Origin of the sequence: Streptomyces sp. SPB162 (assembly GCF_029504575.1) — a bacterium.
In the GTDB taxonomy this organism is placed as follows: domain Bacteria; phylum Actinomycetota; class Actinomycetes; order Streptomycetales; family Streptomycetaceae; genus Actinacidiphila.
In genome coordinates, this window is the sequence record NZ_JAQFII010000001.1 from 6,606,588 (window position 1) to 6,664,258 (window position 57,671).

Below are 57,671 nucleotides of genomic sequence, written 5' to 3' on the forward strand. Positions count from 1 at the left end.
CGAACACCGATTCCACGGCCCGCTCGTAGCGGGGCAGTACCCGTTGGGCTATGCGGGCGGCTGCCCGTGCGGGGTCGTTGGGGATGGCGATGCCGTGGGGTTCCTCGACACCGACGAAGTGGTGGGGCTTGATGCCGTCCTCGACGGGTTCGAACGAGGCGGCGACGAACTGATCGCAGTGGTGAGGCCGGTCGGCGATGAAGAGCCGGTGTCCTTCGGGGCCATGAAGGATCGCGTCGTGGGAGAGGACGTACTGGCTGACGATGTGGGCGACGTGGCCGTTGTCCCAGAGCTGCTCGGTCCGGGGGAACTGCTCCTCATACCGCGCGTGGCGTTGGTAGTCACTGCTCCAGGAGCCGGGCAGGCGGGCAGCCAGGGCCCTGGCGAAGTCGGACAGGTCGGTTCGAGCTGGCGGCATGGATTCCTGGGGGAGGGTGTGGGGGGCCGGCGGCATCAGCGTGCGCGCTGTGGCGGTGCTGGCGGGAGGGCCGGCGGGAGGGGCGCCGGACCGGATGAGCCCAGGTCGGGACGGGGAAGCTGGTCGGTCAGTACCCGCATCCGGTCCTCCGCCACGTGCAGCACTTCCCCGAGGTTGCGGATCTCAGAAGCGGCGTCGGCGAGGTCGTACGACAAGTCGAAGCCGTCGTCCTGCTCGGCTTCCTTAGCCTTCTCCCCGGCCGCTTCGAAGAACTCCCCGAGCCGCTCCAGCAGCCCGTTGATCGGGTCCAGGATCTGGTGCAGCAGCACGGCGGCCTCCGCGTGCGACGCGGCCCCGTTGAGCCGGTCGGTGAGCGCGAGGATCGCGTCACCGTAGACGTAACCCACGGCGCCGTCCGCGGCATCGGCGCGAGGCGCTGGTGCTTTCGGCTGTGGGGCCACGCAAATGCGCGTGCGTTCGGTAGAGGAGGGGGGTGCGGTCAGCAGCCCGAGCTGGGCGAGCCGCTGGTCGATCGCCTCGATCACCTGCGCGGCGCTGCCGCCGTGCCGGGCTTCAGCCCGCTCAGGATCCCCCGGGGCGGTCGAGGGGGACGAGTCGTAGAGCACCTCGAACAGCTCATAGTCATCGTCGCTTTGGCGGGTCACGATCCACCCCTCGGGGTCTCCCGGCAAACGCTCGGAGGGGGGTTCCTGCGGTGGGCCGATGATTAGGTAGCTGTCGTCGGGAAGCGATGCGCGCACGATGTACGCGCTGAGACCGAACTCGATGTCGCACCCCAGTCCGCGCTGTCGCAGCGGTGTGATGATGTGCGCGTGGCAGCGCCACAGCTCCTGCCACCACGCGGTATACGTGTTGCCGTGCTCGGGCAGCGGTGCCAGGGACGGGGCGCGGGCAGACGTGCGGCGCGCGTCGGGGCCGGCATCCGGGGACCCTGTGCCATCAGTGGTCACGGTTGCGCCTGCGGGGAATGAGTGCGTGGATGCGCGGGATCCGGCGTGTGGGGAGAGGCTTCGGATCCGGTCGGGCGGTGTCCCATGCGTGCTCGTCGGAGGCGTCGAGCAGGTGTCGTTCCATCTGTGCTTCGTGATCGGCGATCTGTGCCATGAGGTCGTCGTGCTCGGCCTGGTTCTGCTGGTACTCGGCCCAGTCGGCGTCGGTGAAGTGGGCGGGGCGGTTCAGAGGACTCCTCAGGAATCGGATGCGGGCATCGTGAGTCGGCGCCGGCTAGAGGTTGTGCGTGCCCGGCTTGGGCGGCGGGGGCACCGGGCGTTGCCGTCGAGACAGCGTCGGGAAGAAGCGATGCAGGTCGAGGTGTTGGTCGAGTTCCTTGGCTGCGTCGTGCAGCGATTCCGACGTGCGCCGCAGGTAGGAGCGCCCCGTGGCGTGTTTGAGGACCATGGAGTCTTCCTGGTACTGCCGGCGGGTTGAACTTGCGGTTTGGGACAGGGAGAGGGCAGTCTGCGCGGTCTCGGCGAAGAGCGGGGCCGCGTAGGTCGACAGGGTGGCGGCTGTCGCGAGGTGGGCGAGTACGGCGCTACCGGCGCGGTTCGTACTGTGCATGGTCCGGGCGAATTCAGCCGTCGTGCGGATGACGCGGTGGGAGAGGGCTTGCGCATCGACGGCGTGCTGGATCAGCTCGGGGTATGACGGGGAAGCTGGTACGCGGCCAGCGTCGTCCAGGAGCTGCCACTGCTGGGCCGCGTCGCCGTACATGGCCTTCATACCGTCGAGCGCGCCGATGAGGCGCAGGGTGTCGTCGCGAGGTATCAGTTCGCGCTGGGGATCGGGATTCATGAGTCCATTGCTCTTGTTTTAACCCCATGGGCCTGGGTTCCGCATAATTCGCGGTGCATAGAGTGTTGATTCGTGCTGTGACCTGGGGAAACACGTCTGGACACGCCGTGGGGGCGTGTCTCTAGGCGTGGGGGTTGTGGCTGGTCAGTGGGGTTCTGGGGTGAGCTCGACGATCTTCTTGGGGGCGGGGATGTCGAGCTTGTTCAGCAGGTCGCGCTGGGTGCGGGTGAGTTCGGTGAGCTGGCGGAAGGTGCCGGCGGGGCCGGTGAAGGTCCCAAGGTGGAGCCGGTCGAGTTCGCGGCGGATGGTGGGCCAGGTCGCCCGGGTGGTGGTCTCGGTGATGCGGATCAGCAGCAGGGCGAGCCAGCACAGGATGACGTGGGCGCGGATGCGTTCTTCGAGGCGGTGGTAGACCGGGCGGAGGTCGAGGATCTGCTTCATGTCGCGCCAGCCGCGCTCGACTTCGAGGAGTTGCTTGTAGCCCAGCGCGATGTCCTCGGCCGAGAGTTTCGGGTCGCTGCAGCGCAGGAGGTACTTGCCGTCCAGGTTCGCCTCGGTCTTGGCCTTGGTGGCGTCGATACGGAGCTTGCCGGCCGGGGTGGTCCGGAGGTAGCGGTTCAGGCCGGGCTTCGCGGTGATCTTGCCGCGCAGTTCGCCGCGCTTGTAGTCCGAGAGGGTGTCGCTGCCCTCGATCAGCTCGGTGAGCTGGGCGATCAGTTGGGTGCGGATCGCCGCGTCCCGGGTGGCGCCTTCGGGGTTGTGGCAGATCACGAAGCGTTCGTTCTCGGAGACCTTCACTTCCTTGACGCGCATGTTGTGCGCGATGTCCTGGTAACGGCCCTGTCGGGAGAGCGCGGCCTTGATCTCGGGGGAGTTGGAGCGGAGCTTCTCGCCGATGATGTAGTGGTGGTCGCCGGAGCGGATCTCGGGGGAGTTAGCGGCGGTTGGCCGCGGAGGCGAAGCCCCGGTCGGCGACCCATACGATCTTGGACAGGGTCCAGTCCCGCATCTCGTCCTTGACCTGGCGGATCAACGCGGAATCGGCGGTGTTGCCGGGCCAGCACCACACCCGCACGGGGATCCCGTCACGGGTCACCGCCATCCCGATCACGATCTGTGGCAGGTCGTCGCGGGAGTCCTTCGACTTCCCCCAGGTCCGGAACCCGCCCTTGCTCCCGCCGTCGCCGTCGCCGTCGCCGGTTTCGGGGAGGGGGAGGCCGTGTTCGTCGCGGGCGACGGGCAGGTCGGCGTCCTCGAGTTCGAAGTAGGTGCTGGTGGTGTCGAAGAACAGCAGGTCGACTTCGAGGTTCAGCAGGTGGGCGGCCGAATCGAAGACCCGCTGTTCCAGTTTCTCGCGTATCTGGTGCAGCCAGTCCATCGACCGGTAGCAGGCGTCGTCGTCGATGCGGTCCAGGCCGTCAATGTGCACGTCGTGGTTGACCCACTCGGCGGCCGCCAGTTTCGAGGACGGGGCCAGTGCGCGGTTGGCGACCAGTGCGAACAGGACGCGTTCGGTGGCCTCGACGTTCCGTGGACGGCCTCGCCCCCGGGTGCCCAACGAGGCCACGATGCGGGGGAGTTCCAGTCGCTGCCACAGGTGGTCCAGGAGATACGCACCGCCGAAGGGACGGGACTCGACGAAGTCCAGCTCCGTGCTCGCCTCGGCGGTGGCCGCCAGCGCGGCAGCCGGATCGAGGAGCTTGGACAGTGAGCCGACCAAGCGGCGCACCGCATCGGTGTCCAGCTGGTCCTCGCGGCCGAAACCGTACAGCAGCTTCGGCACCGACCGACCCGCCGACGCGTCCCAGGTGTTGTGGGCCAGGTGCAGGTAGCGGACCGTGCCGCTCTTGGTCTTCCGGCTCGTCGTCTTCACATACATCGCTCTAGACAATACACGCCTGAGCCATGCAGTTATTGGAGAGTAAGCCAAAAGCGTTTCTCTAGGTGATTCCAGCCCGTTCGGCACCAACGAGTCTACTGACCAGGCACTTCACCGCATCGGACCCTCTAGACCCGCCGAATTACGCGGAACGCAGGTAGAGGGGGTCCTGCGGCGCGAAAAACCACCAGGTCAGCCATGGCTGTTTCAGGCCAACGTGTCTGGTTCTAGAGTGCCGTTGATCAGCCCTTCGGCGAGGCTTCGCGCGGTCTCGTGCCCCAACTCGGCCGCTCGGGCAAGTTCTGTCTCGAAGCTGGCGAGGCTCTTCAGAGCCGATCCGTAACGTCGTTGGGTATCGATCGGGAGGACGGGCAGCTGGAGTCTCTTGACGTCAATACGGAGTGCCCCGCCCGTTCCTGCGGTGGAACGGCCCGCTTTGCGGGTGTTCTCGCTACTGGACAGGACACCAGCAGTGAACCAAGGGTCGAGAATCTCCGGGTTGACGCGCACGACATGGACGCCCATCCCGATGCGAGCGCCGACCTGCTCGTGCGTGGCGACGCGGGCGACAACGCTGCGGGTGATCGCTGGAATGAGGATGTCTCCGGCCTGGATCACGGTCTCGTCGGAGTCGTCCTGCTGCACGGTCCCGCTGGGCGCATTCCCCGAGATCACATCGTGCGTAACGACCGCCGCGACGTCGACAGCCGATCTGCGGGACCGCTGTTCAGACGCGGAACCGTGCCGGTTTGAGCCCCGCGCTGTTGTGCGAAGGAGAGCAAGGGCGCCGGTGCGGGCGAGCCCGTCGAGCGTTGCAATAGGGGCGGCTGGGAGGACCGAGTCATGAGCGGCTGCCAACGGTGGTAGCAGGCCGCGCAGCATCTCAATCTTGGAGTTGAACGTGCTCGCAAGGTCCAGCAGCGCCTCGGCGTCATGCCGCTCCGCGTTGGCGGCCGGTAGATGGCGAAGCGGCGTGAGGTCGACGTCCTCGTCGAGAAGTTCGACAACCGGAACGGATCGAACTGAGCGCGGTTCAGCAAGCACGCTTTGTGGGTCGTCGAGATAGGCACGCCAGGCGGGCATCATGCTCTGGCGGATCTCTGTCCAGTGTGTGTTGTCGGATCTCGGCACGATCTGTGTCGAGGTGTCGATGAACAGAACGCGCTCGCCAGGACCGTCGTCCCGGTGGGGGCGGCGCAGAAGCCAGATGTGGAAGCCGATGCTGGTGCTGGGAAGCGCTCCTACGGGGAGAGCGAAGACGGCTTGCAGAGCTCCACGGCGGACGAGCTCGCTGCGGATGCGACGGCCCGTGGCGCGCGAGGCTGCGGCGGGTGGCATAAGGAGCGCGGCATATCCTCCCGGCGCGAGGTGGGCCAGGGCGTGCTGGACCCAGGCGAGTTCGGGTTCTGTACGGGGTGGTAGCCCGCCGTAGGTCCATCGGGAGTCGTAGGCGAGCTGTTCGTGGCCCCAGTCCTGTAGGCCGAAGGGCGGGTTGGCGACGACCGCGTCTGCGGAGAGCTGCGGGAATTCGTCGGCGAGCAGCGGATCGCCCGCGCGAATGTCTGGTGCTTGGCTTGTGACCGACGCCCATTGCTGAAGCAGTAGGAGCCGCAGAAGGGCGATGCGCGCCTGGCCGGGATTGGCAGTCTGGCCGTAGATATGGATTGGGCGATGGTCGTCGAGTGCCTGCCTGCCGGCGGCGCGCAGGAGAGTGCCGCTGCTACAGCTGAAGTCGAAGATGTTGGAAGCAGGGCTGACAAGATCGACCATGAGGTCGGCCAGGGGATGGGGAGTTACGTCGAACCCTGTCGATCCGCGCGCCGAGGTGAATTGCTCGTGCAGGTACTCGAAAGCGTCCGTAGGGCTGGCTTCCTGAGAGAGGATTGCTGCGGCCTCCAGGAGTTTGTGTTGTGCGGGCGACCATGCCGGGGGCAGGATAGGTCTCAGAAGCGCGGCCGTGGCTTTGCCATGGCTGTCCAGCGCAGTGCCGAGTTCACGTGGGCTGGGAACTGCGTTGAGTCCCGCGAGCAGAACCGCGCCTACCAGACAGAGGGCGTCGGCAAGTTGGCTGCTTGCGCTGAATGCCTCGATGCGGCGCCACGTTCGGTCCCGTGGGGTGGCCTCCGGCAGTTTCCCTTGCCCCTCGAGCCACTGCTCCACGGTGGCGAGGTCGAAGGCGGGGCTGGCCGATGTGCCGGCGACGGGCTCGGGGAAATCCGTGTATCGCCGACGCCAATTGCTCACGGCAGCTCGGCCGACTCCAGCGATCTTCGCGATGCCGGTAGCGGTGACGGTGGTCGGCGACTCTGCCACTACATCCTCCGGTGATCAACGTGACCAATCTACGTGAATTGTAGCTCGAACTAATGTACTTGTGTACATCGTTCACGCATAGATTGGGGATTTTGTGGCCCCCTGCGGACTTCACTCTCCGACGGCTTCCTCACAGTCGTTGATGCCGTCGTCGATCTTCCGTACCTGTTCGCTCTCCGCGCCGAAGTGCCGTACCGCGTCCGGCCTGACGTCGCGATACGCCTTCAAGGTGGTCTCATAGGGTCCTGCTTCCTGTAGGAGCTGGGCACGGTCGATACGCATTAGCAGCACCCCCTTCGTCGGTGCGTCCGAAGCGCCCGATTGCGACGTCCAGGCAGCGCTCGATGAGCGCGATGGCCTCCAGAACCTTGCCTTCGATAGCCAGGTCATCGGATTCCTGGCGGATCCGAACCAAGTCCGCTCGCTTGAGGACCGGATTCGCATTTCGTCGGGCCCTGCTCGGCAGGCGGGGATTTCTGGGCGGAGCCTGCGTTGTGGCCGTCGGCCGCGGTGGTGGACTGCAGGGGTTCACAAGCGGGAGGGTGGGGTCCGGGGCCGGCCTCGGCGGGCGAGGGGTGCAGCGTCCCGGAGGCTGTGATTGCAGCCTCGCGTAGAGGGCGCGGGCATCCTCCGGCCGACGATCGGGGTCCTTGTTCAGGAGGCTGTCCGTGAGGTCGGCCAGCCAGGGAGGGATGCATTCACGTAACTGGGCGACCCTGCGCGGAATCTCGTCCATATGGCATCTGGCCATGGCATGAGCGGTCTCGGCGGAAAAGACCTGTTCACCCGTCAGCAGCTCGAAGAGGATGCAGCCGACGGCATACAGGTCGCTGCGAGGTTCGGCCAGCCCACGACTGGCCTGCTCGGGCGCCATGTACGCGGCGGTGCCCGGCGCGAATCCGGTGGCAGTCAGTCGAGTGGCCTGGGGATCGGAGAGAGCGACGATGCCGAAATCGAGGATCTTCACAACGCCGTCCTCGGCAATCATGACGTTGGACGGCTTGAGGTCTCGATGAACCAACCCAGCGTCATGGGCATGAGCGAGCGCAACAGCGATCTGGGTGACGAGCGCAACGATGTCCTCGATGGAGAGAGGGTGGTGGTTCGCCATGAAACGCTCCAGGGTCGGGCCCTCGATGTACTCCATGACCAGGTAAGGCGCGCCGTTCCAGTCGCCGAAGCTGTGCACCTGTGGGACATGGCGGCACCTGCTCAACTTCGCGGTCGCCTTGGCCTCGCGCAGGAAGCGGTCCGTGAACCGTCCGGACTCCCGATCGGCGGAGTGTGGATGCAACAGCTTGACGGCCACCTCACGGTCAAGCCCGATGTCGAGCGCCAGCCACACCTTGCCCATCGAGCCTTCGCCCAAGGTGCGCGTCAACAGGTACTGCCCGACGACGATCTTTCCCTGCGAATCCACGTGGCGCCCGCTCTCCCCAGTACATACAGCCACTGCCCGAAGCGTGAAGCGTAGCAGCTGGGATGCATTCTGTGGACATTGTTCACAGGATATGCTCTACTTCCGTTGACCACAGGTGGTCCGGCCTTCTGTCTGGCGTGGTGTCGCGGTAGCTCTATGCCGCATTGCGCCGTGCCTGCGCTGGTCCGTAAAGGGCTCGTCCGCGGCAGGCTGCTACCACCATCGTGCTGTCCAGCGCGGCCGAAGAAGGGGAAAAATGACGAACTGGCCCATCCCCGAAGGGATTGCGGGAGAGTCAAACCTCGTGCGTGTCTTCACCCGGGGAGTTCGGAATGACAACGGTGAGTGTCCAGCTCTCCGCGCGTTCAACTCGCGTCCGGGACTGCGCTCCTTAACGCGGACTCCCTACAAGCCGCCAGACTTCGAGAATTTCGCCCTTGCCACGGTGATGCAGCAGCTGGACCTCAAAGAGTTCGGCCATGTTCGCGGTGATCCACCGCGCGGTAGGCCCCCGCACCCCGGGCTGGCACTCTGGGCTGTGCATGCGGTCGCCAAGTATCTTTCCGCATCGAGCACCCTGGAACTGGCCGCGCAAATGCTCCCCGATCCGTTGCACTGGGTCGAGCAGACCACACTGACATCGGCTCAGCCAGGTGAGCCCGCTGTCTACGAGATGCGCGTATGGGGGCGTTGCTACGCCACCCGCGACGGCCGTGTGCGCGAATTGCGGCTCCCACGCTTCGGGGTTGCCGGTGCCCATGAGCGGGAGCCGGCTGAGATTGCCATGGCCGCCCATATCGCCGCATACGGTGGACGCGCCGAGGAACCCGGCTGGGGCGAGCAGCATGACGTCGGGGAAGCGGCCGTCCCTGAACGAGTGCGCGTCGTGGAGGTGGGTTGCCTGGATGGTTCCACCCTGGTCCTCTTCGACGGGTCGCCTCATGAGACGGACGCCCCGTTCAAAGACCTCGCCGCCCCACGTCTGCGGACCACCATCGACGCGATCAAGCGACGCCCCGGCGCCAGTTGCGTCAAATGCCGCCTCTCCCCAAAGTGCACCGTTCTGCAGCGCCTGCCTGGCATTCTCGGCATCGAGGACACCACCCGCCCCCGCCGCACTCTCTCCGTCACCGACCTCCGTCGCTATGAGAACTGTCCGACGCAGGAACACCTGCGCCGTATCCATCTCCCGTACGACAGGGAGATCGAGCACGACCGTCACATCCGCCGCGGGCATGCCGTCCACGCCTGGTTGCAGCACCTCCACGAACGATCGTCCCGGCGCCCGTGCACCGCGGCCGATGTACCGCCCAACCCATCGGACTGGCAGATCGGTGGCTGGCACCTGACCGGACCCGAAGCGGAACTCGGTGTCCGGCTCATCGCCCGTCATGCCGCCGTGTGCCCCCTGAAATATGCCGACCAAGATGTCGAACTACGGATCGAGGAGACGCTGACCTTTCTCGATACCGAATCAGACACCCTCGTCATGGCCAAACCCGATTTGCTCTATCGCAGCAGCGGTTCCTGGGTCTGGCGCGAACTGAAGAGCACCAAACACCGTACCCCGCGTGGAGGGAAAGACATCCTCGAACAGTATCCGCAGGCTGCTCTCGCCCTCATCCTCCTCGCTGAACGAGCACTCGGAGGCGACGTGCGAGGTTCTCGCGTCGAGCTGGAGATCCTCCGCCCATCCGGCCCCGACCTGGAACTCATCACCCCAAATCAAGCAGATCGGGTTGCCAAGGCGCGCGAAGTGATCCACTCACTGGCGGCCCCGTGGCATGCCGACTCCGTCTCCGCACCCAACCCCGGAAAGCGATGCCTCCGCTGCGAGGTCGCCCAATGGTGCCCAGCCCCTGCTAAGCCGACGGACACCGACGGCTGACCGCTTCTCCCCCCAACAACCTGGATCCGCCATGCCGACTCCCGATCCTGCCCCTTCGCCACATCAGGGGCTCACCCTGCTACGCACGATCGCCAGCGCTGTCCTGGATCTCGACGATCTGCCGAACCCCGGCACATTCACCCTGCCTTACCCCGAGGAGGCGCAGCGTGCTCTTGACCGTACTGTGCTGGCCTGCCTGCTACGGGGCGCCGACCCACCGCTCAGTGTCCCGGATCTCATGGCCTGGTGCAGGGAATGGCCTGTGGTCGACTGGCCACTTGATGTGCCCGCTGACCTCGCCGGTCCGGAGGACCGTCTGATCGACCAACACGCCTACCTCCCCACTGACCTGTGCTACGAGTGGGCGGTCGATCGCCCTGACTCGGCGACCGAGCAGATCGACCGCGCCCTGGTCCATGCTGCACTCGACCGGTGCCGCGCCGCGAATGCCCCATCCTCTTATATCGCCTTCCGGCGCTTGCTGATCGAACGCCCCGTCCTGACTCGGGACAAGGCAGCCGAGATCGCGCTGGAACCAGCCTTCACCCCCCTCGACGGACTCTTGAACCAGATCTACCTCCCAGCCCCGGCCGGCTGGACCCGGGGAGGGCACTTCACCTCCTGCCGGCGCTGCAAGACGCTACTCGTACCGACGCGGGACGGTGGTTGGTGGTGCGAGGCCACGCGCTGCCGTCGCCAAGGAGACACACCTGTCGGTCCGGAGTACTCGGGGGACGAGGGCGGCGGAGTCCTGCTGCTCACTCGCCCACTGCGATTGTTCGTCACGGCTCCGGGCATCGCTGAGCTGCAACTTGAACGTGCCCTGTGCCACCTGGGGCTTGCACCGGAGTTGTGGCCGAACTTCGATGCCTACGACCTGAGAATCACCCTGCCGGGCGGGCAGGTTTGGGCAGTGGATGTCAAGGACTGGGCGAACCCCGCCCTACTGGGGCGCAATGCCAAGCCCCTGATTTCAGACCCCCCGTACGACGATGCCTTCATCGTCGTACCGGACCACCGGACCACACAGCGCCGCGACTACGTCACTGTCGTGAAGCGCTATCTGCCCCAGAACGTGAAGGGACGGCTAGCCGTGCTAAGCCAGCGGCAGTTCACCGCCAAAGTCCGAGCGGTCCTTGCCGAACACACCGGCAGCGGGTCGACGGACGAGGTACCGGAGGATGGCGATGCGTGACCGCCAGGAATGGCAGAAAGATCTCATCGCGGAACTGCTTCCGCACTTCGCGGACGAACTGAAGCCCCGCCGAGCCGCCTCCAGCCTGAGCGAGGTCGAACTTGGCCTCTTCCTGATGGAACGCCTCATCCCGGGCCATCCCGCGAAGGCCGGGTGGACTCTGCTCGGCGGCTACCCCTTTGCCACCGCGCTCGGCCACATCAGCTCGCCCGAGGATCAGATCCTGCTGCGGATCGCACGACATTTGCTGTGGCCGCTCCGCCGCCGCCGCACCTGGCACCAGGCTCTGGACGCCTACCGGACCCTGGCCCCAGAGATACGGGGATATTTGATCCAGAGCAACGACGACCCGCCGCAGCGTCGGTCCGTCTCCATCGCCTACGACAGATGGGCCATCTACGCAGCGGCACTGGCCGCCGCGCCGCCTCACCAGACCCGGCACCTTCCCCTGGCTGAACCCGGCACATGGAGATTCCTCGAAGGCCGCATGTGGACCTCTGTCGACTTCCCCGCTGAACTCCCGCCTCAGACAGCGGCCTCACACCTGCTCGAGGATCACATGCGCGGAGGAGGTAAACCCCTCGAAGTGCCATGGAGCGAGTTGGTCGAGACCGCGGCGTGGATGCAACAGCGACTCAGCAGTGACGAGGACCCCTCCGGCGGTGACTGGGTCCGGCGCCTGGGCCGGGTCGAACTGTTCGTCCGCAACCATGAGCTCGGCGAATTCACCAGAGAGCTCGAGCTGCTGACCATCGATCGCATACTGCACCTGATCGGCATGGTCGGCGCCGGCAAGAGTACCCTCCGCGATGTCCTCGCGGTATGGGCCGTTCGCAATGAGCGGCGCGTGACCCTGGTCGTTGGCGATGTCGCGGAAGTCCTTCACCTCGTGTCCATGTTCACCATGCTGGATTTGCGGGCGGCTCCCGTCCTCGGGGCGACGACACGTGAACAGCACCTCCAACGGATGCACCGCCGCCTAGCAGCGCAGGACGACTCCTCGCTCCTTACCCACGACGCCCTGGGGTTCGACTACCTCAGCACCGCATGCCCGGTCGACGCACTGCGCGGCGTGGAGGCGCCAGGACCGCTGCCATACGCCGCTGCCCCCTGTACCGCGCTCTACACGGTAGGCACAACCGCGAGCCGACGCCTGATGTCACCACTCGCAACAGACACCGACACACCGTCCACCACGAAGGCCGACCGTAGGAAGCGGCACGGATGTCCGTTGTGGAACCAGTGCCCGCGCCACCACGCCTCCCGGGAACTCGTCGAGGCCGACATCTGGATCGCCACCCCCGCGGGCCTGATCCACAGCGCTGTCCCCGCCCACCAGAACGAGGAACGGGTCAGATTCCTGGAACTAGCATGCCGGCGCAGCGATCTCATCGTGGTCGACGAAGCGGACCGGGTGCAGATGCAGTTGGACACAATGTTCGCACCCGCCACCACTCTGGTCGGCCGCGCCCCGAACTCCTGGCTGGATGAGATCCACCAGCACAAGATCGAGGAGATGTCCCGCAGCGCCCGCATTCAACTGTCCGACGATACCGTCATGCAGTGGACAGCGGCGCTCCACACTGTCACCGTCGCAGCCGACCGCATCTACTCCATGCTGCTGCAGCACAAGGGGCTACGAGACTGGGTGGAAGCGGACTACTTCAGCTCCTGGACCCTTCAGTACAAGCTGATCGCGGAATGGTTCGGAAACCCTGAGGATAGCCAGGCCGACGCGGCGGACGTGCTCGACAGCCCCGCGCCCGAGTGGGACGAGGACATCGGTCGACTCGAAGCCCCGGACGACTTCGATGCTCCATCATCTGATCCGTCCGATACGCAGAGACCACGAGACGACGAGAATCCCCAACGCGACGCTGTCGTCGCCATCCTCGACCGATTCCGCGATGACCCGCTCGGCGACGAAGAACAAGCCGACCCCGCCGTCGACGGACTGATCCGTCTCACCCGACAGCTCCTTCACACCACCCGCCCCCGCAACGCTCGCCGACTCGTCCAGCGCGAACTGCTGTCACTCGCAGGTGAATCCTTTGCTGCGAACCCGGGCAACCTGTCGGAGCAGACGCTGCGCTTCGAATTCACACTGCTGTTGTCCGCCCTGCACACCAGGTTGGACCTGATGACAGAGATGTGGCCAGGTGTCGAGGCCGCGCTCAACCTCGCGAGCTCCACCAACGTCCTTTCCCGGCGCCCTCCGGAGGACTACCGCCCGCTGGTTCCCGAATCACCCATGGGCAACATCCTCGGCTTCCAGTTCCAGTCCGAGGAGATCAACGTAGGTGAACTGCGAAGCGGCGAGCTGCGCTTCTTCCGATGTGCCGGAAATGGCCGGGAGCTTCTTCTACAACTACCAGATCTCACTGCAGCCGATGCCCGGCCCGCTCCGCACGTGTTGTTGATGTCCGGCACCAGCTGGGCGGGGCAGTCCACCCGGTACCACGTGCTGACCGAAGTAGGCGCTCTGCTCAAACCACCCCGATCTGAACTCGACGCCGTGGCCCGGTCCGTGTTCACCACCCGGTTTCTGCGCGGTCCTGGCGGAAAGCCGCTGAAGCTCTCCGGCGCCAAGCCGCATCTGCGGCCTATTGTTCTGGAGCAGATGCTGGACCAACTGGCCCGTAGAGGTCAGGACGGCAAGCCCAGCCCCTTCGAGCAGGAACTTGCGGCAGTGGACGACGACCGCCGTGGACGGCTGCTGGTCCTGACCGGTTCCTACGACGAGGCGCGGCGCGCCTCGGACATCCTGAACCGCATCCCTCGCTGGACGGGAAAGGTCTGCCGCCTGGTCTCCGACGACGCCGAGCAGGAGCACCAGTGGCAGCAGACCGTCGACGACGGAACCGCACAGGTGCTGCGACGTGGCGACGTGGCGAACTTCGCCTCCACCGGCACACAGATCCTGGTCGCCCCGTTGCTCGCCATCGAACGCGGACACAACATCCTTGACCGCGGAGTCGCTGCCATCGGTTCTGTGTTCTTCCTCGCTCGCCCCCACCCCCGCCCCGATGACATCAGTCTGGCCATTCAGGCGGTTAACGACTGGGCCTCGCGGATGCAGCGTGACGGACGATTCGACGAACTGGTCCGCACACAACCAGGGCTTGACGCGGCCGGCGCCGAGTTCCGGCACCAGGCCCGCGGCCACTGGAGGCGCCTGCTGAACCACCCAGTGGCCTGGCGGCGTCTCAACGAGTCGGAGAAGATCTCCTTCACCTGGGACCAGATGGTTGTGATCTGGCAGGTCATCGGTCGCCTCGTCCGCGGCGGTGTACCCGCCCGCGTCATCTTCGTCGATGCGGCGTTCGCCGAGCGTGCGGCGCGCGGTCAGGGTCTGGACACCTGGAAGTCAAGCCTCCTGATTGCCATGCGGCACGTCCTGGACCCGTACTTCGACCCGGACCCCGACGCAGCCCTCCCCGTCAGCGGCCAACCGGTCTCCCAACTGGACCGAGCCCTGGTCACCACTCTCTACGAACCGCTGCACGCCGCACTCACCCGGCTATTCCCACATGTTGCGTCAGCCGACGAGGACTGAACGCGACCGCTCCTCCGGAGAACAACATGCCGTCCTACAACACCACCAGGATTGCCGCCTTCCATCCCGCCCGTGCGGCAGACCCGTTTGTCCAACACCTGTACGGGCTGGCCTTTCCCTCCCTTTGGCGGGAGAGGTTCCTCGACTACTACAAGATCGGCAAGCGGAACCCGGCCACTTATCGGCACGTACCGATCAAAAGGCTGAACGAGCTCATCCGGGCAGTTGCGCCAGACCTCCTCTGCGTCGCCCGCGGAGCCGCCGTCGATGATGACTCGCCATGGCTCTACGCACACCAGCCCTTCCCGATCTCGATCCTGCGCCAGTTCGTTCTGGCCTGGATCCGCGACCTCCACACGTCACGTGAACGGGCCAAACACCCCGAACTCACTGAAGCCGCCATCGCTCTCGGCGAGTCGCTCGACTTCCAGGACCTGCGCTGGCAGCAAATGGACGTGGATCTGCTCCGCCGCAGCAGCACCATCGGCGGCACGGCGGAGCCGGACCCGCGCCTGTACCAGCTACTCCCGGATGCACTCGCCCAGCGGATGGTGGGGCAGGAGCCGTACCGCTTCGAAGGTGTCGAGATGCACTTCCGCATCGCGGCCGTGGAGCGTGGCGCCGAGCTCGTATCTTGGCCCCCCAGGGAGCACACCGATGCGGATGGAACCTGGAAATTCTCCTTTGTCGCCGCACTGACCGTGCAGACGATCCCATTCGCAGACGACTTCCGCGTTCATCTTCGGACGGGGGTTAGACGTTGGCGTACAGGCGGCCCAGTGCCCGTCGCGTACCAGCGCTCCGTCTCGGCATACATGCTCGCGGAAACACCCTGGCTGAAGGAAGCCCCGGGCAGCGCGAGGCTCTCCGTCAGCCGCTTCGGCAAGAATCGGGAATCGAAGGCATATCAGTGGGTCCGAGGTGGACCGGAGGGCATGATCGGCCAACTGCTCTTCTCTAGAGAACTCCCCGAAGCAACCATCCTTCAAGCCGCTCCGGACGCCTGGATGGAAGGGAAGAACGGGGTCGCAGTGGGGGTCGTCCATGCGACCTCGATGGGCGGACATGGAGTTGGCGTCGGACTGATGCCCCGCGACCGGTCACCACTCACCGAGTGGGCGACACCGGCCCTGGAGCCGTACCTCACACGCCTGCAGGATCACCATCGCAGCAAGTACTCCGTGGTCCCGCTCAACCTGCCTAAGGAACCGAAGGGCGGAAAAAATGCCACCGATGACGAAAAAGCAGAGCTCAAAGCGGCCTTCAAACGCACCCAGCAGGTCACGCTGCGGAGGCAGATCGCGCGGACTCTCGGCGGTCAAGCGCTCACCGTCGAAGTCCGATGGCAGAACCCCCGCACTCGCGACGCACTGATCGGCAAACTCACCGAACTTCTCGGATTGGAGGGCGAAGGCGGCGAAGGCATCCTGCGTAGTTGGGAGTCGTCCGAACTGTGCGTCCGGCTCCATCTCGACGATGCCGGAATCGTCGCCGCAAAGCTCGGATTTCCCGGTCCCAAGCCGCGTCGCAAGGACCTGCCCGCAGCCATCGGGAATCGTCGGGCCGCGATCACTGCGATGTGTGAGGAGGACAATCGTGCCGGCGTTCAGATCGCAGTCGTCGAGATCGGACACGCCGATTCCTACCGACCCGCGCTGCTCGATCCGAAGTTCTCCGCACGGCTCGGATACGCGGACGCCGGGCGACTCACGAAGTTCATCACCCTGCCGAGCACGGCCCACAAAACCGCGACCCCGACGAATATCGCGTATCGGGCCGAGCAGTCATGGAAGGCCGCCTTCTGGCAATTGGGAGTGCGCGCAGTCCCCGAGCACAGCCTGCTCGGCCTTCCGGACAACCTGCAGTATGTCGCCCTGTGGATGGTCAAGCGTCGCGCCGACGGGCCCACACGCAAGCGCCGTACCGCCCCCGTCGCAGTGAAAGTGAGCGCGGACGGAGACATCACAGGATGGGACCCCGAGAGCGGCACCTGGATTCCCTATCGCGAGCTCTTGATCACCCTCGCACAGCACGCCGATATCCCAGGAGAGTTCGACGAGGATCCGGAAGACCGCGGCCCCACGGCCGGCGCCGGGCCCGCCGAGGTGACGGATGAAACGGCTGTGAAGGTCGCGAAGGACAAGTGGGTCCCTGACCTGGAAGACCAACAGGCCGAGACCGCACAATTCATCAGGGCGATGCTGTACAGCCTGCGCGATCAGCCGGTGCTGCTCCTGACCCACGCGCAGAACTCGCGAACGCACTGGCCTTGGCTGCGCAACGGCAGTCTCCGCCAGGACATGCTCCAATTCGGTTCCAACCCGGCCCAGGGGTGCGACCTGTACGGCAGCGAGCTGCGTCACGTGCGCGTCCGCGACAGCGGAATGGACGAGACACCCCAGTGGTTCGCACCCGACGACGAGAATGACGAACACGGTGTCGCCAGCGGGTTGTGGTTCCCGCCAGGTGCGTCTGTCGGCCGCCGTGTCTTCCTCAGTACTGCGGAGAAGCCGGACACCGCGAAACGGGCCGCCGTGTCAGCTTCCAAGATCGCCATGAGAACTAATAAGAAGCAGCAAGAAGTCATCGACACAGGCGAGAACGCTTGGAACCCCGCCATGCTAGAGCTGGCCGTCGTCGCCTGCCGTGCCGCTCCCACCGATCATGTTCCCGCGGACGACCCTGAACAGTGGGCAGCGCTGACCCACCAACTGCGCCGCGCCCCAGACTACCGGGCCACCCTCAAGCTCCCTCTCCCACTTCACCTGGCGAAACTGACGGCGCAGTATGTTCTCCCACACGAGGAGGAATCAGATTCAGCATCCGCGCCATCTCCGGACGAGGCAGGAGACGAAATCGAGAAGGCGAATGAGGTGCTTGATGACGTCTGATGTGGGGGAGTCGCCGATTGTCCTGTCGCAAGGCCGCTAGTTCCCCACATTCGGTGCTGGTCAGGCCGTCGCGCTCGTTGCTGGCGACCTCGATTTGCTTCACCCGGTACCGCACCGCGTTCTCCGCATGGGCCAACTCGACGAACGAGCACGTTCTGTCGGCCGCGAGGAGTCGCACTCGCCGTCGGCTGTCAGGGCAGCCGTGTTGATATACATCAGCCCCTCGAGATTGACGTCAACCACCGGGTCTCGGTCGTCGATCCAGGCGCGGAGCGAGTCAGCATTGAGCATGACGTTGGCGGCATTCACCAGAATGACAAGACGCCCAAAGCGGCCCGTGATTCCTGGGGCGATGTGCGCCGCGGCGTCCGCCTGCGTCACGGCCGCTGCGACGATCAGGGATTCTCCCCCTGCCGGCAATGGCCTTGGCAAGTTCCTCGACCCGCTCTCGGCGGCGCCCTGACACCTTGTGGATTGCTGACAAGCCGCTCACACTGGAGGGGAGCTTCGGGCAGGGTGCCAAGACCATTGTTGTGGGGACTAGTTGGGGACCACACGACTTGCGCGATTCAGAGCAATCGGCGCGTTACTGCACGAAGTGGCGCGATGGTTTGTCTCATTTACTGGGGGAATAGTTCATCGGCATTTGCTGGGGGTCAAGGGGTCGCAGGTTCAAATCCTGTCGTCCCGACGGTGTTTACGCAGGTCAGAGGCCGTCTCCGCTTTGCGGGGGCGGCCTTCTCCCTTCCTTTTGTAGTCCCCAAATGGTCCCCAGGGCTCGTTGTGGCGGGCTGTTTGCGCAGGACAGGCACGGTTGGTACACCTTGACCGGGTCAATGAGGGCTATGTTCTGCCGCGGCGTGCCGGGACCGTTCGGAAAGTACCCGAGCGGTAGGTGGCAGCTTGCCTGCGGTGGGCGCCGGACGGATGTTTGGAACCCTCGTTGGCCTGGCGTTCTCGCATGGCGGCAGCGCGGACGGGCAGGAGTGGTCCCCTGGTTGCTTTCGAGGGTGGGATGGACTTCTTCTGCGTCCGGGGACCATTGGGGGACCACCTTGCTGAGCGGGCCGGTTTGGACCTGTCGGGGGCTGGGCGCGGCCCTGGATGTTGTGAAGTCCTTACAACTGCTTGGGATTACCATGCGACGGCGGCTGGATGTCGCAGTGAGTCCACCGCCGGGCCTAACGGGGCGGAGCTGGCCAAGTGTGCGGACTCCGCTGTGGCTGTACCACCGACGATTTGGTGGCGTCCGTGGCCATTGAAATCTCCGGCCTGGATGTGAGCCTAGTTCCATAGACTCCATGTGGTATTGGGCCAGGAGAGGATCGGGGGGTGTGCCGGTGCTGTTGCGGAGGTCGGGCCCGGAAATCGCTGCGGTGGTCAGGTCGCCTTGAGCTGGCGTCGTCGTCGTTACGCTGCAAGCCTTGACTGGACACTGGATTGGGCTCGGGAACGAGTCAGTGTGCGGAGTGTCAATGCTCCGGTATTCATAGCGGGCGACAAGGAATTGCAGGATGACGTTGGTGTCAGGATGGCGCTGGCGCAATTCCAAGCCGAGGTTGTGCACGGTCTGCAGGGCGGAGATCGCCAGCGCTGTGGTGAGGCGCTCCTCGGTGAGCATCGAGGCCCGCACCTTGAACGCCCCAGTCCCTCCAACATGTCGGCAAGCTGCCCGGTCTAGCGCAGGTGCGCCCGCTGCACCCTTGCCTCCCGGCCGGGCAAACCGTCGCAGTCCCGGCGAGGCGTCATCGACAGCACCCGCGCCCGCTCGGCTTGAACAGCGGCCGCATGCCCGCGATCTGTTGCTTGGTACCGGGGGCCACCGAGTGGTGGCAGTGGTGGTGCCTGCCTCGCTCATGCCGCACATCAGCCCCGCCCGTTGCCGGATCACCCGGTGGGGCGACCGGTCGAACGGTGCCCGACCTTTGGCAGCAGACGGGTCCTGAAGGGATGAGCAAAGTGTCCGGTAGCGACCGGGGCGCTGTTACCGAAGCCAGCGGTCCGATGTGCGCCAGAAGGCAGACGGGTGAGCGGTTGGGGATGTGGGTCAGGGGAGCAAGCCGTCCGGACTTCTCAAGGCGGCTTCGGGTGTTTGGTGGCGTCTTCTTGCTCGCAGAACTGAGGTGTCGATCGACGACATCTCGTGGTGTGGCCATGCGCCGGGCGACTGCACCACGCCGGTAATATCAACGGATGAAGCCCGTAGCGTAAGGCGCCGTGCCGAGGGGCCGCCCTGACAGTGATGGAGCCCACGTGAGACGTCGCGCCCTGTTGGCCGCCATAGCGGGTGCGACGGCGGCTGGATGTTCGGCGGCTCAGCCGGAGCACCCCGACGTGGCCCCGCGTATCGCCTGTACCGGGAGCGCGGCAGCCGACACTTGCGCCTTCGGTCACGCCGCCATTGTCGGATGTGAGGCCGGAACCCGCTCGTGCGGCTGTGGTAGCCCGCTACGGTGCTCTCAAGGCCCGCAGTTGGGGGTTTCACGCTCCCGGCGTGGTGACTTCCCTCCCCGCCTCGCAGCGGGCGATTGCGTTGACCTTCGACGCGTGCGGCGGGCGGGGTGGCAGTGGTTACGACCGTGACTTGATCGACTTCCTTCGGTCGCGTCGGGTGCCGGCGACGCTGTTCTTGAACTCTCGCTGGATTGACGCGAACCCAGTGGCTTTTCGCCAGTTGGCGGGTGAGCCGTTGTTCGAGATAGCCAATCACGGGACCCGGCATCCGCCCTTGTCGGTGTCCGGTCGCTCCGCCTATGGCATCCCCGGCACCCGAAATGCTGGGGAGGTCTACGATGAGGTGGCGGGAAATCATGCCAAGCTCACCCGGTTGCTCGGCCGTGCACCCCGTTTCTTCCGGCCGGGTACCGCCTACTGCGACGATGTCGCCGCACGCATCGTGACCGTACTACACGAGCGGGTTGTGGCGTTCACGGTCAACGGCGATGGCGGCGCGACCTTCACACCCCAGCAGGTAGACGACACCGTTCGCCGGGCCCGTGCGGGGTCGATCGTGATCGGGCACATGAATCACCCGGAGGGCGGCACCGCCGAGGGGATCGCCAAGGCGATACCCCGGCTGTTGGCGTCCGGCCACCGGTTCGTGCGTCTGTCCGATGCCCTGCACTGAAACGTCCGGCACGCCTCGGGTCGGGCGAAGGCCGTGCCCCACCTGGATGTACGTCATGACGCACATCCAGGTGAGACACGCGTAGGCGCCCGCCAGGCGGCCCCGGGAATCCGGTGCCGCCTGGCGGGCGCGCAAAAACATCGGGTTGGGAAATGTCCGTCGACCAGTTAGCCGACGAGGGCGTTGTACATCTGCCAGCCGGTAGTGACGGTGGTGTGCGGGCGGCGAAGGGGGCTGCCGCATTGCCGGTGCCGCGGTAGAGCCACAGGGTGCCGGTGGTGTCGCGGGCGAGCAGATCCGCCTTGCCGTCACCATTCAGGTCGGACGTGCCGACCAGCAGGTTGAAGATCTGCCAGCCGGGGCCGACCTTGACCCGCGCGGCGAAGGGGGCTGCCGCGTTGCCGGTGCCGCGGTAGAGCCACAGGGTGCCGGTGGTGTCGCGGGCAAGCAGATCCGCCTTGCCGTCGCCGGTCAGATCGCCGCCGCCCACCAGCATGTTGTGCATCTGCCACCCGGTCCCGACCTTGGTCCGGGCGGCGAAGGGGGCTGCCGCGTTGCCGGTGCCGCGGTAGAGCCACAGGATTCCCGCGCTGTCCCGGCCGACCAGGTCGGACGTGCCGTCGCCGGTCATGTCCCCCACGCCGATGAGGGCGTTGTAGGTCTGCCAGCCGGCACCGACCTTGGTCCGCGCGGCGAAGGGCGCCGCGATGTTGCCGGTGCCCTTGTAGAACCACAAGGTCCCCGACGCGTCACGCGCGACCAGGTCGCCGGTGCCGTTGGCGCGGAACCCGGCCAGGTCGACCAGGGCGTTGTAGCCCTGCCAGCCGCCGCCGACCCGGTAGCGGTAGAGGAACGGGGAGGCGGCCGTGCCGCTGCCCTGGTACTGCCACAGCGTGCCGGAGCTGTCGCGGGCGAGCAGGTCGGATCGGGTGGCGCCGCTGGGAGGGCTCGTGGTGCTGATTTGCTGCACATCGTCGGCCCGGACCCAGGCGATGCGGTGGTTGTACCGGATCGGGATGAACTTGGTGATTCCGGTGACGCGTGTGTGGTCGCCGGGTGCGCTGTTGTCGTAGTTCATGGCATAGAAGTAGTCACCGGCCACCGCTGGGCCGCCGGGCACGTAGGCCTGGCCGGCCTTGATGCTGTATTTCGTCAGTGCCTTGTCGGTGTCCGCCTGGACGGGTACCTGCGTGCCGGTGTAGTCAGCCGTGCGCGGATACGCCCGGCCGTACACGGCGATCGAGGCGAGGCCCGCCTTCGGCGTGAGGACCTGCTGCGCACTGGTGCCCACCGGGGCGGTGAGCTGGCCGCCGGGGTTGTAGAACCAGCCCTGCTTACCGCCGTACCAGATCGACGTCCAGTCGCCCTTCACGGCCGCGACCACGTAGTGGTTTCCCGTGACAGCCTTGGCCGCCCAGTCCGGCCCCTGCGTACTGCCCGCCGCGCCACCGCGCAGATACGGATCGGCGATCAGCGCCGAGCTGGTGGAGGCGTCGGAGTACAGGTAGAGGAAGTTCGCCGGGTGCGGCGTTTGCGTGACGCAGGTGGGCGAGCAGTACACGATGGCAGGCTGGTTAGCCGTGGTGAACGGCGGCGCAATGGTGATCTCCTGGCCGACCCGTACCGGGCTGCCCGCACCCCCGTCACCGGTCGGCGCGCCCATCAAGGAGAAGTAGTGGTTCCAGTCCCAGTAGGGGCCCGGGTCCCAGTGCATGCCGGCCACGTTGGCGTCGATCGGGCCGGGGACCTCGTCGTGGCCGATGATGTGCTCGCGGTCCAGCGGGATTCCGAACCGAGTGGCCAGGTACTTCACCAGCGCCGCCGACGACTCGTACTGCGTCTCGCTGTACCAGGACCCCGCCTTGATCGCGTAGCCCTCGTGCTCGATACCGATGGAGTGCATGTTGAGGGTCTTGTTGCCGGCCTGCCAGGCCGTGTCCTTGGTCGGCACCAGCTGGGTGACCAGACCGTCCGAGGCACGGATCAGGTAGTGCGCGCTGGCGGACTTCGTCGGGTTCTGGAAGACGCTCAGCGAGCCTTCGTAGCCGCCCTCGGTGTCATGGATGACGATATAGCGGATGTCGACGCCGTCGGCGGGCCGGTTCGTGACGTCGTAGTTGCCGTAGTCCGTCTTGTCCGTGCTGTTCTGCTTGAAGGCCGCGGGCCGGAAGTCGCAGTTCAACCCCGCCGGGCACTCGGGAGTCGGCGTTAGGTTCGTACTGGCGAACGTCGCGGCTAGGTTCATCTTCGCCGGCTTCACCGGGGTGACCGACCGGTCGGCGGCCAGCGTGACCCGCTGCCCGTCCGCGGTCACCCGGCTGCTGCCGCGGTTGATGGTCCGGAAGACGCGCTGGGTGAACAGCGCCGCGCCCTTGGCGTCGGGGGCCTGGCTGTAGCGCGCGACGGCCGCGTACCACTGGCCGGCGTCCTTCGGCAGCGAACCGATCGCCTCTTTCTCGTACTGCGCCAGCAGCGCCGCACCACCCCGCACACTCTCCTCGCGGTCGGTGCGCAAGGAGGCAGCAGGCTCGTCGGTCAGCTTCGCCGCCGCGTCCAACGTATGCAGCCGCGGGTCGGAGGTATCAGCCTGGTCATCGCCGCCCTGCAGGGCGCGGGTGGGGTTGAACTTCTTCATCCGGGTCGGGTCGCCGCTCATGTTCAGATGCGACAGCCGCTCCGCGCGGGTGGGCTTCTCGACGTCCGCGGCCATCACCTGGGTCAGACCCATGACGTTGTAGTTCCCGGCCGTACTGGGCTGCCCCTGGTGCGTCTCCCACCGCGTCAGGTGGTACGAGACCGCCATCAGCACACTCTGCGGAACGTCGAACTCCTGCGCAGCGTCCGCGAACTCCCGCTGCAACCCCGCCGCCGGATCCAGTACTGGAGCAGCGCTGCTGGAGGTATCCGCCAGCGCGAACGTCCCGATGGCCGCCACGGACCCCGCGATGAGCGTCGCCGCTATGCCGATGGGGAGCAACTTCCCCGACCGGCGATGTGTACGAGTCAACGACCTGCCTCAATCTCCCGGGCGCACCCAGGCGCCCCTAGCGTCATGTCCAAGACAGACAGACGGTAGCAGCGGAACGTGGCGCGAGGGCGTTGGTATCCACCCAGCGGCTCTCGTGAGGCACTACAGGACGTGACTGGTTGTCAGCTTGCACTATGCCGACGGACGTTGGCGATGTCGGACGACCTTTCCGTTGGGTCAGCTGCTCAGTTTCCTTGGATGGTAACGGTTTGGCATCCTTGGGCATCGCAAAGATCGGCAAGCGCCCCTTTTTGAGGCTGAGAGCCACCTTTTGACCACCGCTACGGTTCGCGTGCACGGCTCAGGTCATGAGCCGATTACAGACAGTAGGCATACATGGAAGTCAGAGGGTTGCGGGCTTGGCGTGGGAGCGCCTGGCCCAATCCGGGGGGTACGTGGACGCGGCGCATAGCCGTGTCCGTGGCGGTGGCGATGGCCGTGACCATGCTGGACGGCACCAGTGCGGCGATAGCCGTACCCGAGAAGCCTGCTCCGCAACAGGCAGCTAAAAGCTACGCCACGTCGGCTGCTGATATCCCGTCGGCTCGGGTAGCGGCACGGTTGTCGGGCAAGCAGGTGGAGGCGCTGTCGGAGCGCTCTGAGACGTCCACGACGTGGGTGAACGCGAATGGTTCGCTGACGACGGAGGTGTCGGCGGGCCCGATCCGCTTCGAGGACGACGGCCAGTGGCGGTCGGTCGATCTGGACCTGGTGCAAAACGCTGATGGCAGCGTGGCGCCCAAGGCGCACCCGAGGGGCCTGAAACTGGCTGGTGGAAGCGGTGCGACAGCCCGCTCGCTGACCGATGCTGGCACTGCGCCCGCTCGTGACCTAGTCACGTTGGGTGCAGGCGACCAGCAGATCGCGCTTCAGTGGAAGGGCGGCCTGCCGAAGCCGACCCTCAACGGGACCCGCGCCACATACGCCAATGCCGTTCCGGGTGCGAACCTGGTTGTGGAAGCCACCCGTACCGGGTTCGAGCAGTTCGTCGACATCGCCCAGCGCCCCGCGGCAGGGGGCTTCGCCTACACCCTGCCGCTGAAGACCAAGGGCCTGAGCGTCAAACAGCTCGCGGACGGCGGCCTGCAGTTCACCGACGCGAAGAACAACAAGCAAGCGGTGATGCCTGCCCCCACCATGTGGGATGCGCAGGTGGATCCGGCCTCCGGCGAGCACACCCACCAAGCCCCGGTCGCGATGAAGGTCGTCGCACACAAGGGCTCGGTCGACCTGGTCTTCACCCCCGACAGTAAGTTCCTGGCGGACCCCGCCACAAAGTTCCCCGTCACGGTCGACCCGTCTACGGCGACCCTCGGAAACGTTTTCGACACCTACGTCCAGCAGGGCGTCACCGTCGATGAGTCCACGGACACCGAACTGGACCTGGGCAACCCCGGCACCACGAACACCGATGGAACCCCGCGCACCGCACGGTCCTTCATCACCTGGAACACGGCACCCTTCGCGGATGCTCTGGTGACCAGCGCGAACCTGAGCCTGTGGAACTTCCACTCGGGCAACAACGTCGACTGCAAGCCATACCCGTGGGAGGTGTGGGACGTCGACAAGGCGTCCACGTCCACCCGGTGGCCAGCGCAGCCGGTCTGGCACACCAAGTCCGCCACCTCGACGGAGACCCGCGGCAACCCCTCGTGCACCGCGGCACCGGACGGATGGATCAACGCTGACGTCACCACCCTCGCCCAGACCTGGGCGTCGCTGAAGAACGCCACGTCCGGCATGGGCCTGCGCGCTTCGAGCGAAACGGTGGTTGCGCAATGGAAGCGGGTGAACTCCGCGAACGCAGCGTCCAACCCGCCCAAGCTGGTCGTCACCTACAACTACCGGCCGCGCACCGGGACCGATCAGCAGGCCGGACCGCCGTTCTTCAAGGACACTGCCAACACCTGGCAGGTCAACACGGTGACCCCCACACTGCGGGACACGTTCGCCGACCCGAACAATGACAAGGTCAGCGGCACCTTCCAGATCTTCGACAACGCTACCGGCACCCAGGTCGGCTCCAACATCACCTCGCCGTTCGTGGCCGCCGGCCAGCCGGCGTCGGTGACGGTGCCGGCCGGGCTGCTGACCAACGGCAAAACCTACAAGTTCCGCACCACCCCGTACGACGGCACCCACTACAACCTCGGTTGGTCACCGTACGCACTGTTCACTGTCGACACCGCTGCTCCCTCGGCGCCGTCCGGGGTCACCTCCACGGACTATCCGAGCGCCTCGTGGGTCAAGGGAGCGGGGCAGGCCGGGAAGTTCACCGCGACCCCGCCAGCCGGTGACCAGAACGGCATCGAGTGGTCGCTGGACGGCACCACCTGGACCAAGGTTCCCACCGGCGGCACCACGACCCCGGTGACGTTCAACGTCACCCCGGCCAAGGCCGGCACCAACACCTTGCAGGTCCGGTCCACGGACAAGGCCGAGAACAAGTCCGAACCAGTCACCTACACCTTCCACGCCGGACCGGGCGGGGTCACCCTGCCCGACGAGGGCACCCGCACCGCTGCCCGCGTCCCGCTCACCGCGGAGGCCGACAGCACGAAATACACCAGCGTCTCCTTCTCCTGGCGCCGCGGTGACGCCGACACCTGGACCACGATCCCGGCCGGCGATGTCACCAATGCCGGAGCCTCGGTGGGGTCCTGGCCACTGGTTCTGATCGGGGGCAAGAGCCCCGACCTGACGTGGAACGCCACCAATACCGTCAACCCCGACGGCGCGGTCCAGCTCCGCGCGGACTTCACCGGCCCGAACAGCGCCGCGGTGTCCTCCGACCCGATCAGCGTGATCGTGGACCGCACTGCTGACGGCGCCGCCACGGAGAACATCGGTCCGGGCTCGGTGAACCTGCTCACCGGCGACTACACCCTGACCGGAACCGACGCGTCGTTCTTCGGCATGTCGGTCTCGCGTACCGCCTCCTCGCGCTCGCCGCAGGCGGGAGCGAGCCAGGAGGGCCAGGCATCGATCTTCGGTAAGGAATGGTTGTCCGGCACCATCGCCGAGGCCACCGAATCGGACTACACCGAGATCCGCAAGAGCTCCGCCACCTCTTTGGACGTAGCCGGCAGCGAGGGCTCGACGATCAAGTTCACCGCTAACGCGGCCAGTAACGGCTGGGTACCCGAAACGGGATCGGAGGACCTGACGTTGAAGGGGTCCTTCACCTCCGGTGACTTCACCCTGTCCGACAGCGACGGCACGGTCACGACCTTTACCAAAGTCGCTGCCGCAGCTACCACCTGGACGGTCAGCAGCTCGCTGCTCGACGGCCTGACGAACTCCACCACCAAGGTGGTCTCCGAGGCCGTCGTCGTAGCGGGCAAGACCCTGGCCCGACCCAAGCGCGTCATCTCCTCAACCACCGCCACCACCCTGGCCACCTGTCAGACCGACCCCACCACCAAGGGCTGCCGGACGCTGGAGTTCGTGTACGCACCCTCCACCACCGCCACGGCGTCCGCTTTCGGTGACATCAAGGACCAGGTCTCGGCACTGAAGCTGTGGGCCACCGCCCCCGGCGCAGCCTCGTCCACCGCCACCACCGTCGCGAGCTACCTCTACGACGCTTCCGGACGGCTGCGCGAGACCTGGGACCCCCGGATCTCTCCCGCGCTCACGACCGCGTACGGCTACGACGCGGCAGGACGGGTCACCGGCCTGACCCCGCCCGGGGCAACTCCCCTGGTCGTTCACTTACGGCCAGGCCGGCTCCAACCCCGCGGCCGGTGACGGCATGCTCCTCAAGGCCTCCCGCGCCACCCTCACCCCGGGCAGCGCAAGCCAGACCAACGGCACCGCGAACACCACCGTGGTCTACGGAGTGCCCCTGGCCGGTACGAACGCCCCGAACAACCTGTCCGCGACCGCGACCACGTCCTGGGGGCAGAGCGACCTGCCCACCGACGCCACCGCGGTCTTCCCCGCCGACCTGGTCCCCGCCGCGAACGACGGCGCGAACCTGACCGCCGCCGACTACCGGCGGGCCGGGATCCACTACCTCGACGCCTCCGGACGCAAGGTCAACACCGCCACGCCCGGCAACCACGTCTCGGTCACCGAGTACGACCGCTACGGCAACACCGTGCGCTCCCTGACCGCCGGCAACCGCCAATTGGCCCTGGGCACCACGACCGCGCAGAAGAGCGAACTGACCGACCTGGGCATCAACGCCCTGTCCACCGGGGAACGCGCACAACTCCTTTCCACCACATCCGTCTACGATTCCACCGGCCAGCGCGAGACGGACACCTACGGCCCTCTGCACCAGGTCACCCTTGCGGCGAACCTGGTCAGCGGCACCACGACCGTGGCCACTGCCGGCACGGAGGTGACGGCACGCGCGCACACGCTCAAGGAGTACGACACCGGCCGCCCCACCGACGGCACCGCAACCGTCAAGGACCAAGTCACCAAGCAGACCGCTGGCGGGCAGGCCCGCGCGTGGCCTGACCTGCTGACCGACCCACGCGTGACCACCACCGGGTACGACTGGGTCAAGGGCATGCCCACGTCCACCACGAAGGACCCCGGGGGGCTGGCGATCACCACCACGACCGCCTACGACGACCAGGGCCGGGTCATCAAGACCACCCAGCCCACGTCCACCGGCACCGACGCAGGGGCCATGACCACCACGTATTACACCGGCACCGGATCCGCACCTTGCGGTGGCCGCCCGGAGTGGGCAGATGCGGTCTGCCAGACCGCACCCGCAGCCGCGATCACCGGCGGAGGCACCAACCCAACGCAGCTGCCGACCAAGACCACCCAATACAACGTGTGGGGCGACCCGGCGATCGTCACCGACACCGCCAACTCCGTCACCCGCACCACAACCACCGCCTTCGACGGTGGCGGTCGGCCCACCACCGTCACCATCACCGGCGGCATCGGCGCGGCGGTGCCCGCGGTGACCACGGTGTACGACACCACTACCGGTGCGGTGCTCACCCAGACCTCCACCGCTGGTGGCACGATCACCAAGTCCTACGACCAACTCGGCCGCCAGATGTCGTACACCGACGCCGACGGCGCCACCACCTCCACCCAGTACGACGCCCTCGACCGGCCGACCACGGTGACGGACTCCGTACCATCGACCACCACCTACACCTACGACACCGCGCTCGACCCGCGCGGGGTGACCACGAAGATCACCGACTCCGTCGCCGGTGGTTTCACCGCAACGTATGACGCCGATGGAAGCCTGGCGACCCAGGGCCTGCCCGGCGGCTACACCATGACCGAGAACCAGGACCCTGCCGGCACCGCCACCGACAGGACCTATAGCCGCAACAGCGACAGCACCGTCCTGGTCTCCGACAGCATCACCGAAACCGTCCACGACCAGCAGGCCGCCCACACCGGCACCCCAGGGGTCACCGCGTCGCAGAACTACACCTACGACAAGACCGGCCGCCTCACCCAGGTCCAGGACACCACCGCCGATGGGGTCTGCACCACCCGTAGCTACACCTTCGACAAGAACACCAACCGCAAAACCCTCGGCACCGCCGCGGCAGCACCCAACGCCGACTGCACCACCGCCGGCGGCGCCACCGCCACCAACACCTACGACAGCGCCGACCGCCTGGTGAACACCGGGTACACCTACGACGCGCTCGGCCGCACCACCGCCAAGCCGGGCACCACGCTGGCGTACTACGCCAACGACCTCGCCCAGCAGCAGACCGCAGGAACCCAGCGCCAGACCTGGACTCTCGACTCCAACCTGCGCTTCCGATCCTTCACCACCGAGTCCAACGCGTCCGGCACCTGGACCCAGACGGGGTCCAAGGTCAACCACTACGACACCGACGCCGACAACCCCCGGTGGATCACCGAGGACACCGCCGGCAACCTCACCCGCAACGTCGACGGCATCGACGGCGACCTCGCCGCCACCACCACCAAAACCGGCGACACCGTCCTGGAACTGGCCGATCTGCACGGCGACATCACCCTGCAACTCCCCCTCGACACCAGTGTCGCCCCGACGGTCCTGGACGCCGACGAATACGGCAACCCCCGGCCCGGCCAGACCGCAACCCGCTATGCATGGCTCGGCGGCAAGCAGCGCTCCGACGAGACCGTCACCGGTCTCACCCTCATGGGAGTCCGCCTCTACGACCCCACCACCGGACGCTTCCTGTCTACCGACCCCGTTCCCGGCGGAAACCCCAATGCCTACACCTACCCCGCCGACCCCATCAACGCCTATGACCTCGACGGTCGCTTTGGGTGGCACTGGAAAGCTCCGTGGCACCGGGACCACTGGTCGCCCTTCCGGTACAGCTGGCACGTACCCGGCTATGCGCGCGCCAGGCACTACTACTACAGCGCCCGACACCAGGTACGTAGGGCGGGGCGATGGGCAAAGCGCCATAACCGATACGTGCGGTGGGCCGCGAACAACCGCTATGTGCGAGCATGCGTCTTCGGTGGAGCCGGAGGTGGATTGATCGCGTGGGCAACCAGAGCCGGCCGGCGATCCGTATGGGGGTACGGCATAGGTTGCGGAGTCAGTATGGCGCAGCTCCGTTGGCAAAACTGATCCACCTCGCCAGCGAAAGCAGAGAGGGCGACTTGCATGTCGCGCGCGAGCCTTCGGTGTGGAAGCCCGCCGCTGGATCTAGAAGGGAATGAACGATGAGGAGTCCACGGCAGAGAGATAGCCATTCAAATTCAGGGGACGGGAAACTCCAGAGTTATGTCGGAGTGGTCTGCTTCTTGGTTTCCATGGTGATCATCAGATGGGTTTGGCCGGGACTCCCAGACTGGGCACCTGCGGCCCTTGGGGTGCTGATCGGCTACGTGTGCTGGCTGGCGTACCGGGCGTACCGATGGCTGCAAAGGAGGAGAAGGGGGTCTGTGAACTGAAGCATTCTGGACGGATGCTCGCGTCCGACGCCCAACGAAGTGGTGATTGTGCAGGGTTTCCGGGGCGGAAATGCTGCGGTGCTGGCGACACCCAGTCGGCCAGTGCAAGAGACTGAGCAAGCGATTACCGGGCGTGGCCACAGTCCACGCCCGGTAATCCATCCGTTCACGCCAGCCGATCCGTCACGTCGCGAACAACGGCCACGGCCCGGTCGCCTGGGTCACCGCCTATGAGGAGACGTACGGACCACTGGCGGAGACTTGGTTCATCGACGCCCACGGCAACCTTGCCCAGGCCGCCATCGCCTGCTCCCCAGAGATGGGGATTGCGGTCGCCGAGTGGGACTGCGGCCCCGCCGGTGGCGACGGCGACATCGTGCCCGACCGGCCGGAGACCGCCCGCCGGTGACCACCAGCAGCAGCGCAGTGCCCCGGCCCACCGCCGGGGCGCTGCGCCTCGTTGAGGCCAGCACCACTCGGCCGAGCTCCGTGGACATCGGTGCGACGGCGAACACCTCGGCAAGGAAACCACCCTTGGGCGCGGTCAGAAGCTCCAAAGGGCTCGCAGCAGCGCCCATGCCGCCGCGGATGGCCGCGCCGGCGCTCGAACCTCGAACACCAGCGGCGCCGACGCCTCATCGAGCAGGCGCGTCAGCTGGCCCAGGTCGCCGTCGAGCCACCCGTACAACGCGCGTCCCACCACGAGCAGCGCCTGATCCTTGGAACCGTTCCGCACAGCATCCATACTGGCGGGCGACGCATGGAGCAGATCGACATCGGAAGCCTGCACCACTCGTCGGGGACCGACCCGCCGGTCATCAACTATCAGCTCAAATTCCGTGGCGTCGACCACCAATTCCGTAATCATGCGTCATTCTTCGATCCGCCCGGCCAGCAGTTTGCGCTGGTCAAGGACGGCAGTCAGGGAGCTGGCCAGGCTCGGGACGATCAGCGTGGCTGCCTCCGTGTCCGGGACGACGACAGTCTGTTCGTCCAGCGCGGTGAAGGTGAAGATGTCCTCGACGAGCCGCTTGGCCATCCGCGGGTCCTTCGGCTTCAGCAGCGTGACCAGCCGACGTCGGCCAGCTTTGCGGATCTGGGCCGGTGACCCGAGCCGTTCCGTCAGCGTGAGGATGGCAGGGTGCTGGAACCTCGGCCCCAGCACCCGCTCCAGCGATGGATGGATTTGCGTGAGCAGGCGGTGGAGCCGGTTGGCGACCCGGGTGGCCTCACCGGCCAGGTCGTCGTCGAATCCGACGATCATCTCCAGCTCGGCGATCGTCTCGCCTTCGGGATCGATGGACCGCAGCGTGTGGCGCGTCGGGCGGGCGGCGCCCGTCAATTTCTGCAGGAGGATCCTTCACGACTGACCGACCCATGACGCTGATGGCAGTACACGCCCCACCCCGACGACGAGGCCACCGGAACCGGAGGGATCCTCGCGCGGTACGCGCGCAAGGCATCCGCACGGTTCTTGTGGCCTGTACCGACGGCGGTTGCGGTTACGGAACGGGGGGTGCCAAGCCGGGCGAGGCCGGACACGATCCGGCGGCCGTCGTCTCGATGCGCCGGCAAGACACCGTCGCCGCGTAATGTCACGGCCTGGAAGACCTCGCCGCCCTCCTGCCAGCGGTGCTCGTGGTGAGGGGGATGCGATCGGCGTCTTGTGAATTCCTGACAAGCCGCTCACACTGAAAGAGAGCTTGCGGCACTACGGCAGGACCATTTCCCTGGGGACTAGTTGGGGACCACACGACATGCGCGATTCAGAACATCTGACGCGTTATAGTACGAAGTGCACATGCCGTTTGCCCTGTTTGTCGGTACAATGAGCTGACAAAATTTGACTGGGGGTCAAGGGGTCGCAGGTTCAAATCCTGTCGTCCCGACGGTGCGACCAGCGGGTTTGTCGGCAACGACAGGCCCGCTGGATGCGTTGGTGGTACACGTGATGGCCCGGTGGCGGCAACCCGGCAGCAAAGATCATCCGTTGTGGCGGCACCCCTGGTCAGAGCTACCGCCACAGAGAGACTTTCGGTGGAACCCAGGGCTCGCTTGGGCCTCAGGCAGCCTGCTCTCCTGATGGACCGTCGGGTGAACCGTCCGAGGATTGGGCATGTTTGCGGTCGGCCCGTTCGAGTGCGGTGCCGATGGCGGTGACTGCGGCGCGGGCGGCGTGCGGCAGCAGGTGCCCGTAGAGGTTGACGGTGGTCGATAGCGTCGAGTGCCGCAGCGTTTTGGAGACCACCGCGAGTGGGACACGTGAGCTGATCATGATGGTGGCCGCGGTGTGCCGCAGATCGTGCACGCTGATCCGCGGCAGGCCGACCTCCGCCGCGCGCCGCCGCTGCTCGATCAGGATCCGTTGCGGCCTCAGGGGAGAGCCGTCGGGTCGGCAGAAGACCAGCCCCTCCAGCGGCGCACCCTCGTCCAGGCCGGCGCGGGCGCGCGCCTCTTGGCGTTGAAGGGCGGCGACGACCCGGGGTGCGAGGCTAACCCAGCTGCGGCTCGCCTTCGTCTTGGGGTGGCCCAGGAACAGCTGATTGTTGTTGATCAGGGTCAGGTTCCAGCGCACAAGCAGGGTTATCTCCGCCAGGTGCACGTCCGGCCAGTGCAACCCGAGGACCTCTCCGCGCCGCATGCCGGTACCCAGCAACACTTCGAAGATGTCGGCCATCTGGTCGGCGTAGACGGTGCGGTTGTGCCGCAGGAACGCCGCCGCCTGCGTGGGGTTCCAACAGATCCGCTCCGGCGCCGCCGGCCGCGGCATCATCGCGTACCGGCACCAGTTCTCCTCCACGATCCGGGTACGCCAGGCAGATCCCAGCGCACTGGAAAGGGTTGCCCCGATCCGGTACACGGTGGTGCGCCCTCTTCCCCGATCCAGCTCGGCCTGGCACCAAGCGGCTATGTGCCGCGGCCGCAGATCGCCGAGCAGCAGGGTCCCGAAGGCTGGGATCAGGTCGCGGTGCACGTGATCGCGGTAGCCGGCCAACGTGGTGGGCCGTAACTGCTCTTGTTTTCCGCGCAGCCAGGTGATCAGGTACGCGGCGACGGTGAGGTCCGGATCGCGGTCCAGGCCGGTGCGCTCGGCTTCCAGCGCTTGCGCCAGGGCGGCCCGGGCCGCCCTGCGGGTGAGAAACCCGCTGCGGCACTTCGGACGGCGTCTACCCGTCGATGGCAGATCGACGGCGAAGGCCCAAGAGCCGTGCCGGGGGAGCTCTTTGAGCTGCGGGCAGGCGGCGCCGAACTGCCGGCCGTCAGGACGGCGGCAACCACACCTACGGAACACGCGACCACGTGCGGGGGGACGAGGAGCCATGGTGCTTACCTCCAGTGGGGGAGAGGTCGTACCCCCACCTTGACAACAGGTAGGCCCGGCGCGGCAGCTGGCGGATCATAGCGTCGAGAGGGCGACCCCCATCACCTTGCCATCACACATTCGTCAGTGGGCGGCCGAGCTGCAGGGACCCTCATAAACGAGCCAGGCTCCACGGGCCGCCGCCAGCCTTCCGCGCAGGGCCACACCTCCTTGACCCACCCGGCCACCGCCTCGTCGTCCCGCTCCATGGCCCGTCGGGCCGGGACCTGCCAGGACCAGCCGTTACGCGCCAGCAGGTTCCGCACGCCCTGGATCGTGTAGGCCATGTGGAAGCGCCGACCGATCACCGTCTTGATCCGCGCCAGCGTCCAGCGCTGGTCCTCCCAGCCGTGCGCAGCCGGCCCCTTGGCCAGCTCCGCCTCCAGCCGCGCGAACTGCTCCTGGCTCAGCCTCGGAAGCGATGCCGGCCCCTGCGACCGCAGGGCCCGCGGACCCCCCTCCTCCCACTTCTGCCGCCACCGTTGTACCGAGCGGACGTTGACGCGCAGGGCCTTGGCGATGACTGAGGTCGCCTCGTCCTGGGCGAACCGCTCGGCCGCCTTGAGTCGTAACTCCTCGCGGAACTGCCGGCGTTCGGCAGTCAGTCCGCCTCCTTGTGGATACCGCATGCCCCGGTGATACCGCACGGACGACGAGCCATCAGCCCCTACGACACCACGAGTTCAACCTCAGTAGTTGCGCAATGGTGCGGTCGACGAGATGCAGGGTGAGGGTGAGCTCGGTCGGTGACGGCGCCGGGCGGCTCCGATGGGGCCGTGTTGGGCGTTGGCGTTCTGGTTCGTCGGTGTGGTAAGTGGCGATTGCGAGACGGACTCTTTGCCGGCGCCCAAGTCGCTATCGGGTAGCAGGGCGCCAGGTAGTGTTCGGAGCACCCAGGACCAAGTGGCCTGCGGTGCAGCCCACAGCGAGCATGTCGTGGCCCACTGCCAGTGCGACAATTTCTGCTTCCAGTGGCAGCGATTGTGATGTTCGCGTTCGTGGGTCCCAGATCCGAACTGACCCGTCGTAGCCGCCGGTGGCGATGCGGGGGGTGCCGTCGGGCGCGGTGAGCGCTGCCACCGCCCTCACTCCGTCGATATGACCGGTCAGAGATTCGCCGATCTGGACCCCGGCTACCGGGTCCCACACGCGCACCGAGCCGTCTTCGGTGCCGGTTGCCAGGCGGGGGGTACCGTCCGATGCGGTGAACACCGCCACCGCGTTCACCACGCTTTTGCGGCCAGTGAGGGTTTTACCGATCTGGACTCCCACTACCGGGTCCCACACCCGCACCGACCCGTCGAAGCCGCCGGTTGCCAGGCGGGGGGTGCCGTCCGGTGCGGTGAACACCGCCAGCGCGTTCACCTCGCTATTTTGGCTTGTGAGGGTTGGGCCGACCTGGACTCCGGCTGCCGGGTCCCATATCCGCACAGACCCGTCCTCGCCACTGGTTGCCAGGCGGGGGGTGCCGTCCGGTGCGGTGAACGCCACCACCGCAGTCACCGTGCCGTTGTGGCTGGTCAGGGCATCACCGATCTGGATCCCGGCTGCCGGGTCCCACACCCGCACGGACCCGTCGCCGCCGCCGGTGGCCAGGCGGGGGGTGCCGTCCTGTGCGGTGAATACCGCCACCGCATTCGCCCCGAAGGTGTGACTGGTGAGGGGTTCGCCGACCTGGGTTCCGGTTGCCGGGTCCCATATCCGAACTGACCCGTCCTCGCCGCCGGTTGCCAGGCGGGGGGTGCCGTCTGAGGCAGTGAACAGCGCCACCGCGGTCACCGCCCCGTCGTGGCCGGTCGGTGCTGCCCCAACCTGGACCACGGCGACCGGGTCCCACACCCGCACCGATACATCGAAGCCGCCGGTTGCCAGGCGGGGGGTGCCGTCTGAGGCGGTGAACGCCGCCACCGCGGTCGCCCCGCGGGTGTGGCCGGTCAGCGCTGCCCCAATCTGGATCCCGGCTACCGGGTCCCACACCCGCACGGACCCGTCGCTGCCGCCGGTTGCCAGGCGGGGGGTGCCGTCAGAGGCGGTGAACACCACCACCGCCCACACCCCCCCGTTGTAGCCGGTCAGGGGAGCGCCGACCTGATCCCCAGTTACCGGGTCCCACACCCACACTGACGCGTCGCTGCTGCCGGTGGCGAGGCGGGGGGAGCCGTCCGGTGCGGTGAAGGCCGCCACCGCCCGCACTCCGTCGGTATGGTGTGTTAGGGGAGCGGGGACTTGGGTCCCGGCTACGGGATCCCACATCCGCACTGACCCGTCCCTGCCGCCGGTGGCTAGGCGGGGGGTGCCGTCCGGTGCGGGGAACACCGCTACCGCGGTCACTGAGCCGTCGTGGCCGGTGAGGGTTTCGCCGACCTGCACTCTGGCTGCCGGGTCCCACAGCCGTACTGACCCGTCCTCGCCGCCGGTGGCCAGGCGGGGAGTGCCGTCCGGTGCGGGGAACACCGCCACCGCAGTCACCCATCCGCGGTGGCCGTTCAGGGGTTCGCCGACCTGCACTCCGGCTGCCGGGTCCCACAGCCGTACTGACCCGTCGAAGCCGCCGGTGGCCAGGCGGGGAGTGCCGTCCGGTGCGGGGAACACCGCCACCGCAGTCACCCATCCGCGGTGGCCGTTCAGGGGTTCGCCGACCTGCACTCCGGCTGCCGGCTCCCACAGCCGTACTGCCCCGTCGAAGCCGCCGGTGGCCAGGCGGGGAGTGCCGTCCGGTGCGGGGAACACCGCGAGCGCATTCACCCCGCCGGTGTGGCCGGTGAATTGAAGGTGCAGTTGGCGGCGTTGGACGACCCCGCTGAGGACGGTGGCCTGAGGTCCACGTGCGGAATGGGGGCATGGCTCGACCGGGGGTGGCGTTCCTTGGATGTAGGTAGCGCCGAGTCGACGCCACCATTGGCGCCATCCGTCGGGGGCGTGGTTTGGCGGTTCGTCAGGTGCGGTGTTGTGACGGGCGTGGTGTTGGAGCAGGACGGTCCCGGCGATGGCCGGTGGCAGTTCCTGTGTGCGGAGGCCATGGCTGAGGGCGGCGCTGGTGATGCTGGTGAGGTCAAGGGTGTCCAGCACCTGGGGGTGGTCGGCGAGGGTGTGGAAGGCGCCGGCGGTGGCGCCGAGGTGTGCGTGTGCGGCGAGGTGATGGCGGATGTAGGGGTTGATGTCCGGTGAGGTCGGCGGGTCCGTCTCATCGGATGGGGTGTCGATAGCGTGTTGGGCGTGCCGGGAGAGGGTGGTGCAGATGGTGGCGTGATCCTCAGCGCTGCTCGCTGCGGCGGTGAAGTGTTCAGTGAAGGTGCGGTGAGCGAGGCGGTAGACCGTCTGGTCGTGTTCTTGGTCGAGTGCGAGGTAGGGCGCGGCGTCATGGAGGAGAGCCGGGATATCACCGCCGGTGGCGGTGGCGGTGGCGGTGGCGGTGGCGGTGGCGGTGGCGGGGACGAGGGCGTTGGCGGCATGGGCCCAGATGCCGGCTTGGTCGGGGATCCCGCGGCCTTGGGCGAGGCCCAGGGTGCGAAGCAGGGGTGTGTAGGCGGGGTTGGTGCGGTGGAGGCGGTCGAGGGCGCGGGTGAAGAGCTGGCGGTGGGTCTGGCCGATGAGGGGGGTGGGGTCTGCGATGAGGCCGGGGTCGCGGAGGAGTTCGTGTGCGGCGAGGCGGATGTAGAGGAATTGCTGAGGCGCGTCGCCGGCTTCGTGATCGCTGGCGAGGCGCAGGACTGCTGCAGCGATGAGTTCGCCGTCTGCGGTGAATGTGCCCTGTCGTTGGGCTGCGCTGAGTTTGGCGCGCAGGTATCCGGCGAACGCCTCCCGGTCCTGGCTTACCTCGATGTGTTGCACGCGGGTGTCGGTGGGGTCGGCCGGCTCTGTGAGTGAGTGAGAGGCGAGGGCGGCGAGGATGTTGTTGTCGGGCGGCGCAGGGATGTCGGGGCCTTCGTGGGTGGAGCGGCGGGTGCCGACGATGATGCGGACACCGGGCAGGGTTGCGAGGGGGCGCAGGAGGAGGTGAGCAATGGTGAGCGGCTGCTCGGCTTCGTCGAGAGCATCGAGCAGGAGCGTGAAGGGAGCCTGTCGGGTGCGCAGGCAGTCGATCAGTCGGTTCGTGAGGACGGCAGGTGGTGCGCCGTCAGCGGCTTCCTGGGCAATTTCTGCCAGGTCGGCGGCGTGGGCGATGAGCTGAATGGTACGGGAGAGGGTGAGGCCGGCGAGGTGGGTGACGAGGTCGAAGGGGTCGTCGGGCTGGGGGGTTCCGTCCGGTAGCGGCTGCAGATGGCCGTGGCGGACGAGGATGTCGCGGAGTTGGGTGCGGGTGTGCAGGAGGACGTGTCCTAAGAGCGCGGATTTCCCGGCGCCTGCGCTGCCGGTGATCACTAGGACGCCATGTGTGGCGGTGGTGAGCCAGTGGAGGATGCGGTCGCGTTCGAGGGTGCGGCCGTGAAAGTACCAGGCAAGTTCGCCGAGTTCGGCGCCAGAGGCCTTGGGGATGAAGTGGCGTTGTTCGTCGGTGGGGAGCTGGTCGATGACCGCTTGGAGTTCGGCCAGCTGGTCCAGGGGCGCGGAAACGGTGGTGGCGATGTCCGGGACCATGCGCACGAGTTGGTGGCGTTGGTCGACGACGGTGTCGCCCCGGTAGCAGTCGCCAAGATGGCGGGCGAGTTCGGCGCCTAGCGTGGCCAAGCCGATGGATGGCTGCCCGCGGAAGGTGACGGTAAGCGCGCGTTCGAGGGCACGGGTGAAGGAGCCGAGCTCGGCGGCCCCTTGCGCGGCGGTGGACAGCAGCAAGTAGCCCTGGGCGTCGCTGTGGCCCATGAGAAGTTCCGCGTGCACGAGTTGGGCGAAGCGCCGGGAGCGACAAGCGTCAAGGACGATGATCGCCCAGCTGTCCTCGGAGTCAGGGTGGATCTGACGATTGCCGATGGCGCGGGCGATGTCGAGCGGGGCGACGCCGTAGTCCATCGAGCCCGGCGTGCGGTGGTGGGCGAGGACGGCCTCGCGGTGGTTGGCCGATCCGTGGCCGACCCAGTAAAGCAGCGTGTTACCGCTGCGAGGCGGCGCCGGAGGGGTCGACCAAGCACTGAGCCGGTCGTGGACGGCCTGGATGTCCCGCTTCTCAGACGCAAGATCCCAAGGGTTGAGTCGGGCGCCATACGGGGCGAGCAGGTCGGCGATGGCCTGCACCTGCGGGTCGGTATCCAGATCCGGGTGGTGCTCGTAGGAGGTGAAGTTCACCGGAAGCAGCTCCAGCGCACCGTCGCCGGAGTCAGCGAGAGCGGGTCGGCGCGCGGTGTCCTGCGCTGGGTGGCTCGGGGAATGGGTGGTCATGGTCGACGGCCGGGCTCAGGCGTCGGGTGGGCTGACGAGGATGAGCTGGGTGATGGGGGCGTCGCTGCCGGTGTCCAGTACCACTCGGTACAGGTCCGGGGAGTCGGGGGTGAACCGGGCGGAGAGCGTCTGATCTGGGTCGTCGGCGCTGCGGCCGAGCCGCAGTGGCGGGCCGGGCCTGCCGGAGGTAGCGCTGGTGGTGGTGAGGCTGACGCCGGCGGGGGTGTCGCGACCCGTGACCTGAATGGTGAGGTCCTGGCCGACGGTTCCGCCGAGGTTGGGGGTCGTCAACCCGGGGCCGTCCCCGCTGCCGAGGTGAGCGCCCAGGGAGGTATCGCGCTCCAGGACGATGCGTTTGACCTGGCGCAGGACCTCGTCGTGGCGTGGCAGTGCGCCGTGCTGGCCGAAGACGTAGTGGATGGCCCGGGTGCCGACCTGGGCGGAGGGTTGGTGCACGGTGCCGTCGCCGTAACTGTTGAACCGGGCGGGGATGCCGTTCGCATCGCGCACGACGTTGTGGTCACGGTCGATGCGGAAGGCGTGGTGGCGGCCAACAGCGACCGCTTGGCTGGCGTTCGGGTCCTCGTCCAGGCTCTGCACGGTGGCTTGGGCCTCGCCGACGATCGCGCGGTGTCCCGGCAGGGTGAACCCGTCCTCGCGGTAACGCTCGAGGACATCGAGGGAGCGAGTGGCCAAGTGCTCGTTGCCGCCGAAACGGGCGACATCCGCGGCAGAGAGGCGGTCGACGTCGAGACCGCGGTCGAAGCAGCGGTAGCCAGGCAGCAGATCGTGGACCCCCGGCAAGGTCGCCGCCATGTTGTGGACATGACGCAGAAGCCACGCCGGCTTGCGTTCGGCGTGCAGCATATTCAGGGCGAGGACGGCCTTGGAGGAACCCAGGAACGGGGTGCCGATGGTGATCACCGTCCGGGTGTCGGCGGCAAGGTTCGGATCTTGTTCCAGGGCCGCGCGTACCACGAGGCCACCCATGGAGTGGGCGGCGAATACCAGCCGCGGCTGCTCATGGCCTGCGGCGCGCCACTGCGGCCGGGCGGCCACCGCCTCCCGCCACCTGGTCAGGTGCTCGCGGGCCGCGCGGGCCAGGAGGGCGCCGTTGTAGGCGACGGCCAGACGCCAGTCGTACGGGAACGGGGCCACCGCGTCGGAGTCCAGGGTCACCGCGTACAACGTGGTGGTGAGGTCGGTATAGGGCTCCAGGCCTTCGAATACCGGCAACCACCACGGTTTCGTGAGCAGCCCCGTGGCCTCGATCCGGGTCAGGGGACGATGCCGAGCGGTCTCTGCGTCGGCCGCCTGTTCCTGAGGAGCGGCGTGCAGAGCGCCCAGGAACCCCTTGCCGATCAAGCGGTCGGTGAGCATCCGCAGGTCACCACCCCACAACCGCGTCCCGGTCGCGGTATCAGTCAAGGCGCTGCCCATAATGCCCGGCACCACCATGCAGGCGTCCCGAGTCACGTCGTCGAAGACAGGTGGCACCTTCGAGTACGCAGTGGGTCGCTGATACTTGCCGAAAGCATCCCCCGAAGTCCCCATAACAGCCGAGAATAGGGCAGCACAGCACCATAGAGGTGAACTTCGCAAAGGAGCGCGGTGGTTGACGGGACGCGACCGGTGGGGCAGACGGGTCCAGCGCGGGGACACTGCGCCTCGTGACGGTGGTGGAACGCGACTACCGGGAGATCGCCAAGTGCCCGCTCCCCACCCGCGCGGGTCTCGGCGAAGCGAGCACCGGCAAGGTGCGAGGTTTGGGAACGGCTCGCAGAACGCCGCTCCCCAGCAGCGGACTTCCCGCACGGTGGGGATTGGCTGATCCCCGCGCGCGCGGGGATGGACCCCAGGCTTCGACTGCGTCCACGGACCAGCCCGCCTGCTCCCCGCCCGCGCGGGGATGGGCCTACGCAGAGTTTCATGGGCGCGGACTTCCTCGCTTGCTCCCCGGCCACGCGGGGATGGGCCCGCCATCCAAATGATTCGCACGGGCGCCACCGCATGCTCCCTGTCCGCGCGGGGATGGGCCCCGCCATCACCTCTGCCTGGACATCATCACCCGCTGCTCCCCGCCTGCGCGGGGATGGACCCCTCCAGGGAGGCGCCACGCACGGCACCTACAACTGCTCCCCCGCTCGCGGGGGGATGGACTCGGGATGCAGCAGCCCCGGTGGTGTTATCCGGCTGCTCCCCGCGCCCGCGGGGATGGACCCGAGATGCGTCTGGAAACCGGCGAGCACGAGATCTGCTCCCCGTCTGCGGGGATGGACCCTCGCGAGGAAACGAGCTTGCCGTGCTGGAACGCTGCTCCCTCCAGGCGCGGGGATGGGCCCCCGGTGGTCTTCGGGTTCGACGGAAAGCCGATTTGCTCCCCGCACGCGCGGGGATGGAACCGTGACGAACCCGACGCGGTATACGTGCCAGGTCTGCTCCCCGCACCCGCAGGGATGGACCCCACGAGATCCGCGAAAAGGGCAAGGAAGGCCACTGCTCCCCGCGCCTGCGGGGATGTGCCCAGGGCGTCGAACCCCGTCGGGCAGGATCAGCTTCCCCGCGCAGCAGGGTTGGACGCCGGGCCGGCGGCAACGCCGGGAAACCTGCCCACTGCTTCCCGCCTGCGCGGGGATGGCCCCTTCGTTCGGCCTGCCTTGGCCGTGTCGAAACGCTGCTCCCCGCTCGGTCGGGGATGGACCCTCCCGGATGCACGTGACGGTCGGTGCACTGCTCTGTTCCCGCCCGCGCGAGAACGGACTCATTTACTGGCTGCGGCTGGAGGACCTCGACCGCTGCTCCTCGCCCGAGCCGCGGGGATGGACCCTGCACCATCTACCTGGCCGCCATCGACCTGTACGCTCCCCGCATGCGCGGGGATAGACCCGGCGAGCACGTCATCAGGATCATGCGCCCCAGCTGCTCCTCGCCCGCGCGGGGATGAACCCTCGGGGAATTTTGTCGGTGCGAGGAACGTGCCCTGCTCCTCGCCCGCGCCGGGATGGACCCAGGCTGGCTATGACGGTGCCGGGGACCGATGTCTGCTCCCCGCCCGCGCCAGGATGAACCCCAGACCGTTTTCCACGATCAGAAGATGGACTGCTGCTCCCGCTCCCCGCCCGCGCGGGGATGGCCCCTGGTACTTCGAGCCCAACGCGCAGGAGATCGTCTACTTCCCGCTTGCTGCGGGATGGACCCGTGAGGGCCCACTCGCCAGAAGACCTGGCCGGGTACTCTCAGTCGGTAGGGGAACGGAGCCGACAATGTGCGGTCCGTCAAATCGGACCGCGGTTGCTCGTCGCCAGCGCGGGGATGGACCCGGCACCGGCAACATTGGCGGTGAACTGAACTCGTGCTCCCCGCGCGCGGCGATGGACCTACCAAGACCGGCCAGGAGTGGACCGTCGAGGCGCTGCTCCCCGCCAGTGCGGATGTGTACTCGGCGTGAATCTGGGCAAGTCGACGTGGATCGGCTGCTTCCCAACTGCGTGGGGATGGACTCCACCCGTGCAAGGGGCGTTCAGCCGGACATTCTGCTCCCCGCCCGCCTGGGGGTGGACCTCCAAGAAGGCCGAGCTCACCGCAGAGGTCGATCTGCTCCCCGCCCGCGGGGATGGACCCCATGCCGGGCTCGGCGACCCAGACGTCCTGGCCTCTCCCCACACTCGCAGGGATGGACCCAAGCGGGGCGGGTACAACCGCGACGACCCGAACTGCTGCCAGCTCGCGCGGGGATGGACCCGGCATGGCGGTTGATACGGCCGCCGACCGCAGTTGCTCCCTGCCCGCGCGGTAAGGGGCCCAGGGCTTCCACGATGCGACGTTCGGCAGGACGCTGCTTCCCGCCCGCGCGGGTGTCGGCGACGCTTTAACCGTGAGCCACTTCCAGCGGGTGACAATGGACCTAGGGATCGCTATTACCGGGACTTCTCACGAATTGCTCCCCGCCAGCGCGGGGATGGACCTGTCCTGAAGTCGGGGCTGCCCCTTGGCAAGGCTGCTCCCCGCCCCGCGGGGATGGACCCATCCAGTGGAGTTGTAGCGAATCATGGGCCGACTGCTCCCCGCCCGCGTGGGGATGGACCCCAGGGGGTGGTCCAGGACGCGACCGCCCTGGTGCTGCTCCGCGCGCCTGCGGGGATGGATCCCCGCCCGGTCGCGGTGGCGGCATCGACGTCAACTGCGCTCCGCGCCTGCGGGGATGGACCCGGCAGCGGGATTTTCCAGTGGTCCCTGCCGATCCGCTCCCCGCGCCTGCGGGGATGGGCCTACCACCTGGAGCATGTGCGCTCCCGGGACCTGCTGCTCCCCACGCCTGCGGGGATGGATCCACGATGCTGGGGTGTTCGCCGCGCCACCGTACCTGCTGCCCGCCCGCGGGGGGATGGACCCACTCGCATGGTCGAAGGCGTCAAGTTCTCCGAGCTGCTCCCCGCCCGCGCGGGGATAGACCTAAGCAGTGGCTGACCTCGGCCGCCCAATGCCCCTGCCCTCCGCGCCTGCGGGGATGGACCCGTCTTCGACCCCGAGGGACTGCTCAAGTGGGTCTGCTCCCTGCGCCCGTGGGGATGGATCATCGTGCATGAAGTCGTCGGTCTAGACGTCGTTCTGCCCCCTGCCGCGCGGGGGTGGACCCAACTTCACGAAGGTAGAGCTTGCCGGATTTGCGCCCCCCTCGGCGTCGTGATGCACCCTGTTCCGGACTCTGCCGGAAGCGAGGCGATCGCTACTCCTCGTCGGCGTGGGGATAGACCCTTCGTTCGGCCCGCCCTCGGGCGTGTCGAACCTGTGCTCCCCGCCTGCGCGGGGATGGACCCGACGAGGTGATCCTCTACGCGAAGAAGTTCGGCTGCTCCCCGCCCGCGCGGAGACGGGCCCTCCTGTGGCGTCCTCGCGTCTGCCTGTGAAAGCACCTCAGCCGGGCACCTGGCCGTTCGCTATGACTGGCCATTAATCACTCTGATCGCACAGAACAAAGATCCGAATTGGCGGTCAACTCGCCTGCTTGGAGCGTTCAACCACAACACAGAGGGGTTAATATGAGGGTTCTGACTCCCCGGTCCGACGGCGTGCCGCACCCATGCCTGTCACAATCTGGGTGTCGCGGCGTCCAGGGCGCCTCCCGCTGTCCCGTGTTCTGGACACACTCCAGGGCACGGAGCGCAGGAGGATTGCGAGTGAGCGAGCACTTATGGAGCTGGCTTCGGACACGCATAGTTGAAGGAAGGAGGTGGTTTCGGGGACACAGCGGCCGCATGATCTGGTTGACGATCGAGATCGTTATGACGGCTGCGGTCTCACGTCTCATGAGGTGAAGAAGTCTCTCCCGGCATCGGAAGTGCCGGGAGAGACCGCCTTGGGCCACGGCCAATGTCTTGCCGCCGAGTGTCAAGGCATTCGGGCCGTAGCGGTCTGTGAGGAGGCACCTAAGAGGATAGCGGCAACCATTGGCCTTGAGCCGGCACCAACCCTGTTGCAACAGGGATGAACCCACAGAGGGGTTGATCACACACAGGCCCTCAGGTTCTCTCCCCGCCCACGCGGGGATGGCCCCACCGTGTCAAGCGATATGGGGAAGTGTGCGAATTCCTTGTAGGTGAGGATGGATCCGTCAGTGCTCCGGCGACGTGAGACTCCGTAATCTACTCTCCACCAGCTGAACCTGGCTGGGAGGTCCAGTTGTGAAGGGTGCGGCGCTGCTCCCCCCTGGAGCGAAGGTGCCCCCCGATGGGGGGTTTCCAGGATGCGGCGAGTGTGCAGGGGGTTGATCAGGCCGTCCCAGTTGCCTGCGGGCATCTCCGCGCCGGAGTTGGGTGGTTGACGAGGGCGAGACCCGTACGGGGGCGGGATGCCACAGCACCGCCATGCGGGAGTCGATGCATCACATGGGGCGACCAGCGTGGTTGCTGGCGTAGCGGTGCAGGTGGCCGCGGCGCTGGATCAGGAGGTCGATGGGGCCAGATCGGTGTAAGAGCAGTCGAAGTCGCTGTCCGAGGAGCTGGATGCTGATGAGGAGGCGTCGGGGGCGGAGGGGGTTGAGGATGTTTGGGTCGGGGCTCGGGCCGACGCGGTCCTTGAGGTGGTGCTCGAGGGGTTAGGAGGCGATGCACGAGAAGGATGTCCTTCGACTGCTCGCCGCCCGCGCGGGGATAGACCTGCTGCGATCTACGCCCATGCCGCGTTTGTCAACTGACCTCCGCGATGGCGGCATCCCTGCAGTTGCGGGGGAGAGCTTCGTTTCGGCGAGATTGCCAAGGACCTGTTGCGATGATCTCGGTGGACACGGTGCCCACGACGAGTCAAGTCCGGGCGGGCGGGATGGTTCCCGTGAGCGCAACGTGCACTCGGTGGTGTCGCGTTGAACTCGAACAGGAGTAGCGCTGGTTGGTGTTTTGCGAAGCTGTGATGCTGGCCATCGTTCGCTTGCTACCGTGCTGCCTCGTTGCCGGAGCCGTTATGAGTAGAGAGCAGACGATGCAACTTGGCTGAATTAGCCACCCCTCGCCCCGGGGCGATACGCCCTCGATGGGATCCCCGCCAAGCACCGTGTATTCCGGCTCTCACCCTCGATGATCGGCTCGTGGAGCTGAGCCTCGTCGACATCCTGCACGATGCCGACGGGCTGCGGACCGTCGAGGGGCCGACGCCGGGGGAGAAGGTCGCGGTCATCGAGTTCCTGCTGGCGATCTGCTACGCCGCGGGTGTCTATCCGGCGTCTGCCGCCGAGTGGCCCGCGTGGGTGGATGAGGAGCACGCTCTGCAGCCTGCTGCCACGTGGCTCGCGCAGCGCCCCGAGGGCGAGGTGTGGGACCTGTTCGATCCTGCTCGGCCACTGGGGCAGAACGCTCTGTTGGCCCCTTTCCTCGACGAGCACGGGGCTGGCCCAGCGCAGCTGGTGATCGAGCGGGTCGGTGACTACAACCAGTTCTTCGACCATCATCACCTGGAGCATTCGCGTCCGTTGCCTGCGGCGCAGGCTTTTCGGGCCATGCTCACCCAGCACGTGTACGGGCCGGCCGGCCGCGCCCGGATCTCCGGGAAGGCGACGCTGGGTGCGACCCTGACCAACCTCGCCGCCACCCGGCTCGGCACCCGGATCCGCGTTGTCGCACTGGGCGCCACCCTCGGCGAGACCCTGCGCCTGAACCTTGCCCCAGTGTCCGGGCCGCCCGGCGAGATGAACCTGTCCTGGACGACAGGCAAGGAGCGTCGGGGCTTCACGAGTAAGCCCGCCGGCCGAACGGTGAGCGGCCCGGCGGACCTGCACAGCTATCTCGGTCGGTCGGTGCTGTTGCGCCCGACTCCTGACGGGGATGCGGTGGACCGGGTCCTGGTCGGTGCGGGCGAACTGCTGGCGTTGGGGGAGGAGCACCTGCAGGATGCCGTGTATGCCACGAAAGTGGATGGGACCGTCAAGCCGCTGTGGGCTTCGGCGACCCGCGCGGTGTGGCGTGAGGCCCACGCCCTTTATGCCGCGGTGGACAAGGCCCGGTCCTCCGGGCCGGTGAACGATGGCGCCACTTTGTACCGGCGGCTCGCCCTGTTCCCGGCAGAGGATGTGGCTCCCGAGCGCGGCCAGCAGCCGGCGCGCCGCATTGAGTTGTGGACGGTTGGACTGGTGGCCAAACAAACCACGGCCATCGCGTGGGTCGACGGTACGTTCCCGTTCGCTCCGGGTCTGGAGGCCAGGCTCTACCACGCTTCGTTCCGGGGCTCGGAGATCGCCGAATTTGTGGCGGCCGCCTTGTACAAGGCGGCGTACGCGGCGTGGACAGTCGCCTACCCGAACCCCAAGCCGACTGACAAGCCGGGCCAGATCGACCGCTTCGATGCCCGCGGCCAGCACTGGGCGGCAACCCGGGAGCCGTTCGACTTGTTGATGGACGACACCACCATTGGCGAGCCCGTCCAGGAGTGCCTCCTGGACTTCGCGGCCACCGTGTCCGCGGCGGCACGCCGGTTTCTCACCGAGTGTCTGGACTCGCTGCCGAGGAACTCGCAGGGAGCCAAGACACGGGCCGCTGCGCTGCGGCGCTTCGACGATGAGCTGGCGCTGTCCAAAGCCCCGGCCGAACTGCGAGGGGAGCGGGCATGACCACCCACGCCCAGTCCACCACCGGCCCACAGGCCAGCGAGAGCAGCGTCGCGCTGAGCGCCTGGCTTACCAGCCTCGTGCACAACCATGACTACGGAAGTCTTGCCGAACTGCGGCGCCCGCGCGTCCGCAAGGAGCCCCACTACCGGGCCATTTGGTTCAGCCCGACCGAGCAGCAACGCGAGGTCTACGAGCAGGTCGCGTTCCTGTTCGCGATCTACCACCAGGGCCGGGGCAAGCCTTTGCACGGGTACGGGAGCCTGGGTGAGGCCGCCCGCCGCATCGGCAGCGCCGTCGGTCGGGGACCGGATGACCCGGGTGCCGCGCGCCTCGTCGACCGCATCGTCTCCAGCCGCCGCATCCCGTGGCGCCACCTGCAGCACGCCGTGGCCCGCCTGCGGGCCTGCGACCAGCAGCCGCCGTCCTGGGCCCGCCTGGCCGACGACCTCAGCCGGTGGCACGAGCGCGGCGCCCGCGTCTCCTACGAGTGGGCGGTGGCCTTCCACATGCCCGCTTCCCGGGCCGGCCGGACCCGGACCAGCACGCCCACTGCCGCCGACACGACCCAGAAGGGCTCCACCACGTGACCAGTAATGCCCCCCGCACCGGTCGCCAGTTCCTGTCCCTGCACCTGCTGGAGACCCTGGTCGCCGTGCTGCCCGTACGCGACGAGAACGGCTCCCCGAAATCCATCGTGTACGGCGGTACCGAGCGGCACATGATCACCAGCCAGGCGCGCCGTCGGGCCGAGCGGGTCCACACCCGGGACCGCGCCAATGCCGGCGTCGGCGCGCTGGCCGGCCGCAGTACCGGGGTCCGTACCCGCGAATGGGCGCTGACCACCGGCCGGGAACTGGCCTCCGCCCACGGTTGGGATCACGATGAGGCCGTGCGGACGGCTCGCGCGGTCATCGAGGCAACCGGTCTGAAGTTCGGTGACCCTGCGAAGAAGACGGTGGCGAACTTGACCAAGGTTCTGCTCTTCGCCCCGTCCGATGCCGGTGCGCGCATTGCGGCCCATGTGCACGAGCAGGGCGAGGCACTGCGTGCCTGGACGCAGGAGTACCTGGCTGCGCAGGCGGCGGCTGCGGCCAAGGGCAAGAAGGGCGGGCGTAAGGGCGCCAATGGCGCCGATACGGAAGGCGCCGACGCGGATGAGCCGGGTGAGAGCTCCGCCACCACCGCCGATGCCAAACTGCCGGCGCTTCCCGCCGCGACCCGTACCGCGGTCCTGACCGCGCTGGCCCCGCGCGACGCCATCGACATTGCCTTGTACGGGCGCTTCCTTGCCGAGATCGCCGATTCCCCGAACGTTGACGGTGCCGTGCAGAGCAGTCATGCCTTCACCGTGCACGAGGCCGAGCAGGTGGACGATTTCTACGCCGCCGCCGACGACGCGAAGCTGGACCGGAAGAAGAACGCTCTGGACTTCCTCGACGCCGCCGACGACGCCGGGGCCGGTATGACCGGCTACCAGTCGCTGATCACCGGCACCTTTTATCGGCACGCCGTGCTCGACCGTGTGCGGCTGCGGAACAATCTCCGCGCCGCCGGGATGAGCGTAGAGGACGCCGAGGAGGCGTCGGTCGCGGCCGAGGCGGAGTTCGTCAACGCCTTCGTCGACGCCTTTCCCGAGGCGAAGAAGAACTCGACGGCGTCCACCGGGTCGCTGCCGGCTCTGGTTCTGGCCTTCGAAGGCGAGCGGCCGTACAACTACGGTGCTGCCTTCCAGGCCCCGATTGATGAGCGGCCGCCGACGCAGGACGGCAAGGGGGGCGAGGGGCCGGCCGGGCCCGCAGCGGTCAGGCGACTGCTGAGGCACCACACCTTCGTCAGCGGGCGCCGGCCTGACATCACTGCCGGCCGTGTCCTTACCTACGACCCGCAGATCGACGAACTCCTCAGCACCCTTAAAGACCTCGGCGCGACGGCTGTGAGTTCAGCTGAGGAGCTGACGGCGTGAGCTACGTCCTGCTGGTTCGGCTCGCCGCTCCGCTGCAGTCATGGGGTATGGCGTCCCGGTTCTCCCATCGCGACACTCACACCCGTCCCACCAAGTCTGCCGTCGTCGGCCTCTGTGCGGCAGCTCTGGGCCGGGACCGGACCGACCCGGTGGACGATCTCGCCGGGCTCGTCTTCGGGGTCCGGGCCGACCATCCGGGCACCCCCGTGCGGGACTACCACACCGTGGGTGCCGGCCGGTTTCCGCTGCGGCCACGGGACATCATCACCGATCACCGCAGGGCGGCCACCGTGGCCAAGAGCATGGAAGCGGCCGACGGCCCCGGCTTCGGCCATCACGAGCTGGCCGGCTGGTACGGGGCGCCGAAGAAGATCGCGGCAGACCCCGTCTCAGGAACCCTGGTATCGGGAGAGCTCTCCCGCCGGGCGATGATCACCGAGCGCTGGTACCTGTCGGATGCGGCGTTCCTCGTCGGCCTGCAGTACGCGGACCAGGCCCTGCTGGAGGAGATCGGGCACGCCCTGGAACACCCGAAGCAACTGCTCTGGCTCGGCCGGAAATCCTGCCCGCCCTCCGGGACCCTGGCAGCGGAGATCGTGCCCGGCACAGTCGGCGACGCCTTCGCGGCCAAGCGCCTGCTGCCCGGGCCGTACGGCCCCGATACCTCGGGCCGCCGGCCCTGGGCCTGGATCCAGGCGGCGCCCGGCGCGCGGGGGGCCACACCGGTCAATGACCAACCGGTCAGTTTCGATCCGGCCCACCGGTCCCATGCCACCCGCTGGGAGACCCGCATGCGCGTCACCATCGCCCCGACCGCCACGGATTGGGACCTCATCCCGTGAACTCCGCACCCCGCGAGCACCGCACACGCTCCTCCACCGCCCGCTTTGTGGCCACCCACTCGGTGCTCTCCCTCGATGCCCGGCACTCGCTCGTCGCCAAGTCGCTGGTCGACGCCCACGAGATGCACCGCACCGTCATGAGCGGGTTCCGCGGCTGGGTCGAGGACGGAGACCCCGACGCCCGCTCCCAGATGGGTGTCCTGTCGACCTGGTCGGTAGATCTCAAGGCGGCCGCGCTCGTCCTGGTCGTGCAATCCCGGATCCCGGGGGACTGGGCCCGCATTCCGCGCGCGGCCTTCACCACGGCGCCCCACATCATCACCGTCGACCGCACCTTCACCGCACGCGAGGTCGTGGGCTTCCGGGCTGTCGTCAACCCCACCCGCAGTACCCGCAGCAAGGCTGCGGGTACTGCGGCCGCTGAGGAACGACCCCGCGGCACGCGCACAGCCCACACCACACCGGAGCACGTCAAGCGCTGGTTCGCCCGCCGCCTCCAAGCAGACGGCGAGCCGGCCACGGCCGAGGACGGTGGCGTGCGCATCGGTGCTACCACCGATACCGAGAGCCTGGGAATCCGCATGCTGCCGACCGTGTCCAGCGCCCACCGCAACAAGTCCGTGCGCATCGGCCGTGCGGAGATCCGCGGCTCCCTGACCGTCACTGACCCGCAAACCCTGGTGAACGCCCTGTCCAACGGCCTGGGCCACGCCCGCGCCTACAGCTGCGGACTGATCTTGACCCGGTGAGGTACCCACCGAAGGAGCCGGCTCCTGTTCGCAGGAACCGGTCGAACTCTCCGGCCGGGGCGTCGCCGAGGTCCTCTTCAGGGGGGCGCCGACACGCTGCCTGGAACCGACCACGTTCTGCGAAGCTGCCGACCCCATCGGCGACGGCGTGCCGCTCCGGGCAGAGGAGGGCCACCTTCCCGCGTACGCGGGAGCCAAGCAGCCTCCGTTCCTACTGCAACGAGGACGATCCCCGAGTATGCGGGGGGCCCGGCAGGGCCGAGAGCACGCCCTTCGGTCCTGCCGGTTCCAACACCACCACGCTCACTGCTTACCGCCGTGACGCATCAAGATCGTCAGCGTCGCGCGGGCGTCGCGCCGGCGCTGCGGGCTACGGAAGAGGACGGAGGACGCAGCCACCGTGACGACGGTGACGGTGTAGGCAAGGCCGGTGGCGGCGGAGAGGGCGGCGGCATCCTGGGACACGGTCTCCAGGACGGTCAGGAGAACGGACATGTGGGTTCCTTCGGGACGGGGCCCGGTGGCTTCCTCGCCGGGCGCAGTTCCACAGGTATCCGTCCTCAGGGAAGGATCCGGCGATGTTCGGCGGCCCGGCCAAGCGACATGTCCGCAGGTCAGGGAGGGGATGAAATTGTGTTCGGAGAAGTCTTCCGCAGCCGGTGGGCAAAGCCCTGTCGGGCCGGTAATGCACTTCGCGCAGGATCTGAAGAAGCTGTACCGAGCGGCAGGCGGAGGAGTTCAGTTCACGCAGGAACGTCTCCTTGAGCTCACGGGTGGCAAGGCGTCGAAGTCCAGCCTCAGCGCATGGCTCAACGGCAAAGCGGTGCCCCAGGAGGGGGGTCCCGGTGCCTTTGTCCTGGGCGTGCTGATCCCGTTCCTGGAGGAGAGGGCACAGCAGCGGTCTCCGCACCATCGCCGGGCGAGCGCGGCGGCCTGGCAGGCCCGGCTCCGTGCCGCACAGGCCGTGAGCAAGAGCGGGCAGGGAGGCCGGGGACCACGCGTCCATGCTGCGTCACCAGGGCACCTGTTGAAGGGCCAATCCCAGGTCCTGCTCGACGTGGCTCCCTACGAGTTCGTCGGGCGTGAGGAGGAACTGGCCGAGCTGACGACCTTCACCACCGCCCCTGACGGTGCTGCAGCGTATCTGAGGTTGCAGGCCGGCCCCTGGGCGGGCAAGACCGCCCTGCTCGCCTGGTTCGTCTCCCGCCGTATCCCTGCCGGGGTCGACGTCGCGCACTACTTCATCGTCGGCCGCCTGGGCACCAACCGCCGCGAGGACTACGTACGGATGGTCGCAGAGCAGCTGGCTTCCGCCGCAGACATGAGGCGCCCCCGCGCCGCAGACATTGAGCAACACGACCTCTCCTCGTTGTACGAACGTGCGGCGCACGCCTGCGCGCAACGCCACCGCCGTCTGCTGCTGGTCGTCGACGGGCTCGACGAGGACGCGGATGCGGGAGCGGACGGGCCGGGCATCGCTGGCCTCCTGCCCAAGCACCCACCGCACGGGATGCGCGTCATCGTCACCGGGCGACCCAACCCGCGTGTTCCGATGGCACTCGCCCCCGACCATCCGCTCCGCAACCCGCTCATCGTCCGACAGCTGGCCCACTCACCTGCCGCCCGGATCATCCGCGACATGGCCCTGCAAGAGCTGAACACCCTGCTGAACGATCCAGACGTCGGCCAACGGCTGCTGGGCCTGCTCGTCTGTGCTCAGGGCGCCCTGACCGGCGCGGACCTGGCGGAACTCGTAGGCATCACCCCGCACGCGGTGCAGCAAAGGCTCCGCAGCGTCGTAGGCCGTTCCCTGGCCCCCACCCGTGTGGACCTCCTCCCGCTGGATGCGCGAAGGGAAGCCGACGCCGACGCCAGGCGTCAGACGTTCATCCTGGCCCACGAGGAGCTGTACGCGGCCGCTAAAGAGGCCCTCGGACAGGTCGAACTCGCGGCGTACAGGGCGAGCTTGCACCGATGGGCCGATGGCTACCATCAGCAAGGCTGGCCGGAGGACACCCCGAACTACCTCCTCACCGGCTACACCCACCTCGTGCGCAACAGCGGGAGCGCCGAACGCCTCGCGGACCTGGTGCTCGACCCCCACCGCCAGCTATGCCTCGCCCGACGCTCCGGGCCCGACGTCGCCCTCGCCCAACTGGACCTGATCGACCCACCCACCGGTGCGGACTGTACGCTGGCTCCGTCCACCGCCGCTCAGGTGTCGGTTTCCCGGGAATTGCTCCTGGCGCGGGTGCGGCCCCTTCCCAGCGCTGTCGCCCGCACGTGCGCCCGGTGGGGAGATGCCCGGCGGGCCAGGGCCCTGGCACGGGCAGCGGGGCATCCCGTGGACAAGGCGACACACTTGGCCGGCGTGGCCCGCGTGTTGGCAACCATCGAACATGGCCAGGCCGCCGATGCGGCCGCGGAAGCGGCACAGTGGGCGCGTACGGCGCTCAGCGAGGCCGCGGGCTTTGGATACGCCGCAGACGCGGCGGAAGCAGCTGCGGGGCGGGCGGCGCTCGCTCTGCTGGCAACAGGACAGGAACAGGAGGGTCTGGACCTGCTCCGCTCCCTCCAGGGGTCGAGCTCGGCCCGGATCGAGTCGTGGGCCGCGGCCGTCCGGCTCCTGGCCCCGCACCGTCCGGGGATTGCGTCGGAACTTTTGGATGAACTGGAGGAGCAGGCTGAGCACCTGGTCGAGGAAGAACGTGGGGAGGGAGGCACCGCAGCCGCAGCTGTCCAACTTTGGCAGAGCATCGCGGCAGCGGATGCCGAACGAATGGACCGTCTTCACGACCGTGCCCTGGGACATGCCCACACCCTCTGGCACGCGGCGCCCCTGCTGAAGAACGTCTCCGCTCTTGCGGCAGCGGCCTCGTTCGTCGCGCAGGCCAGGCCGCAGGAAGCACAGGCCCTTGCCGATACGGCCTGCCGACACATTGAGTCTGTAATCCAGGGTGCCAACGCGCCCTTGTCGTCGGCCGACGCCTTCCTCGTGGAGTTCGAATTTCATCACACCCTCGCCCAAGTCGCTCAGGCACTGGCAGATGTGGGGGCTCCAGCCCGAAGGATCGAGGACCTGCTGGCACGGACGGAAGGGATACTCCCCGCGGCATCGGAGCACGGTCCCAGCCAGCTGACCGATGAGACCCGGAGCCCGGACGGGGACGACACCCACGGCGAGCGACTGGCCGAGGAAGCCTACCGATGGGCGGACCAAGGCAACGACGGAGAAGCCGAGCGCTGCCTGGAGCAGGCGTTGACTCTCCTGCCAACGGCTGGCCTGGACACGGGACGCGCTCCGAGCTGGCTGCCGGACCTTGCCGGCGCACTCGTATCGACCGATGCCGCAGCGGACGCCGAGGCGCTGCTCGACCTCACGCAGAACCCGGCCGACCGGAGACGAACCCGCGCCGCCGTTGCTCTTGCCTACGCCGACGCGGGCCTGCTTAACGATGCGCGCACGCATGCGCAGAAGGCTGTGGAAGCGGCGGCCCAGGCCGCTCCGGACGGAACCTGGGCTTTCGCCGCGCAGGCTTTGGCGTGCGCGGGCCAGACGGAATCCGCCCTGGACCTCATCGAGCAGCACAGGCCACCGACGGACCGGAGCCAGAAGGCCGAGTGGCGCAAGGCCGACCGCGCGGCCCGCATCGCCGTGGCCACCGAACTCGCCGTACGTGACCCGAGCCGCTCGGGCGACCTGCTGCTACCGCTGATCGAGGAGCTACACGCCAGCCGCAAAGCACCCCGTAGTCAGGGGCTCCTGGTTCGCCTCGCCGAACTCCTCCCAGGCACCATCCGCCTCGAAGGCCAGCCCAAGGCGCTGCTCGACGAGGTGAGGGAGGAGGCGTTTGCCCGCGTAACCAAAGGCGGCCCGCAGACGTGGCAGCCCCAAGAACTCCTGGTGTATGCCCTGATGCGTATCAGCACCGGCGAAGACGCTGGACATCAACTGCGCTGGCTGGACGCCGACCTTGCAAACCGCGGGCCTGCGCACTTCCCGACGGCTGCTCTGGCGATACTCCATGCGGTCCGAGGTGACATCACGGCCGCCCAGCGTATAGCCGCGCTCCCCGCGAACCCACGGCTGCGTGCGGCCGCCCTCACAGCAGTAGCTTGGCACCTTGCCCGCGTTCCGGCCCGCCCACTCCCCGGCCCGGACCCGACCCGAGCGGATCCCTTCACCCGCACTACCCAGCACCTGGCTTTGACTGTTACCTCGCCTGCGGATGCCAAGGAGGGCTGGGCTGCCCGATTCCTCGGCCAGGCCATGAGCACCGCTGGCTGGCACCATGCCATACCAGTCATGAGCCAGGTCGAACCCGACATCGTCTCCCACATCTGGAACAACGTGCTGGTGCACTTGCGCGCGACGGGCATATGACTCCAACGACGCCTGTGACTATCCGATCCACAGGGAGATGCCGGCGACAACACAGCCCCATCCAGCGCGCACGGGGCGGCGCCGCCCGCACGGTAATGGACCCGACATGCTGGAACTCCTGCTCCACGATATCAACTGTTGCTCACCCGCGCAGGGATGGACCCGTCTCGTGCACCACGCAGGTCGGGCGAATGTCTGCTCCCTACCCGCGGGGATGGAGCCAACCGGCGAGCGCGGACAACAACCTCGCCATCTTGCCCCCCGCCCGCGCGGGGATGGACCCAAGCGCGTGCGCATGTTCATCGAGGACATGTGCTGCTCCCCGCCCGCGCGGGGATGGACCCTCGGCACTGATGACCTTGCAGCCGACGTAGGTCTGCTCCCCGCTCGCGCGGGGATGGACCCCTCAGCGACCCGTTCGGCCTGTCGCCCTACAACTACTCTTCGCCTGCGCGAGGTTGGACCCGGACCCTTCTTCGCCAGAGACCAGGGGAAGTACTGCTCCCCGCCAGCGCGGGAATGGACCCCGGCTTGTCCAGGACACCGACCCCGCGCACCTCTGTTCCCCGCCTGCGCAGGGATGGACCCCCTCGGCAAGAAGGGGGCCGCTTCCCCTCGCTGCTCCCCGCGCCTGCGGGGATGGACCCATCGCCTACAACTTCGTGGTCTGCCCCCACTGCTGCTCCCTGCGCCTGCGAGGATGGGCCCACTATGGACCTGGCGTCCGGCGCGGTGGACCACTGCTCCCCGCGCCCGCGTGGCTGGACCCAAGGTCGGGTCCAGCCACGTGCAGATGGTCAACTCTGCTCCCCGCCCGCGCGGGGATAGACCCAGGCCCCAGAAAAATCTCCAGGGCACCGCCAGCTGCTCCCCGCCCGCGCGGGGATGGACCCAGCTCACGGTCGCCGAGGCCGCTGAGTGCATGCTTCTCCCTGCACGTGCGGGGATGGACCCATCCGCGAGCAGCACAAGCCCCTCTACCAAGACTGCTCCCCGCCCGCGCGGGGATGGACCCCAGGGGTCGCCCTGCGTCATGATGTTCATGCTCTGTTCCCCGCTTGCGCGGGGCTGGACCACCGGCCTTCTGGACGAACGCGAAGTACAAGAACTGCTTCCCGCCGGTGCGCGGGGATAGACCCGAGCACATCGGCGTCGACATCAGCTTCGAGACCCTTTTCCTGCCCGCGCGCGGGGATGGACCCGTCCAGCCCACCCCACACCGATCACAGCGGCGCTGCCGCCTGCGGGGATGGACCCACGAAGACGGGCCAGGAGTGGAAGTTGGAGGTCTGCTCCCCGCCTGCGCGGGGATGGACCCAACATGCGCGGTGCGGCCGCCACTACGAATCTCTGCTCCTCGCGCCTGCGGGCTGGACCCGCGACCAAGGCCGCGGGCGTGACGACGGCCAGTTGCCTCCCGTGCCTGTGGGGATGGACCCGACAACCTGTCCGGCCTGCCATCAGCACCAACCTGCTTGCCGTTCGCGCGGAGATGGACCCTCGTGGGGACGCCGAGTGCGTTGCGGCTTTTCTGCTCCCCGCGCCTGTAGGGACGGACCCATGCGGGTTGCCGTGGTCGTCCCCTCGGCCGGCCGATATCGCGGCCGTCCTGGCTGCTCCCCGCGCTTTGGGAGCTGGGGACGGGAAGGCGTCGTTGTCGGCGGAACATGCTTGGGCAGCATCGGTTTGACTAGATAATCTAGTCATGATGTCATTGAGTCATGTTGTACAAAACTCCGGTGCTCGACACTGATGATCTGCGCGTGTTGGCTGAGATCGAGGACATGCGCACCCGTCTGCGTTATGCGCTGCGGGCGCAGCCTCGCTGGTCGGGGCAGCTGCGGCGTAATCTCACCGCGCGGGCGATCGCCGGGTCGAACACGATCGAGGGGTATGCGGCGACGGTCGAGGACGTCGAAGCGCTGATGACGGGGGAGGAGCCGCTAGAGACTGAGGGCCGGACCCGGGTGGAGCTCGAGGGCTGTCAGCGTGCGATGACATATATCCAGGCGCTGGCGGACGCGGGGGAGTGGTTCCGGTATGACGCGGGTCTTCTCAATGGGCTGCATTTCATGCTGCAGGGCCACCATCTGGACAAGCGGCCTGGTCGATGGCGGGCCGGCCCGGTCTTCGTCACCAGTCCGGACGATCCGCTGGTCCCCGCATACACGGCTCCGTATCACGAGCAGGTGCCGGCGTTGACGGGCGAGCTGATCGAGTGGCTCAACGACGGCGACCTGGAAGTTCCCGTGCATGTGCGGGCCTCGATGGCGCACCTGAACCTGGTCAACATCCACCCGTGGAAGGACGGCAACGGGCGGATGTCCCGGTCGCTGTCCACGCTGGTGTTCGCCCGTGAGGGTGTTCTGCCGCCGGAGTTCTCTTCCATTGAGGAGTGGCTGGGGCGCGGCCAGAACACCTACGGCTACTACCGGGTCCTGCAACAGGTCGGCGGTCCGCGCTGGGATCCCACCCGCGACACGCACCCGTGGGTACGGTTCTGCCTCGAAGCCCACCACCGCCAGGCCCAACAA

Annotated in this window: 27 protein-coding genes and 4 pseudogenes (2 of these 31 cut by a window edge); 14 read left to right on the forward strand and 17 right to left on the reverse strand. The window is 67.4% G+C overall.

Annotation, left to right across the window (positions count from 1 at the left end; all coding sequences use genetic code 11):
* The 8 genes from M2266_RS29865 to M2266_RS29900 all read right to left on the reverse strand — a co-directional run.
* Nucleotides 1-418, reverse strand: partial view of a hypothetical protein gene (locus M2266_RS29865; RefSeq protein WP_277440982.1) — the 5' portion only. The gene continues 347 nt to the left of window position 1, outside the view; only the first 418 of its 765 coding nucleotides appear in the window; it begins with the start codon at nt 416-418; its stop codon lies off the left edge, out of view.
* A gap of 35 nt (nt 419-453) precedes the next feature.
* The gene (locus M2266_RS29870; protein ID WP_277441417.1) at nt 454-1,317 is read right to left on the reverse strand and encodes a hypothetical protein; all 864 of its coding nucleotides are present in this window, start codon (nt 1,315-1,317) and stop codon (nt 454-456) included.
* 61 nt (nt 1,318-1,378) lie between these two features.
* Nucleotides 1,379-1,543, reverse strand: coding sequence for a hypothetical protein (locus M2266_RS29875; protein ID WP_277440983.1), 165 nt, complete (start codon nt 1,541-1,543; stop codon nt 1,379-1,381).
* A gap of 120 nt (nt 1,544-1,663) precedes the next feature.
* Entirely contained in the window at nt 1,664-2,233 is a 570-nt protein-coding gene (locus M2266_RS29880) for a hypothetical protein (protein WP_277440984.1), read from the reverse strand.
* A gap of 144 nt (nt 2,234-2,377) precedes the next feature.
* Entirely contained in the window at nt 2,378-3,046 is a 669-nt protein-coding gene (locus tag M2266_RS29885) for a hypothetical protein (RefSeq protein WP_277440985.1), read from the reverse strand.
* 121 nt (nt 3,047-3,167) lie between these two features.
* Nucleotides 3,168-4,106, reverse strand: a complete 939-nt coding sequence (locus M2266_RS29890) for an IS1634 family transposase (RefSeq protein WP_277440986.1) — start codon at nt 4,104-4,106, stop codon at nt 3,168-3,170.
* 213 nt (nt 4,107-4,319) lie between these two features.
* Nucleotides 4,320-6,425 carry an N-6 DNA methylase gene (locus M2266_RS29895; protein ID WP_277440987.1) on the reverse strand — a complete coding sequence of 702 codons (2,106 nt, stop codon included), beginning with the start codon at nt 6,423-6,425 and terminating at the stop codon, nt 4,320-4,322.
* A gap of 235 nt (nt 6,426-6,660) precedes the next feature.
* Complete coding sequence (locus M2266_RS29900) at nt 6,661-7,845, reverse strand: serine/threonine-protein kinase (RefSeq protein WP_277440988.1); 1,185 nt, start codon at nt 7,843-7,845, stop codon at nt 6,661-6,663.
* 256 nt (nt 7,846-8,101) lie between these two features.
* On the opposite strand from M2266_RS29900, the gene M2266_RS29905 reads away from it, so the two are divergent.
* The 4 genes from M2266_RS29905 to M2266_RS29920 are packed head-to-tail and all read left to right on the forward strand — an operon-like array spanning nt 8,102 to nt 17,375.
* Complete coding sequence (locus M2266_RS29905; protein WP_277440989.1) at nt 8,102-9,733, forward strand: PD-(D/E)XK nuclease family protein; 1,632 nt, start codon at nt 8,102-8,104, stop codon at nt 9,731-9,733.
* 31 nt (nt 9,734-9,764) lie between these two features.
* The gene (locus tag M2266_RS29910; RefSeq protein WP_277440990.1) at nt 9,765-10,928 is read left to right on the forward strand and encodes a hypothetical protein; all 1,164 of its coding nucleotides are present in this window, start codon (nt 9,765-9,767) and stop codon (nt 10,926-10,928) included.
* Complete coding sequence (locus M2266_RS29915) at nt 10,915-14,484, forward strand: signal recognition particle (RefSeq protein WP_277440991.1); 3,570 nt, start codon at nt 10,915-10,917, stop codon at nt 14,482-14,484. The genes M2266_RS29910 and M2266_RS29915 overlap by 14 nt, the downstream gene beginning before the upstream one ends.
* Nucleotides 14,485-14,510: 26 nt before the next feature.
* Entirely contained in the window at nt 14,511-17,375 is a 2,865-nt protein-coding gene (locus M2266_RS29920) for a DUF3962 domain-containing protein (protein WP_277440992.1), read from the forward strand.
* 99 nt (nt 17,376-17,474) lie between these two features.
* Here the strand turns inward: M2266_RS29920 and M2266_RS29925 are convergent, their stop codons facing one another.
* On the reverse strand, nt 17,475-17,756 hold the full coding sequence (locus M2266_RS29925) for a hypothetical protein (protein ID WP_277440993.1): 282 nt from the start codon (nt 17,754-17,756) through the stop codon (nt 17,475-17,477).
* A 2,113-nt stretch (nt 17,757-19,869) separates the two neighbouring features.
* On the opposite strand from M2266_RS29925, the gene M2266_RS29930 reads away from it, so the two are divergent.
* Complete coding sequence (locus M2266_RS29930) at nt 19,870-20,502, forward strand: polysaccharide deacetylase family protein (protein ID WP_277440994.1); 633 nt, start codon at nt 19,870-19,872, stop codon at nt 20,500-20,502.
* Nucleotides 20,503-20,851: 349 nt separating this feature from the next.
* Here the strand turns inward: M2266_RS29930 and M2266_RS29935 are convergent.
* Nucleotides 20,852-23,305 (reverse strand): annotated as a pseudogene (locus M2266_RS29935) (N-acetylmuramoyl-L-alanine amidase); the annotation flags it as partial.
* A 657-nt stretch (nt 23,306-23,962) separates the two neighbouring features.
* Here M2266_RS29935 and M2266_RS29940 point away from each other — a divergent pair.
* Nucleotides 23,963-29,789: pseudogene (locus M2266_RS29940) on the forward strand (DNRLRE domain-containing protein); the annotation flags it as partial.
* Between the two features lie 1,185 nt (nt 29,790-30,974).
* On the opposite strand, the gene M2266_RS29945 reads toward M2266_RS29940, so the two are convergent.
* Nucleotides 30,975-31,298 carry a hypothetical protein gene (locus tag M2266_RS29945; protein WP_277440995.1) on the reverse strand — a complete coding sequence of 108 codons (324 nt, stop codon included), beginning with the start codon at nt 31,296-31,298 and terminating at the stop codon, nt 30,975-30,977.
* Nucleotides 31,299-31,307: 9 nt separating this feature from the next.
* A pseudogene (locus tag M2266_RS29950) lies at nt 31,308-31,763 on the reverse strand (transposase); the annotation flags it as partial.
* Nucleotides 31,764-31,816: 53 nt separating this feature from the next.
* Here M2266_RS29950 and M2266_RS29955 point away from each other — a divergent pair.
* Nucleotides 31,817-32,020 (forward strand): annotated as a pseudogene (locus M2266_RS29955) (PIG-L family deacetylase); the annotation flags it as partial.
* 472 nt (nt 32,021-32,492) lie between these two features.
* On the opposite strand, the gene M2266_RS29960 reads toward M2266_RS29955, so the two are convergent.
* From M2266_RS29960 to M2266_RS29975, 4 genes are all read right to left on the reverse strand, one after another.
* Nucleotides 32,493-33,752 (reverse strand): site-specific integrase, encoded by a 1,260-nt coding sequence (locus M2266_RS29960; protein WP_277440996.1) that lies wholly within the window; start codon nt 33,750-33,752, stop codon nt 32,493-32,495.
* 101 nt (nt 33,753-33,853) lie between these two features.
* On the reverse strand, nt 33,854-34,420 hold the full coding sequence (locus M2266_RS29965; RefSeq protein ID WP_277440997.1) for a winged helix-turn-helix domain-containing protein: 567 nt from the start codon (nt 34,418-34,420) through the stop codon (nt 33,854-33,856).
* A 226-nt stretch (nt 34,421-34,646) separates the two neighbouring features.
* Nucleotides 34,647-39,104: a hypothetical protein gene (locus tag M2266_RS29970; RefSeq protein WP_277440998.1), complete on the reverse strand. Its 4,458-nt coding sequence runs from the start codon at nt 39,102-39,104 to the stop codon at nt 34,647-34,649.
* 15 nt (nt 39,105-39,119) lie between these two features.
* Nucleotides 39,120-40,532 (reverse strand): hypothetical protein, encoded by a 1,413-nt coding sequence (locus M2266_RS29975; protein ID WP_277440999.1) that lies wholly within the window; start codon nt 40,530-40,532, stop codon nt 39,120-39,122.
* A gap of 5,053 nt (nt 40,533-45,585) precedes the next feature.
* Here M2266_RS29975 and M2266_RS29980 point away from each other — a divergent pair.
* The 5 genes from M2266_RS29980 to M2266_RS30000 are packed head-to-tail and all read left to right on the forward strand — an operon-like array spanning nt 45,586 to nt 50,753.
* Nucleotides 45,586-47,199: a type I-E CRISPR-associated protein Cse1/CasA gene (locus tag M2266_RS29980; RefSeq protein WP_277441000.1), complete on the forward strand. Its 1,614-nt coding sequence runs from the start codon at nt 45,586-45,588 to the stop codon at nt 47,197-47,199.
* Entirely contained in the window at nt 47,196-47,786 is a 591-nt protein-coding gene (casB, locus tag M2266_RS29985; protein ID WP_277441001.1) for a type I-E CRISPR-associated protein Cse2/CasB, read from the forward strand. Before M2266_RS29980 ends, casB begins: the two co-directional genes overlap by 4 nt.
* Nucleotides 47,783-49,162 carry a type I-E CRISPR-associated protein Cas7/Cse4/CasC gene (locus M2266_RS29990; protein ID WP_277441002.1) on the forward strand — a complete coding sequence of 460 codons (1,380 nt, stop codon included), beginning with the start codon at nt 47,783-47,785 and terminating at the stop codon, nt 49,160-49,162. Before casB ends, M2266_RS29990 begins: the two co-directional genes overlap by 4 nt.
* Nucleotides 49,159-50,004, forward strand: a complete 846-nt coding sequence (cas5e, locus tag M2266_RS29995) for a type I-E CRISPR-associated protein Cas5/CasD (protein WP_277441003.1) — start codon at nt 49,159-49,161, stop codon at nt 50,002-50,004. Before M2266_RS29990 ends, cas5e begins: the two co-directional genes overlap by 4 nt.
* Nucleotides 50,001-50,753, forward strand: coding sequence for a type I-E CRISPR-associated protein Cas6/Cse3/CasE (locus M2266_RS30000; RefSeq protein ID WP_277441004.1), 753 nt, complete (start codon nt 50,001-50,003; stop codon nt 50,751-50,753). Before cas5e ends, M2266_RS30000 begins: the two co-directional genes overlap by 4 nt.
* A 303-nt stretch (nt 50,754-51,056) precedes the next feature.
* Here the strand turns inward: M2266_RS30000 and M2266_RS30005 are convergent, their stop codons facing one another.
* Nucleotides 51,057-51,248: a hypothetical protein gene (locus tag M2266_RS30005; protein WP_277441005.1), complete on the reverse strand. Its 192-nt coding sequence runs from the start codon at nt 51,246-51,248 to the stop codon at nt 51,057-51,059.
* 190 nt (nt 51,249-51,438) lie between these two features.
* Between M2266_RS30005 and M2266_RS30010 the strand changes: the two genes are divergently transcribed.
* Both M2266_RS30010 and M2266_RS30015 read left to right on the forward strand, forming a co-directional pair.
* Nucleotides 51,439-55,137: a hypothetical protein gene (locus M2266_RS30010; RefSeq protein WP_277441006.1), complete on the forward strand. Its 3,699-nt coding sequence runs from the start codon at nt 51,439-51,441 to the stop codon at nt 55,135-55,137.
* Nucleotides 55,138-56,876: 1,739 nt separating this feature from the next.
* A protein-coding gene (locus tag M2266_RS30015) for a Fic family protein (protein WP_277441007.1) crosses the window boundary here: on the forward strand, nt 56,877-57,671 show its 5' portion. It continues 324 nt past the right edge of the window; 795 of the gene's 1,119 nt are visible here — the first part of the coding sequence; its start codon is at nt 56,877-56,879; its stop codon lies beyond the right edge, outside the window.

Excerpts from the sequence above, each read along its gene's own strand:
- M2266_RS29875 (WP_277440983.1), bottom strand. The coding sequence starts at position 1,543 with ATGGCACAGATCGCCGATCACGAAGCACAGATGGAACGACACCTGCTC.
- M2266_RS29880 (WP_277440984.1), bottom strand. The coding sequence starts at position 2,233 with ATGAATCCCGATCCCCAGCGCGAACTGATACCTCGCGACGACACCCTG.
- M2266_RS29885 (WP_277440985.1), bottom strand. The coding sequence starts at position 3,046 with ATGCGCGTCAAGGAAGTGAAGGTCTCCGAGAACGAACGCTTCGTGATC.
- M2266_RS29905 (WP_277440989.1), top strand. The coding sequence starts at position 8,102 with ATGACGAACTGGCCCATCCCCGAAGGGATTGCGGGAGAGTCAAACCTC.
- M2266_RS29910 (WP_277440990.1), top strand. The coding sequence starts at position 9,765 with ATGCCGACTCCCGATCCTGCCCCTTCGCCACATCAGGGGCTCACCCTG.
- M2266_RS29915 (WP_277440991.1), top strand. The coding sequence starts at position 10,915 with ATGGCGATGCGTGACCGCCAGGAATGGCAGAAAGATCTCATCGCGGAA.
- M2266_RS29920 (WP_277440992.1), top strand. The coding sequence starts at position 14,511 with ATGCCGTCCTACAACACCACCAGGATTGCCGCCTTCCATCCCGCCCGT.
- M2266_RS29945 (WP_277440995.1), bottom strand. The coding sequence starts at position 31,298 with ATGATTACGGAATTGGTGGTCGACGCCACGGAATTTGAGCTGATAGTT.
- M2266_RS29960 (WP_277440996.1), bottom strand. The coding sequence starts at position 33,752 with ATGGCTCCTCGTCCCCCCGCACGTGGTCGCGTGTTCCGTAGGTGTGGT.
- M2266_RS29965 (WP_277440997.1), bottom strand. The coding sequence starts at position 34,420 with ATGCGGTATCCACAAGGAGGCGGACTGACTGCCGAACGCCGGCAGTTC.
- M2266_RS29970 (WP_277440998.1), bottom strand. The coding sequence starts at position 39,104 with ATGACCACCCATTCCCCGAGCCACCCAGCGCAGGACACCGCGCGCCGA.
- casB (WP_277441001.1), top strand. The coding sequence starts at position 47,196 with ATGACCACCCACGCCCAGTCCACCACCGGCCCACAGGCCAGCGAGAGC.
- M2266_RS30005 (WP_277441005.1), bottom strand. The coding sequence starts at position 51,248 with ATGTCCGTTCTCCTGACCGTCCTGGAGACCGTGTCCCAGGATGCCGCC.
- M2266_RS30010 (WP_277441006.1), top strand. The coding sequence starts at position 51,439 with ATGCACTTCGCGCAGGATCTGAAGAAGCTGTACCGAGCGGCAGGCGGA.